48 protein-coding genes (2 of these 48 cut by a window edge) are annotated in these 56,824 nt (G+C 73.1%); 29 read left to right on the top strand and 19 right to left on the bottom strand.

Annotated features, from left to right (window positions below):
* On the bottom strand, positions 1-543 hold the 5' portion of the coding sequence (locus tag ACFVHO_RS12675; RefSeq protein ID WP_385712865.1) for a hypothetical protein. Its footprint begins 432 nt before the window's first position; only the first 543 of its 975 coding nucleotides appear in the window; its start codon is at positions 541-543; its stop codon lies beyond the left edge, outside the window.
* A 329-nt stretch (positions 544-872) separates the two neighbouring features.
* The gene (locus ACFVHO_RS12670) at positions 873-1,835 is read right to left on the bottom strand and encodes a zinc-binding dehydrogenase (RefSeq protein ID WP_385712864.1); all 963 of its coding nucleotides are present in this window, start codon (positions 1,833-1,835) and stop codon (positions 873-875) included.
* Positions 1,836-1,923: 88 nt separating this feature from the next.
* On the opposite strand from ACFVHO_RS12670, the gene ACFVHO_RS12665 reads away from it, so the two are divergent.
* Positions 1,924-2,502, top strand: a complete 579-nt coding sequence (locus ACFVHO_RS12665) for a TetR/AcrR family transcriptional regulator (RefSeq protein WP_385712862.1) — start codon at positions 1,924-1,926, stop codon at positions 2,500-2,502.
* Here the strand turns inward: ACFVHO_RS12665 and ACFVHO_RS12660 are convergent.
* The 4 genes from ACFVHO_RS12660 to ACFVHO_RS12645 all read right to left on the bottom strand — a co-directional run bounded on the left by ACFVHO_RS12660 (position 2,499) and on the right by ACFVHO_RS12645 (position 5,819).
* The gene (locus tag ACFVHO_RS12660; RefSeq protein ID WP_385712860.1) at positions 2,499-3,101 is read right to left on the bottom strand and encodes a hypothetical protein; all 603 of its coding nucleotides are present in this window, start codon (positions 3,099-3,101) and stop codon (positions 2,499-2,501) included. The genes ACFVHO_RS12665 and ACFVHO_RS12660 overlap by 4 nt on opposite strands.
* Positions 3,102-3,265: 164 nt before the next feature.
* Positions 3,266-3,910, bottom strand: coding sequence for a LuxR C-terminal-related transcriptional regulator (locus ACFVHO_RS12655; protein WP_385712859.1), 645 nt, complete (start codon positions 3,908-3,910; stop codon positions 3,266-3,268).
* Positions 3,874-5,187 (bottom strand): sensor histidine kinase, encoded by a 1,314-nt coding sequence (locus ACFVHO_RS12650; RefSeq protein ID WP_385712858.1) that lies wholly within the window; start codon positions 5,185-5,187, stop codon positions 3,874-3,876. The genes ACFVHO_RS12655 and ACFVHO_RS12650 overlap by 37 nt, the downstream gene beginning before the upstream one ends.
* A gap of 107 nt (positions 5,188-5,294) precedes the next feature.
* The gene (locus ACFVHO_RS12645; RefSeq protein WP_385712857.1) at positions 5,295-5,819 is read right to left on the bottom strand and encodes a PadR family transcriptional regulator; all 525 of its coding nucleotides are present in this window, start codon (positions 5,817-5,819) and stop codon (positions 5,295-5,297) included.
* 88 nt (positions 5,820-5,907) lie between these two features.
* Between ACFVHO_RS12645 and ACFVHO_RS12640 the strand changes: the two genes are divergently transcribed.
* Entirely contained in the window at positions 5,908-6,621 is a 714-nt protein-coding gene (locus ACFVHO_RS12640) for a cysteine hydrolase family protein (protein WP_385712855.1), read from the top strand.
* Here the strand turns inward: ACFVHO_RS12640 and ACFVHO_RS12635 are convergent.
* Positions 6,618-7,448 carry an alpha/beta fold hydrolase gene (locus ACFVHO_RS12635; protein WP_385712854.1) on the bottom strand — a complete coding sequence of 277 codons (831 nt, stop codon included), beginning with the start codon at positions 7,446-7,448 and terminating at the stop codon, positions 6,618-6,620. The two genes, ACFVHO_RS12640 and ACFVHO_RS12635, sit on opposite strands and share 4 nt — an antisense overlap.
* A 45-nt stretch (positions 7,449-7,493) precedes the next feature.
* Entirely contained in the window at positions 7,494-8,426 is a 933-nt protein-coding gene (locus tag ACFVHO_RS12630; RefSeq protein WP_385712852.1) for an alpha/beta fold hydrolase, read from the bottom strand.
* A 77-nt stretch (positions 8,427-8,503) separates the two neighbouring features.
* Here ACFVHO_RS12630 and ACFVHO_RS12625 point away from each other — a divergent pair, with 77 nt between their 5' ends.
* Both ACFVHO_RS12625 and ACFVHO_RS12620 read left to right on the top strand, forming a co-directional pair.
* On the top strand, positions 8,504-12,166 hold the full coding sequence (locus ACFVHO_RS12625) for a BTAD domain-containing putative transcriptional regulator (protein WP_385712850.1): 3,663 nt from the start codon (positions 8,504-8,506) through the stop codon (positions 12,164-12,166).
* A complete protein-coding gene (locus tag ACFVHO_RS12620; RefSeq protein ID WP_385712848.1) occupies positions 12,163-12,576 on the top strand; it encodes a hypothetical protein in 414 nt (137 codons plus the stop codon). Before ACFVHO_RS12625 ends, ACFVHO_RS12620 begins: the two co-directional genes overlap by 4 nt.
* Before the next feature lie 166 nt (positions 12,577-12,742).
* Here the strand turns inward: ACFVHO_RS12620 and ACFVHO_RS12615 are convergent, their stop codons facing one another.
* Entirely contained in the window at positions 12,743-13,492 is a 750-nt protein-coding gene (locus tag ACFVHO_RS12615) for a DUF4232 domain-containing protein (protein WP_385712847.1), read from the bottom strand.
* Between the two features lie 162 nt (positions 13,493-13,654).
* Positions 13,655-16,546 (bottom strand): BTAD domain-containing putative transcriptional regulator, encoded by a 2,892-nt coding sequence (locus tag ACFVHO_RS12610; protein ID WP_385712846.1) that lies wholly within the window; start codon positions 16,544-16,546, stop codon positions 13,655-13,657.
* A gap of 212 nt (positions 16,547-16,758) precedes the next feature.
* On the opposite strand from ACFVHO_RS12610, the gene ACFVHO_RS12605 reads away from it, so the two are divergent.
* The 3 genes from ACFVHO_RS12605 to ACFVHO_RS12595 all read left to right on the top strand — a co-directional run bounded on the left by ACFVHO_RS12605 (position 16,759) and on the right by ACFVHO_RS12595 (position 23,638).
* Positions 16,759-17,595, top strand: a complete 837-nt coding sequence (locus ACFVHO_RS12605; protein ID WP_385712844.1) for a response regulator transcription factor — start codon at positions 16,759-16,761, stop codon at positions 17,593-17,595.
* On the top strand, positions 17,585-19,897 hold the full coding sequence (locus ACFVHO_RS12600; RefSeq protein WP_385712842.1) for a sensor histidine kinase: 2,313 nt from the start codon (positions 17,585-17,587) through the stop codon (positions 19,895-19,897). Before ACFVHO_RS12605 ends, ACFVHO_RS12600 begins: the two co-directional genes overlap by 11 nt.
* 447 nt (positions 19,898-20,344) lie before the next feature.
* Positions 20,345-23,638, top strand: a complete 3,294-nt coding sequence (locus tag ACFVHO_RS12595) for a BTAD domain-containing putative transcriptional regulator (RefSeq protein ID WP_385712840.1) — start codon at positions 20,345-20,347, stop codon at positions 23,636-23,638.
* A gap of 95 nt (positions 23,639-23,733) precedes the next feature.
* Here ACFVHO_RS12595 and ACFVHO_RS12590 read toward each other — a convergent pair whose 3' ends face one another.
* Positions 23,734-25,437 carry a bifunctional 3'-5' exonuclease/DNA polymerase gene (locus tag ACFVHO_RS12590; protein WP_385712838.1) on the bottom strand — a complete coding sequence of 568 codons (1,704 nt, stop codon included), beginning with the start codon at positions 25,435-25,437 and terminating at the stop codon, positions 23,734-23,736.
* A gap of 329 nt (positions 25,438-25,766) precedes the next feature.
* A complete protein-coding gene (locus tag ACFVHO_RS12585; RefSeq protein ID WP_385712836.1) occupies positions 25,767-28,073 on the bottom strand; it encodes an FtsX-like permease family protein in 2,307 nt (768 codons plus the stop codon).
* Between the two features lie 84 nt (positions 28,074-28,157).
* On the opposite strand from ACFVHO_RS12585, the gene ACFVHO_RS12580 reads away from it, so the two are divergent.
* The 3 genes from ACFVHO_RS12580 to ACFVHO_RS12570 all read left to right on the top strand — a co-directional run bounded on the left by ACFVHO_RS12580 (position 28,158) and on the right by ACFVHO_RS12570 (position 32,370).
* Positions 28,158-29,342, top strand: a complete 1,185-nt coding sequence (locus ACFVHO_RS12580; RefSeq protein ID WP_385712834.1) for a DUF2786 domain-containing protein — start codon at positions 28,158-28,160, stop codon at positions 29,340-29,342.
* Positions 29,343-29,397: 55 nt separating this feature from the next.
* Entirely contained in the window at positions 29,398-29,772 is a 375-nt protein-coding gene (locus tag ACFVHO_RS12575) for a MerR family transcriptional regulator (protein ID WP_385712979.1), read from the top strand.
* 246 nt (positions 29,773-30,018) lie between these two features.
* A complete protein-coding gene (locus tag ACFVHO_RS12570) occupies positions 30,019-32,370 on the top strand; it encodes an FUSC family protein (protein ID WP_385712833.1) in 2,352 nt (783 codons plus the stop codon).
* Between the two features lie 22 nt (positions 32,371-32,392).
* On the opposite strand, the gene ACFVHO_RS12565 is transcribed toward ACFVHO_RS12570, so the two are convergent.
* From ACFVHO_RS12565 to rpmB, 3 genes are read right to left on the bottom strand one after another with little or no spacing between them, the layout of a single operon-like run.
* Entirely contained in the window at positions 32,393-32,902 is a 510-nt protein-coding gene (locus ACFVHO_RS12565; protein ID WP_385712831.1) for a hypothetical protein, read from the bottom strand.
* A 59-nt stretch (positions 32,903-32,961) separates the two neighbouring features.
* A complete protein-coding gene (gene rpsN, locus ACFVHO_RS12560) occupies positions 32,962-33,267 on the bottom strand; it encodes a 30S ribosomal protein S14 (RefSeq protein ID WP_385712829.1) in 306 nt (101 codons plus the stop codon).
* Positions 33,267-33,503: a 50S ribosomal protein L28 gene (rpmB, locus tag ACFVHO_RS12555; RefSeq protein ID WP_030361076.1), complete on the bottom strand. Its 237-nt coding sequence runs from the start codon at positions 33,501-33,503 to the stop codon at positions 33,267-33,269. The genes rpsN and rpmB overlap by 1 nt, the downstream gene beginning before the upstream one ends.
* A 72-nt stretch (positions 33,504-33,575) precedes the next feature.
* Between rpmB and rpmG the strand changes: the two genes are divergently transcribed.
* The 5 genes from rpmG (at position 33,576) to ACFVHO_RS12530 (ending at position 36,016) form a co-directional block, all read left to right on the top strand.
* Positions 33,576-33,740, top strand: coding sequence for a 50S ribosomal protein L33 (gene rpmG, locus ACFVHO_RS12550; RefSeq protein ID WP_030361075.1), 165 nt, complete (start codon positions 33,576-33,578; stop codon positions 33,738-33,740).
* A gap of 5 nt (positions 33,741-33,745) precedes the next feature.
* Positions 33,746-33,994 carry a type B 50S ribosomal protein L31 gene (locus ACFVHO_RS12545; protein WP_289947538.1) on the top strand — a complete coding sequence of 83 codons (249 nt, stop codon included), beginning with the start codon at positions 33,746-33,748 and terminating at the stop codon, positions 33,992-33,994.
* Between the two features lie 62 nt (positions 33,995-34,056).
* Positions 34,057-35,187, top strand: a complete 1,131-nt coding sequence (locus ACFVHO_RS12540; protein WP_385712827.1) for a CobW family GTP-binding protein — start codon at positions 34,057-34,059, stop codon at positions 35,185-35,187.
* Positions 35,188-35,189: 2 nt separating this feature from the next.
* Complete coding sequence (gene rpsR, locus ACFVHO_RS12535) at positions 35,190-35,441, top strand: 30S ribosomal protein S18 (RefSeq protein WP_385712825.1); 252 nt, start codon at positions 35,190-35,192, stop codon at positions 35,439-35,441.
* A 356-nt stretch (positions 35,442-35,797) separates the two neighbouring features.
* Complete coding sequence (locus ACFVHO_RS12530) at positions 35,798-36,016, top strand: DUF397 domain-containing protein (RefSeq protein WP_289955785.1); 219 nt, start codon at positions 35,798-35,800, stop codon at positions 36,014-36,016.
* An 81-nt stretch (positions 36,017-36,097) separates the two neighbouring features.
* Here ACFVHO_RS12530 and ACFVHO_RS12525 read toward each other — a convergent pair whose 3' ends face one another.
* The gene (locus ACFVHO_RS12525; protein ID WP_380842081.1) at positions 36,098-36,607 is read right to left on the bottom strand and encodes an ATP-binding protein; all 510 of its coding nucleotides are present in this window, start codon (positions 36,605-36,607) and stop codon (positions 36,098-36,100) included.
* A 316-nt stretch (positions 36,608-36,923) separates the two neighbouring features.
* Between ACFVHO_RS12525 and ACFVHO_RS12520 the strand changes: the two genes are divergently transcribed.
* The 6 genes from ACFVHO_RS12520 (at position 36,924) to ACFVHO_RS12495 (ending at position 42,728) form a co-directional block, all read left to right on the top strand.
* Positions 36,924-37,847: a helix-turn-helix domain-containing protein gene (locus tag ACFVHO_RS12520; RefSeq protein WP_385712823.1), complete on the top strand. Its 924-nt coding sequence runs from the start codon at positions 36,924-36,926 to the stop codon at positions 37,845-37,847.
* A 60-nt stretch (positions 37,848-37,907) separates the two neighbouring features.
* Positions 37,908-39,365 carry an aldehyde dehydrogenase family protein gene (locus tag ACFVHO_RS12515; protein WP_385712821.1) on the top strand — a complete coding sequence of 486 codons (1,458 nt, stop codon included), beginning with the start codon at positions 37,908-37,910 and terminating at the stop codon, positions 39,363-39,365.
* Between the two features lie 147 nt (positions 39,366-39,512).
* Positions 39,513-40,064, top strand: a complete 552-nt coding sequence (locus ACFVHO_RS12510) for a DinB family protein (protein ID WP_385712819.1) — start codon at positions 39,513-39,515, stop codon at positions 40,062-40,064.
* A gap of 26 nt (positions 40,065-40,090) precedes the next feature.
* A complete protein-coding gene (locus ACFVHO_RS12505) occupies positions 40,091-40,735 on the top strand; it encodes a PadR family transcriptional regulator (RefSeq protein ID WP_385712817.1) in 645 nt (214 codons plus the stop codon).
* 191 nt (positions 40,736-40,926) lie between these two features.
* Positions 40,927-41,889: an ATP-binding cassette domain-containing protein gene (locus ACFVHO_RS12500; RefSeq protein WP_385712815.1), complete on the top strand. Its 963-nt coding sequence runs from the start codon at positions 40,927-40,929 to the stop codon at positions 41,887-41,889.
* Positions 41,886-42,728 (top strand): ABC transporter permease, encoded by an 843-nt coding sequence (locus tag ACFVHO_RS12495; protein WP_385712813.1) that lies wholly within the window; start codon positions 41,886-41,888, stop codon positions 42,726-42,728. The genes ACFVHO_RS12500 and ACFVHO_RS12495 overlap by 4 nt, the downstream gene beginning before the upstream one ends.
* A gap of 215 nt (positions 42,729-42,943) precedes the next feature.
* On the opposite strand, the gene ACFVHO_RS12490 is transcribed toward ACFVHO_RS12495, so the two are convergent.
* Entirely contained in the window at positions 42,944-44,356 is a 1,413-nt protein-coding gene (locus tag ACFVHO_RS12490; RefSeq protein WP_385712811.1) for a glutamate decarboxylase, read from the bottom strand.
* A 131-nt stretch (positions 44,357-44,487) separates the two neighbouring features.
* Between ACFVHO_RS12490 and ACFVHO_RS12485 the strand changes: the two genes are divergently transcribed.
* Both ACFVHO_RS12485 and ACFVHO_RS12480 read left to right on the top strand, forming a co-directional pair.
* On the top strand, positions 44,488-45,258 hold the full coding sequence (locus ACFVHO_RS12485; protein WP_385712809.1) for a MerR family transcriptional regulator: 771 nt from the start codon (positions 44,488-44,490) through the stop codon (positions 45,256-45,258).
* Between the two features lie 244 nt (positions 45,259-45,502).
* Entirely contained in the window at positions 45,503-46,708 is a 1,206-nt protein-coding gene (locus tag ACFVHO_RS12480) for a DedA family protein (RefSeq protein ID WP_385712807.1), read from the top strand.
* Positions 46,709-46,714: 6 nt separating this feature from the next.
* On the opposite strand, the gene ACFVHO_RS12475 is transcribed toward ACFVHO_RS12480, so the two are convergent.
* Together ACFVHO_RS12475 and ACFVHO_RS12470 are read right to left on the bottom strand one after the other, a co-directional pair.
* Positions 46,715-48,367 (bottom strand): threonine/serine exporter ThrE family protein, encoded by a 1,653-nt coding sequence (locus ACFVHO_RS12475; protein ID WP_385712805.1) that lies wholly within the window; start codon positions 48,365-48,367, stop codon positions 46,715-46,717.
* A gap of 238 nt (positions 48,368-48,605) precedes the next feature.
* Positions 48,606-49,097, bottom strand: coding sequence for an inorganic diphosphatase (locus tag ACFVHO_RS12470; RefSeq protein WP_030361059.1), 492 nt, complete (start codon positions 49,095-49,097; stop codon positions 48,606-48,608).
* A gap of 85 nt (positions 49,098-49,182) precedes the next feature.
* Between ACFVHO_RS12470 and dacB the strand changes: the two genes are divergently transcribed.
* From dacB to folE, 6 genes are all read left to right on the top strand, one after another.
* A complete protein-coding gene (dacB, locus tag ACFVHO_RS12465; RefSeq protein WP_385712803.1) occupies positions 49,183-50,697 on the top strand; it encodes a D-alanyl-D-alanine carboxypeptidase/D-alanyl-D-alanine-endopeptidase in 1,515 nt (504 codons plus the stop codon).
* A gap of 276 nt (positions 50,698-50,973) precedes the next feature.
* Positions 50,974-52,101, top strand: a complete 1,128-nt coding sequence (locus ACFVHO_RS12460; RefSeq protein ID WP_385712801.1) for a zinc-dependent metalloprotease — start codon at positions 50,974-50,976, stop codon at positions 52,099-52,101.
* A 175-nt stretch (positions 52,102-52,276) separates the two neighbouring features.
* The gene (gene tilS / locus ACFVHO_RS12455; RefSeq protein WP_385712799.1) at positions 52,277-53,326 is read left to right on the top strand and encodes a tRNA lysidine(34) synthetase TilS; all 1,050 of its coding nucleotides are present in this window, start codon (positions 52,277-52,279) and stop codon (positions 53,324-53,326) included.
* Positions 53,327-53,391: 65 nt separating this feature from the next.
* Positions 53,392-53,931 (top strand): hypoxanthine phosphoribosyltransferase, encoded by a 540-nt coding sequence (gene hpt, locus ACFVHO_RS12450; protein ID WP_030361055.1) that lies wholly within the window; start codon positions 53,392-53,394, stop codon positions 53,929-53,931.
* 163 nt (positions 53,932-54,094) lie between these two features.
* Positions 54,095-56,140 carry an ATP-dependent zinc metalloprotease FtsH gene (gene ftsH / locus ACFVHO_RS12445; protein WP_385712977.1) on the top strand — a complete coding sequence of 682 codons (2,046 nt, stop codon included), beginning with the start codon at positions 54,095-54,097 and terminating at the stop codon, positions 56,138-56,140.
* A 122-nt stretch (positions 56,141-56,262) separates the two neighbouring features.
* Positions 56,263-56,824: the 5' portion of a GTP cyclohydrolase I FolE gene (gene folE, locus ACFVHO_RS12440; protein ID WP_030361053.1), read on the top strand. 44 nt of this gene lie beyond the right edge of the window; only the first 562 of its 606 coding nucleotides appear in the window; it begins with the start codon at positions 56,263-56,265; its stop codon lies beyond the right edge, outside the window.

The following is a 56,824-nucleotide window of genomic DNA, read 5'->3' as shown; positions in this document are numbered from 1 at the left end:
GGCGAACGGGGTGGCTCCATCAGCAGCCGGCGCCTCCCATGCCGTCAGCTGGCCGGTCTTGGAAAGCGTGGCCACCGTGGTTCCATCGCTGCCCTTGGCGGTCATGACCTGGGTTCCGTTGGGGAGTGTCGTGCGATGCGTCTCGTCCCCTTCGGATGCGATGACGGACTCCGGCACATCTCCCGTGACCGTCACCCGGGTGACGACGAGCGGATGGGCGTAGTCCTTGTCGCCCAGGCTGAAGCGCAGCGTCTGGCCGACCCCTTCGTAGCTCTCCTTGGCCGGTGCCTGAAACAGTTCGAGCCCCGAAGTGTTCATGAGCAGATCGGCGAACGCCTGCACCTCGCTGCCCGTGGCTGGCGTTGCCTCGTCCTGCGGAAGCATGGACTGGGGATCCACCCCGCCCTCTTCGCTGTAGGTCGTTGCGTCGACGATCTGCGGGACATCCTTCGAATCCGCGTAGCTGGTGGACATGGTGCCCACGACCAGAGCGGCGGCAGCGAGCGTTACGAGCGACGTACGGCGTGCGGTACGCACGAGCACAGGATCCTCCTCCGTGAGAGTTGATCAAGGTCCCCTTGCGGGGACGCAGGCCCGCAGTCCTGGGCGAATGACCAGAACCGGGATCTTCCGCACGAGACCGTAGGTCAGGCTTCCGCTGGTCAGGCGAGTGGCGAGACCAGATGGCTGAAATCGCCCAAGCTGGTCTCAACTGACGCACGACCGAATATCCGTACCAATTCGTCAAGTTGGGAGGCGAGTGTGGCTGCCTGCGCTGCTTCGACTTCACAAGCGGACTGTCCTATTTCGAACAGTTGACTCTGGGTGCACCCGCCCCTCCCGCGCTCAGCTCAACGCCGTCCGGGTCCCCCTCAGGGCACCAGCACCACCCTCCCGAACACCCTCCCCTCGTCCATCGCCCGATGGGCCTCCGCCGCCCCGCCCAGCGGCAGCACCTCATGTACGACCGCGCGCAGCTCCCCGCGCGCCGCCTCGGCGAACTGGGACGCGCGCACCGCCTGCTTGGCGGCAATCGGCACGGTGTCCAGGCTCAACGTGGCGTACGAGAGCGAGCTGCGGAACGCGGCCAGCAGGCGGGCGCCGAAGTCGGCCGGGGGTGGACCGGCGACCAGGCCGACGGCCAGGAACCGGCCGTTGGGGTTCAACCTGTCCAGGAACAGGGGGACTTGGGCGCCGCCTACGATGTCGATCACCACGTCGTAGGCGGTCGGTGCGTCGGGCGCTCCCTCGCCCGCCCGGTCCAGGACATGCGTCGCCCCCAGCTCGCGCAGCCGCACACCCCGCTCCGGCGATGACGTGGTGACCGCCACCGCGCTCGCGCCACCCCGGGCCGCGAGTTGCACGGCGGTGACCCCGATGCTGCCCGCCGCACCGCGTACGAGGACCGACTCGCCGGGTGCGAACCTCGCGCGGTCCAGGGCGAAGTGGGCCACCGCGCCGGAGCTGCCGAGGGTGACCGCGTCGGCGGGGCTCAGGCCTTCGGGCAGGACGACCACCTCGGCGACGTCGGCGACAGCCTCCTCGGCGTAACCGCCGGACAAGCCGGTGAACGCCCACACACGGCGCCCCAGCCAGGAGGCGTCCACGCCCTCTCCGACGGCGGTCACGCGGCCCGCGACCTCGCTGCCCAGGACATGGCCCGCGGCGAAGCCTAGGTCGCCGAGCGTCCGCCGACGGATCACCGCGTCCACGCCGCCCACGCCGATCGCCTCCGTGGTGATCCGGACCTGGCCCGGCGCCGGATCCGGCACGGGCAGGTCGACCACCTCCAGGCCGTCGGACGTCCCGAACTCCTTGATCACGACAGCTTTCATCCCAGCTCCTCAGGGTCGGTGTCACCGCCCTCGGAACGTAACGGGCGGCCCCGTCCGTTCAGCTGAAGTGAGAAGCCACGCCGACCGTTTGACTCGCTCCGACGCCCGGGACAACCGGGCCCGCATCCTCGACGCCGCCCGCGCCGTGTTCAGCGAGGTCGGCCTCGCCGCGCCCATGCGCGAGATCGCCCGGCAGGCGGAGGTCGGCCCCGCCACGCTCTACCGGCACTTCCCGACCAAGCGGGACCTGATCGCGGAGACCTACGCCGAGCAGCGGCGCGCCTGCCGCGCCATCGTCCGGGACGCCCTCGCGGACCCCGACCCGTGGCGCGGGTTCCAGCGCCTGATCGAGAACATCCTCGAACTGCACGCCCGCAGCCGGGGGTTCGCCGACGCCTTCATGGCGGCCTTCCCGGAGGGCGACGACTTCGCCGCGGAACGGGAGCGAGCCCTCCTCGCCGTCGCCGACCTGGCCCACCGCGCCCAGAGATCAGGACACCTTCGGTCCGGGTTCCTCGTCGACGACCTGATGCTGATGCTCATGGCCCACCGAGGCATCCAGGACGCCCCGCCCGAGACCCGCCTCACGGCCTCCCGCCGCTTCGCCGCGTACATGATCGAGGCCTTCCGTGCCCGCCCCGAGACACGCGCCCCGGCGCCGCCCTAGCCGATCGTCAGGTTCGTGAACTGGATCGTGACGCTCTGGGCGTCGCCGGTCTGGGCGTTGTCGACCTTGATGACCCTGGGCTCTTCCAGGGTGTACTGCTTCGTCTGGTTGCCCGCGTAGTCCAACATGCTGAGGGCCGCCGTCCCGGGCTGGGTCTTGCCGTCGATCAGGTCGGTGAACTGCTGGGACCGGGTGGCGCCGCGGACCACGGTCACCGTGCCCGGATTCCGCTGGCCGGGCATGAGCCTGTTGGAGGGGGTCTGCTCCGTGGGCTGGTCCAGCGCCAGTTCGTCGACTCCGGCGAGGCCCTCGGTGCCGCCGTCGACGCTCAACTGGATCGTGTGGGTGGCCAGGGAGTCGCCCGGCTGGAGGCCTTCGGCCAGGGAGGTCAGATTCGAGTTGCCCTTCGTGCCCTTCGCCCCCTTCGCGTCTTTGCCGGACGAGTCGGCACGCGGCTCGGCCTTCTGGGACGAACTGGAGCGCGACGCGTCGCTGTCGGAGGAATCGGAGCCGCACGCGGTCAGCAGCCCCAGGGACAGGAGGGCGGCGGCGGCCACCCCGGCCATGCGGCGGCGCGAGCTGGCGGTGGAACGCATCATGGGGAGACTCCCTGGTCAACGGCTCTGTGTGCTGGACGACTTGAGTCTGTGAGCCGACCGGTCCCAGCCGCCACAAAGAGCCGGAAGGACGGGAAGCTGGAACGCGCTGTCCCCCGCTGACCAGGTGAAACGAAGCACGGATGGAACGCTGGGCTGGGACGCCCCTAGCGGTCCAAGTACGCGAGGACCGCGAGCACCCGCCGGTTCGCCGACTCCGTCGGCGGCAGTTGCAGCTTCATGAAGATGTTGCTGACGTGCTTGGCCACGGCCTTCTCCGTCACGAAGAGCGCCTCCGCGATGCCCGCGTTCGACAGGCCCTGCGCCAGGCACTCAAGGACCTCGCGCTCGCGCGGCGTGAGGGAGTTCAGGGGTTCGTCCCGGGACTTGCCGGTGACGAGCTTGGACACCACCTCGGGGTCCATCGCCGTGCCGCCGCCCGCGACCCGCTCGATCGTCGCGATGAACTCGGCGCCGTTGGAGACGCGCTCCTTGAGGATGTAGCCGACGCCCTCGGAGCCGGTGGCCAGCAACTCGTGGGCGTACAGCGGCTCCACGTACTGCGAGAGCAGCAGCACGGGCAGCCCCGGCACCTCCGTCCGCGCCGAGACCGCCGCGCGCAGCCCCTCGTCGCTGAACGTCGGCGGGAGGCGGACGTCGACCACGGCGACGTCGGGGCGCAGCGACGTCAGGGCCTCGTGGAGGAGGGGGCCGTTGTCGACGGCCGCCAGGACCTCGTGGCCGAAGGCCTGGAGGAGGCGGGTGACCCCGTCCCTCAGAAGGAAGTGGTCTTCGGCGAGGACAACTCGCACGGCAGCTCCATCGTCATCTGGGTCGGGCCGCCCGGCGGGCTGCTCACGGCGAGTACGCCGTCGAAGTGGGCGAGGCGCCGCTCGACTCCGCGAAGGCCGGTCCCCGCGGACACGTCCGCGCCGCCCTGCCCGTCGTCCACGACCGACGCCCGCAGTGCCCCGGCCTCGTACCGCAGGTCGATCCAGCAGCGCTCGGCGCCGGAGTGCTTGGCCGCGTTGGTGAGGATCTCCGACATCGCGAAGTACATCGCCGACTCCACGGGCGGTTCGGGACGGGACGGGAGGTCGATGACGACCTCGGTCCGCAGCGGGCTGATCATCGCGAGGGAGCGTACGGCATCGCCGAGACCCCGGTCCGCGAGGATCGGCGGATGGATGCCCTTGACCAGGTCACGGAGTTCCTTCAGGGCCTCCGTGGAGGACTGGCGGGCCTCGACGAGCAGGTCGCGGACGCCGTCCGGGTTGGTCTCCAGGAGGTGCTCGGCCGCGTTCAGGGTCATGCCCATCGCCACGAGGCGTGCCTGCGCGCCGTCGTGCAGGTCCCGCTCGATGCGGCGGATCTCGGACATCTGGCTGTCCACGGCGTCGGACCGCGTCGACTTCAGGTGCTCCACGCGGGCGGCCAGCAGCTCGGCCTCGCTGGGCGCGAGCAGCAGGTTCAGGTAGCGGGCGTGCAGGCGCAGGGAGAGCGGGGCCGCCCAGAACACGGACAGGGGCAGGAGCGCGGTGCCGAGCACGCCCGCGAGGGCCGCCGTCGCCGGGTCGCCGACCGGGATGAACAGGAACCACAGGCTGTCCCACTCGGCGGGCAGCTCCGTGCCCATCGCCGCCGTCCAGATGCCCCACACGCCGGTGAGGGCGAGAGCCAGCGGACCGAAGGCGAGCGCGCCGCCGACGAAAGCATGCACGTGCACCCAGCGCCAGTCCCGGTGCACCTGGTTGCCCTTGTCGAGCAGCTGGGAGCGCAGCGCCTTCGCCCGCTCCGCGCCGGACGCCGGCAGCTCCGGGTACACCGCGGGGATGTCGACGCCCGACCAGCGCGCCGCGTACGCCCGCTGCCGGTCCGCGAGGGCCCGCACCCTGCGCACCGTGCCGGGCAGGAGCTTCAGGCCCACCGGGCCGCGCAGCGTCGACCACACGACGCCGATCCACAGCGACAGGCACATCGCGCGGTGGGCCTGGAACCACAGGGTCAAGGAGCGGCGGAAGGCCTTGAGGCCGCCCGCGGCCCTGAAGCCGCCCGGGGCCGCGTCGGTGTTCTGTCGTGTGCTCTTCATGTACGCATTATCGAAAGCGGCGTGGCCGGAAGGCAGTGGTAAAAACTCCCCTCTTCGGCCACGACTTCTGGGCCGCCGCTTCCCGGGCCCGCTTACGGCTCCGCCCGTCAGTCGCCGAGCACCTCGCGCAGCCAGGCCCGCTCGGCCCGGCTCGTCGCCCGCGCGATCGTGAGCATGCCCCTGCGGTACGGGTCCTCGGTGTCCTCGGCCGCCAGCGGCCGGTCCCCGTCGTCGGAGTCGTGGAAGAAGCTCGCGGGCTCCTCCAGGAACGCGAGGCGGCGGCGCAGCACCGCGTGCTGGTCGGTGACGTCCGGGAGCCGGGACAGGAACGCCAGGACCGTGAAGAAGCGACTGCCGTCCGTGATGTCCAGGTCGGCCGGTTCCCGCAGGCGGCGTACGAGGTCGGCGCGGCCCTCGTCGGTGAGGCTCAGGGTGTGCCGCCGGGCCGCCGAGGCGCCCGGTTCGGTGCGGCGGTCGAGGAGGCCCGCCGTGACCAGGCGGTTGATCGCCGGGTAGAGGCTGCCGTCGCTGACCGGGCGGGTGTGGCCCGACAAGTGGGCGATCCGGCGCCGCAGTTCATAGCCGTGCAGCGGGCCGTCGGCGAGGAAACCCAGGATCGCGAGTTCGAGCATGGTGCTAGTCTCGCACATCGAATCGAGGTACCTCGGATCGAGGCATCGGGTCGAGGCATCGGGATACCGGAAGGTGAGGGGTGTGGGCATGGAGTACACCGAGGAATGGGTGACCGCGCGGGCACGGGACGCCTACGCGCACGGCCGGGCCACCTTCGGCATCCGGCCCGAGCGCACCGCGCTGCTGGTCATCGACATGCAGGACGAGTTCGTACGGCCCGGCTGGAGCCCCTACTGGGTGCCCGCCGCGACCCGCATGGCATCCCGCCTGCACGGCCTCGTCGAGGCGTGCCGGGCCGCCGCCGTCCCCGTCATCTGGACGATCTTCGACGACACCCACCTCGGCCTCGACCGGCCGCGCGCCCTCGCCGCCCTGCCGCACGGCGACACCGGCTGGCGCCGCCCCGGCCCCGCCGAGGTCTGGGCCCCGCTGGGCCGCCGCCCCGACGAACCCGTCATCCGCAAGCCGTCCTACGGCGCGTTCTACGACACCCCGCTCGACACGATGCTCCGCAACCTCGGCCGTGACACCGTCGTCGTCACCGGCACCCTCACCAACTACTGCTGCGGCACCACCGCCCGCCAGGCCTACGAACGCGGCTACCACGTCGTCTTCGGCGCCGACGTCACCGCCACCGACGACGAGTCCCGGCAGGAACCGGAACTCGCCGTCCTGCGCAAGGGGTTCGCGCTCGTCCTGACGGCCGAGGAGATCGCGGACCGTCTCGCCGACGGGGCTGGCGGGGCCGGTGGTGGCGCCGGGGCTGTCGGTGCCGTCGCCGACTCGGGAACGCCCGCCTAGGAGAGGCGGGTCAGCCAGTCCCGTACCGCCGCGTTGAACTCCTCCGGCCGTTCCAGGTTCGGCAGATGCGCCGCCCGCTCGATCACGCACAGCCGCGCGTCGGGCAGCGCCGCGTGCATCGCCTCCGCGTCCGCGACCGGCGTGTACGTGTCGTCCCGGCCCACGACCACCAGGGCCGGGACGGTCACGCGCGGAAGCACCGGCCGGTAGTCGGGGCGCTCGGCGCGGGCGCGCAGGGCCGCCGCCGCGCCCTCCGGCGGCGCCGCCAGCATCATGCGCAGCACGTGCGCGGCGGCCTCCTCGTTGTACGCCGCCGCCATCTTGTGCAGCACCTCCTCCGCGTACCCCTTCATGCCCTCGGCCAGAAGGCGTTCCGCCGTCTCGCGGCGGAACGCCTTCCCGGCCTCCGAGTCCGTCGCCGGGGACGTGTCGGCGAGCAGCACCCCCGCCATCCGCTCCGGGAAGCGGTCGTACGCGTCCATCACGATCTGCCCGCCCATCGACACCCCGCCAAGGGCGCAGCGCGCCACGCCCAGGTGGTCCAGGAGGGCAAGGAGGTCCCGGGCGAAGTCGCCGAAGTCGGTGACGGGCGCGTTGGCCTCGCCCTCCGGGGCGGCGGAGGCGCCGTAGCCGCGCAGGTCGAAGGTGATCACGCGGTGCGTGCCGGAGAGGGCGCTGACCTGAGGGTCCCAGAGGGAGCGGTCGAAGGGGTGGCCGTGGACCAGGACCAGGGGGACGCCCTGGCCCGGGTCGTCGCCGGGGCCGCTCTGGCCGCCGTGGTCGTCGTAGGAGAGGCGGATTCCGTTGCTGAGCAGGGTCGTTGGCATGGGGCCAGGCTAAGTCCACTCCTGGCCGGGCGGCGGGCCCCGTCCTCAGCGGGCGAAGAGGTCCCGCAGGGCCGCCGTGACCTCCTTCGGGGCCTCCTCCGCCATGAAGTGGCCGCACGACACCGTCCGGTGTGTGAGGTCCGGGGCCCACGCGCGCCACAGCTCCGCCGCGTCGAAGCCGAGCGCCGCGCCCCAGTCCTGCTGGAGGACCGTGACCGGCATCCGCAGCGCGTTGCCCGCGACGCGGTCCGCCGTGTCGTGCTCGACGTCCGCGAACGCCGACGCGCGGTAGTCCGCGACGATCGACGGGACCGCCTCGCGGCACGCCCGCAGGTACGCGGCCCGCACGTCCGGCGGCACCGCGCCCGGCGAGGCCGACCACACGTCCAGGAAGTGGCCGAAGAACCCGTCCGGGTCCGCCGAGATCATCCGCTCCGGGAGGCCCGGCGGCTGCGCCATCAAGTACAGGTGGAAGCCGATCGCCGCGGACGTGCCGCGCATGACGTCCCACATGTCCAGCGTCGGCAGCACGTCGAGGGACGCCAGGTGCGTGACCGCGCCCGGGTGGTCCAGGCCCGCGCGGATCGCCACCAGCGCGCCCCGGTCGTGCCCCGCGAGGGCGAACCGCTCGTGCCCGAGGGCCCGCGCCAGCGCGACCACGTCCGCCGCCATCGTCCGCTTGGCGTACGTCCGGCCGTCCGCCGCCTCCGCCGGTTTGTCGCTCGCGCCGTAGCCCCGCAGGTCCGGGCAGATCACGTGGTGGTCCGCCGCCAGGTCCGCGGCCACGTGGCGCCACATGAGGTGGGTCTGGGGGAAGCCGTGCAGGAGCACCACCGGGGTGCCGTCGGGGTCGCCGCCCACGGCGACGTTCAGGTGGACGCCGTCGTCGCCCACCGGGATCCGGTCGTAGGCGAAGCCCTGGATACGGGGCTCGGCCGTCTTGGTCGTCTTGGCTGTCCTTGCCGTCTCGGATGTCATGGGTCCAGCCTGCGCGGCCCGGATCAGCAACCGATCAGCAGCGGGTCCGTGCAGGTGACGGGCGGTACGTTGAGGGGGTGCCGCAGGAGGAGAGTGCCGGGCCGGGGGCCGGTGACGTGACGTTCCAGGTCCTCGGGGCCCTTGCCGTCCGGGACGCGGACGGGCGCTCCCTCGACTTGAAGGGACCCCGGCACCGGGCCGTACTCGCCCGGCTCCTCATCGCCCGGCGGCGGACCGTCCCGGTGGACTGGATGGTCGACGACTTCTGGGAGGACCCGCCGCCTCGGGCCGTCGGGGCGATCCGGACGTTCGTCGGCGACCTGAGGAAGGTGCTCGAGCCGGGACGGGCCCGGCGGGCGCCCGCGCGCCTGCTGGTGACGTCCGGGCCCGGGTACGCGCTGCTCGCGGCGGGCGGGGCGGTGGATGCCTGGCGGTTCGAGGGGGCTGTGGGGGAGGCGGGTCGGCTCCTCTCCGGCGGAGGCGCGGCTTCTGGCGGGGGTGCCCGGGTGGCCTTGGGGGTGCTCGATGACGCGCTTTCGGGCTGGCGGGGGCCCGCGTACGCGGAGTGGGCCACCGCGGAGTGGGCTCGGGGGGAGGCCGCTCGGCTGGAGGGATTGCGGTTGCTCGCCGTGGAACGCCGGGCTTCCGCCGCGCTTGCCCTTGGGCGGGCGGCGGAGGCGGTGCTCGACCTGGAGGTGCATGTCGAGGGGCATCCGTGGCGGGAGGAGGCATGGGAGCTGCTGGCTGTCGCCCTCTACCGGGCGGGGCGGCAAGGGGACGCCCTCGGGGTTCTTCGGCGGGCCCGGGAGCGGTTGGTGGGGGAGCTGGGGGTGGAACCCGGGGCCGGGTTGCGGAGGCTGGAGGTGGAGATTCTGGCTCAGCGGGGTGGGGGTGTTCTCGGGGCGGGGACTGTCGTAACACCGTGCGCACCCTCGGCGTCAGCCGCGGCTCCGGCACCGTTGTCCATGCCGCCAGCCCGGTTCGACGGTGCCCCTGCCGGGCGGGGGAGCCAGCTCGTCGGGCGTGAGGCGGAGTTGGCCGATCTGGAGGCTTCCGCTCGTGGCGTCGTGCGGGAAGGACGGCTCGCCCTCGCCCTGATCTCCGGGGACGCCGGGGCAGGGAAGACCGCTCTGGTGCGGGAGTTGGCGGGGCGGCTCAAGGGGGAAGGGTGGGCCACCGCTTGGGGGCGGGCCTCGGAGCAGGGTGGGGTTCCCGCCGGGTGGCCCTGGGTCGAGGTGCTGGGGGAGCTGGGGGTTTCGGAGGCGGACGCCGGGGGCCAGGGCGCTGGTGGGGACCGGTTCTGGTGGTACCGGCGGGTCGGGGAGCTGATCTCGGGGGTCGCCGACCGGGGGCACCCTCTGCTGCTCGTACTCGACGACCTGCACTGGGCCGACAGCGGCACGCTGGAACTGCTCGCCTCGCTGGTGGAGCGGCCGATGGCACGGGCCGTGCTGCTCGTGGGAACGTACCGGGACGGTGAAGTCTCCGACGGCGTACGGGAGTTGCTGGGCCGGGTGGCCCGCGCCGAGCCCACGCGGGTGCGGGTCGGCGCGCTGGCCGAGACCGCCGTGGGCGACCTCGCGCGGGCCGTCTCACCCCGCCCTCTCGACGCCGCCACCGTCCGCACCGTGCACCGCCGCAGCGGCGGCAACCCCTTCTTCGTACGGGAGATCGTCCGCCTGTACGCCACCGAAGGGGCCGCCGCGCTCTCCCAAGTCCCGGAGGGCGTACGGGACATCGTCCGGCGCAGACTCGGCACGCTGCCGACCGGGGCGCGCGAGGTGCTGCTGCGCGCGGCGCTGGTCGGGCCGACCGTGGACCTGGACGTCCTGAGCGAACTCATCGGGGACGAGGACGCCGTGCTTGAGGGGGTCGAGGCCGGGGTGGCGGCGGGGTTCCTGGTCGGGGGAGCGGGTGGGTTCCTCGGCGGGGGAGCGGCTGGGTCCCTTGGCGAGGGAGAGCTGGGCGGACAGAGGGAGGGAGAGCTGGGCGGACGAGGGGAGGAGGCGGGCGAGCGGGTCGAGTTCGCGCACGCGCTGGTCCGGGAGACCCTGTACCGGGACCTGTCCGCGCCCCGCCGCGCCCGGCTGCACACCGCCGTCGCGGAGCTCCTCGAACGCCTGCGGCCCGACTCCGTCGAAGCCATCGCCCACCACTACCTCAGCGCCGGTACGGGCGCGGTCGCCGCCCGCGCCGCCGACTTCGCCGCACGGGCGGCCCGCCGCGCCGAGGCGGCCTTCGCCCCGCACGAGGCGGTACGGCTGTGGCGGGCGGCGCTGGACGCGTACGACCGGGGTGGGGCTGGTGGGGATCTGGCCGGAGGGCGGGAGCGGTCGGCCGGGCGGACTGGGGGGCCGGAGCGGTCGGCCGGGCGGGCCGGGGGTCGGGAGCGGCTCGGGATCGTCATGGGGCTGGTGCGGAACCTCGCCGTCACCGGCGCGCTCGCCGACGCCCGCCGGTACCGCTCCGACGCCCTCGCCGCCGCCGAGGCGACCGGCGACCCCGAGCTGACCGCCCGCGTCATCGGCGCCTTCGACGTACCGGGCATCTGGGCCCGCAACGACGACGAAGCCCTCTCCCGCCGCATCGTCGCCGCCGCCCTGCGCACCCTCGACGCCCTCCCGGACGACGGGACCACGGGCCGCCGCGCCACCCGGAGCCGACTGCTCAGCACCGTCGGGATGGAGACGCGGGGAGCCCGCACGGAGCGCGGCGCGGAGGCGGCGCGGGAGGCGGAGAGGCTGGCGCGGGCGGTGGGGGAGGTCGGGACGGGCGGGGTGGCCGGGGTGGCCCCAGGCGGCGCCGCCGACTCCGCCGCACTCCTCGCCTTCGCCCTCAACGCCCGCTACCTGCACACCTTCCACCGCCCCGGACTCGCGCCCGAACGCGCCCGCATCGGCGAGGAGTTGACCGCCCTCGCCGCCCACCACGGGCTCGTCGCCTTCGAGGTCCTCGGCCATCTGATGCTGCTCCAGGCTCACTCCGCGCTCGCCGACCTCGACCGCGCCGACGGCCACGCCGCCGCCGTCGACCGGCTCGCCGAACGGCACGGGCTGCCGCTGGCCAGGGTGTTCACCGAGTGGTACGCGGCGCTGCGTGCCGCCGTCGCCGGACGGGTGCCGGAGGCGGAGGCGGGGTGCCGGGCGGCCGCGGCGCGGATGCGGGGCGGGGGGATGAGCGGGATGGAGAGGGAGGGGGAGGGGGGAACGGGCGACGGTGAGGGGCTGTTGGAGCTGGCGTTGCTGTGCTTGCGGGTGCAGAGCGGGGGCGCAGACGCCGACGCCGACGTGGTCGCGGACGCGGACCGAGGCGTGGATCCGGACGCAGGCGTGGTCGCGGACGGAGGCGCGGAGGTGGACGCAGACGCGGCCGCAGACGTCGCCGCAGCCGCAGCCGCAGCCGCAGGCACCGGCACCACCCACCCCCGCCCCCTCCCCCACGACCAACTCCTCGAAGCCCGCCTCTGTCTCCGCGCTCGCGCCGCCCTCCGCTCCGGAGCTGCCGAACCGGGCGCCCTCGAAGGGCTCTATCGCGAACTGCTACCCGCCTGCGGCGAGTTGGCCGGGGCCGGGAGCGGTGTGCTCACCCTGGAGCCCGTGGCCCTCTACGTCGGGGATCTCGCCGCCGCCCTCGGGTGGCCGGACGCCGCCGCCCGGCACCACCGGCAGGCGCGCGTCGTCGCCGAGCGCGCCGGGGCGCCCCACTGGGTCGCCGCCGCCGATGCGAGGATGCGCCGGTGACCGATGAGACGAGCACGGCCGCGACGGCCGCCACAGACACGGCGTACATACGATTCGAGTCCCCCGTCCAGCACGAACGCGGGGTCAACCCGGGCGTGTTCTTCCTGGTGAACACCCTCGCCCGGGAAGGGAAGCTCACCCCCGAGCAGCGCGGTTTCTGGCGCGCCAACAACGACTGGTACGACGCCGCGTACACCACGCCCTCCGCCGCCTACGACCGCGAGGCGAACCCCGGCGCCGTCGCCTGGTTCAAGACGACCGCCACCCACCTCATCGAGCGCGTCCCCGGTTACCTGGACATCCTCGCCGCCCACGGCGTCCCCTGCCGCACGGTCCGCTCGGCCGACCCCGGCCGCATCGTGTACGAGGACGACGTGCAGGTCGTCGTCGTACCGCACGAGGACGCGTAGCCCTCGCGGGCCGGAAACCAGAACGCCCCCCTCCGCGCACACGCGCGAAGGGGGGACGCTCCTGCCACTGATCGCCTTCTGGGGGAGTCGGCCGATCAGAAGTACCGGAAGGGCAGAAGTACCGGGAAGGGCAGAAGTACCGGGAGGGGCAGAAGTACCGGGCGGGTCAGAAGTTGTAGGGCTTCGCCGGGTTCCAGTTCGTGACGTCGGCCGTGGACCACGTGAACTTCGACGGCACGCCCTTCGCGTCGAAGGCCTCCTGGCCGACGCCGGGGCCGGTGTCGCCGGTGTGGTCCTGCATGGCGATGCTGAGGTCGGTGGAGGTGTGGGTCCGCGCGCCGTCGGTGAACAGGTTCACGGCCGCGTAGACCTTGCCACCGGGCTTGACCGTGAGGGCCTTGCCGCCGCCGGGGTTGTCCTTGGTGGAGTGCGGCAGCACGTTCACGGTGTCGCCGAGCATCACCGACGGGAACGACGTGACGTAACACGGCTTGGAGTCCGCGTTCGTGGCGGTGATCAGCAGGTGCTCGCCGCGCTGCTTCGCGAAGCGGTGCGTCACGGAGTACGACATCTCCTGGCCGTCGCACGCCCGCATCCCGGCGGAGGCCTTCGACCCGGAGGCCGACCCGGATGCCTTCGACCCGGAGCCCTTGCTCGCGCTGACCGTCGCGCCCTCCGCCGAGGCCGATCCGTCGCCCGGACCCTTGGCCGCGTCGACGGTCGCGCCGGACGCCTTCTCCGCCTTCTCCGTCTTGCCTGCCTTGTCCGCCTTCTCCGAGACGACGGCGCCCCCGTTCTTGCCGCCGCCCTTCGCGTCGTCGCCGCCGTCCGAGCTGCCGCAGGCGGTCAGCGTGGCCAGGGCGAGCGCGGCGGTGGTGGCGGCGAGTGCGGCGGTGCGGATACGAGACGTGCGCATGGTGGTGCTCCCCCTGGGGTGGTGCGGTCCTGGCGGTCGTTCCCGCCGTTGACACCAGACTGGGCCCACCCGCTGTCGTCCCGCTCACGCGCCGCTGCCGTCCCGCTCACGTCGGGGCGGGGGCGCCCGCGGGGCCCCCGGCCGGCCGAGGGGCCCCGGCGGTCAGTCCGACTCCGCGCCCGCCGCCAGCCTCCGCGCCGCCGCCTCGTGCCGCTCCCGGAAGCCGTCCTGCGCCGACACCCGGAGCAGCGCCTCCAGGGCCCGCACCGCGCCCTCGTCGAAGCCGCTCGCCTCCGCGTCGCGCGCCGCCGCGTCCAGACGGCGGATGCCCTCCGCCTCGTCGCCGAGGCCGAGCAGCGCCTCGCCCGCGGTCGTGACGAGGAGGACCCGGCCCGCGCTCGGGCCCTCGTCGGGGGGCGTGAGGGCCAGCGCCGCGTTCGCCGTGTCCAGGGCGGACCGCCAGTCCCGCGCGGCCAGCCGGTGACGGGCCAGGTGGTGCAGGGCGAGGCGTTCGGTGTTGCCGTCACCGGCCGCGCGCGCCAGTTCCGCCGCCCGTACGCAGCCGTGCGCGGCCTCGTCCGTGCCGCCGAGGGCCGCCTGCGCGAGGGACAGGTTGACCAGCGCCGTCGCCTCCCCGCACGGGTCGCCCGCCCGCGCCGCGAGCCGCGGTGCCTCCTCCAGGAAGGCGAGCGCCTCGGCCGTGCGGCCCTCCTCCGTCATGACCCAGCCGAGCAGCGCGAGGACCCGCGCCTGCGCGTACGGGTCGGCGGCGGCGCGGGCCGCGTCGAGCGCCGTCTCCAGGAGCGGCGTCCAGCCGTCCCGCACCCGCCACACCACGAGCGGCCACAGCGCGAGCACGATCCGCCAGGTCCGGTCGTGCAGCCCGGCCGCGTCCGCCGCGGCCGCGGCAAGCGCCAGGTCCTCGCGCTCGGCCGCGTACCAGTCCATGGCGGCGGCCCGGTCCGCGAACTCCCTCACCGCGCGCGGCTCCCGGAAGCCGTCCGGGAGCGTGAAGCACGGCTCGTCGCCGGGCTCTGCCGCCCGGGCCGCCGCGAGCGCCGTGGCGACACAGTGGTCCAGTACGCGCGGCAGCGCCTCGGGGTCCGCGTCCAGGCCCCTGGCGTACAGCCGCACCAGGTCGTGCAGGGCCCAGCGGTCAGGCCCTGTCGGGGTCAGCAGGTGCGCGGCGGCCATCCGCTCCAGGGCGGCCTCGGCGGTGTCCGGGTCGGTGCCCGCGAGGGCCGCCGCCGCGTACCGGTCGACGTGGGTGCCCGGATGGCGGCCGAGCTGCGCGAAGTGGTGCCCGACGGCCTCCGGGAGCTGCCGCAGAGTGAGCCGCAGCGCCGCCCGCACACCGGTGTCCTCCACGTCCAGGAGCACCGAGCGCCGCGACTCGTCCGACAGTTCTGCGGCCATCGCGGCCAGCGTCCCCTGCGGCCGGTCCGCGAGCCGCGCGGCCACCACCCGCAGCGCCAGCGGCAGCCCGCCGCACAGCTCCGCGAGGCGGCGCGCGGCCACCGGCTCGGCGAGCACCCGCTCCTGGCCGAGCACCCCGGCGAGCAGCGCCGTGCCGTCCTCCGGCCCGAGCACGTCCACGGGCAGCGGCCGGGCCGCGTCACTGGCGATCAGACCGCGCAGCCGGTGCCTGCTCGTGACGACGGTGACACACCGGGCACCACCCGGCAGCAGCGGTCTGACCTGCTCGGACTCTCGTACGTTGTCGAGTACGACGAGGAGTTGACGCTCGGCCGCGAGGGCGCGGAACAGCGCGGCCGCGCCGTTCGCCGACTCCGGTATCCGACGCGGCGGCACGCCGAGGGCCAGCAGGAACTCCCGCAGTACGTCGAGGACGGACGGCTCGCCCGTGTCGGCGAAGCCCCGCAGGTCGGCGTAGAGACGGCCGTCGGGGAAGGCCGCGCGGTTGCGGTGCGCCCACTGCACCACGACCGCGGTCTTGCCGACGCCCGCGGGGCCCGTGACCAGGCACACCGGGGCCTCGCCCGCGGCCGCGCGGGACAGGGACGTGAACTCGGCGGCGCGCCCGTGGAAGCCGCGGGGGGCTCGGGGGAGGAGGTCTATGGGGGTGAGGGTGGGGGGTGCGGGGGGTGCCGGGGACGCTGGAGGTGGCTGGGGTTGTGGGTGTTGCTGTGGGTGGAGGTGAGGGTGTTGCTGGGGCTGGGGCTGGAGGTGCGGGTGCGGGGGTGTCGGTGGGGCGGCGGCGCGAGGTGCCGTGGCCCGGGTTCCCGCCGGGGGAGCGGCTGACGTAGGCCGTGCCGGGGAACCCGGGCGGGCCCCCGGAGGCGTCGGCTCCTCGCACTCGCCCCGCAGCGCGAGCGCGTACGCGTCCGCGAGCTCCGGGCCCGGGTCCAGACCCAGCTCGTCCGCGAGCAGCCGCCGGGTGCGGTGGAACCAGTCCAGCGCCTCCGAGCGGCGGCCGGCCCGGCGCAGCGCCGTGACCAGCGCCGCCGACAGGGACTCCCGCAGCGGGTGGGCGGTCGCCTCGGCGCGCAGCAGGGCGGCGGCGCGCGCGTGCTCGCCCACCTGCCCGTACCCGGCGGCGAGCTGCTCCACCGACGCGAGCCGGGTCTCCTCCAGGGCCTGCGCCGCCGCCTGGAGGGCCGGGCTCGGGTGCACCCCGGTCAGCGCCGGGCCCTGCCACAGCGCGAGCGCCTCCTCGTACATCGTCACCGCGTCGGCCACCGCGCGCTGCCCGCGGGCCAGCGTCACCAGCTCCTCGAAGCGGTGGGCGTCGATCAGGGTCTCCGGCATCCGCAACAGGTACGCCGTGCCCTGCGTGACCAGCTCCACGCCGTACATCTCCGCGTCGGCCGCGACCAGCAGGGTGCGCAGCCGCGACACATGGCCCTGGATGACACCGCGGGCGCGGGCGGGCGGCTCCTCGTCCCACAGGGCCTCGGTCAGCCGCTGCACGGAGACGGGGTAGTTGGGGCGCAGGAGCAGGGTCGCGAGCAGACTGCGGCGCTTCGCCGGACCCAGCGGCGACTCACCGGCCTCGGTGGCGATGGACACCGCTCCGAGCAGCCGGAACTCCACTGGTGCGACCTCTTCTGACGGAAAGGTCCCAGGATAACCGGGGGGTGGGGAGGCGCTGGGGAGACGGCGAGGAGGGGACGGAGGGTGCTGCCGGTGGTGGCGGGACGGGCCGGGAGGGCCCGCGTCGGCCCCGGTGCGGGGAGTTGTGTGATTCCTGTCAGGGCGTTCCCGGGACGGTCGTGGACCGCGGAGGTCCACTTATGCTCGGGCGCATGTGCGCTTTTGTCCTGGTCGCGGAGGACGACGAGAAACAGGCCGACCTCATCCGCCGCTATCTGGAGCGCGAGGGTCACACGGTCGGCGTCGTCCACGACGGCCGGGCCGCGCTCGAACAGGTCCGGCGGCACGCGCCCGACCTGCTCATCCTCGACGTGATGATGCCGGAGGTCGACGGGCTCGGCGTGACCCGCGTGCTGCGCGCGGGGCCCCGGCCCGGGGAGCACCCGGGGCCCGGCGCGGCCCCCGGCGCCAGCACGCTGCCCATCCTGATGCTCACCGCCCGCTCCACCGAGGACGACCTGCTGCTCGGCCTCGACCTGGGCGCCGACGACTACCTCACCAAGCCCTACAGCCCCCGCGAGCTGATGGCCCGCGTCCGCACCCTGCTGCGGCGCGCCGGGGGCACCGCGCATCTGCCGCCGCCCGACCCGGACGCCCGGGTGCTGCGGGCCGGGGGCCTCGTCGTGGACGAGCGGCGGCACGAGGTGACCGTGGACGAGCGCCGGGTCGAGTGCACGCCCGGCGAGTTCGAGCTGCTCGCCGCGATGGCCGCCGAACCGGAGCGGGTGTTCACGCGGCCGCAGCTCCTGGACCGGATCCACGGCTCGTCGGGGTACATATCCGCGCGGACCGTCGACGTCCACGTACTGAACCTGCGCAAGAAGATCGAGGCGAACCCGCGGTCGCCGCAGCGGCTGGTGACGGTGTTCGGCGTCGGGTACAAACTCGTGGCGCACTACGGGGCGGCCGCCGGTGGGGCGATGGGCGAGGGGCACACGGGGTCTGCCGCCGAGAGGCACAACGGGGCGGCGGCCCGTCATGAGGCGTAAGCGAAGCACTGGCTCCGGCTCCGGCTCCGGTACGGACTCCGGCACAGGATCCGGCACCGACTCCGGGACCCGGACCGGCACCGACCCAGGCCCCGGCACCACCGGCACCGCCCGCACCCGCGTCCCCGTACGCAAGAGCCTGCTGACCCGGCTGCTCGCCGTCTCCGTCCTCGTCTCCGTCATGTCGATCGCCGCCACCGCCTGGCTCGCCGCGCAGACCACCTCCGGCGCGATCCGGCAGGAGCAGGGGCAGGTGCTCGCCGACGACGCCCGCATCTACGACAAGCTCCTCGGCCTCGCGGCGACCCGACCCAACTGGCGCGACGCCGACCGCACGGTCCGCGAGCTCGCCGCCGACACCGGCCGCCGCATCGCGCTCACCACCGAGAACCGCAAGGTCATCGCCGACTCCGCCGGGCCCGGCGGCGAACGCGGGGCGCGGCTCCCGGCGCGCGCCTCCGCCGTCGTGGACCCGCTCGCCGTCGACTCGACGCTGGCGGCGGGGCGGAAGGAGGAGGTGTCGGGTTCGGGCGGCGCCGCCGCCACGCCCGACCCCGACCCCGCGCCCGTCCCCGGCGAGGCGCCGAAGCAGGGGCCGCGGGTGCCGGAGGCCGAGGGCGATGTCGGCGGCGATGGCGACGTCGGCGGCGACATCGGCGGTGGCGACGGAGCCGGGGGCGGGACCGGTGGCGGGCTCGGCACCGGCACGGGCATCGGCACCGGGACCGGCACCGGCGCCGTCGACCGCATCGACCCGCGTGCCGTCGGCCCCTTCCGGCTGCCCGCCGGTGAGCGCCGCATGCTGCGGGGGATCGTCGAGAAGAACGTGGCCTGCCTGCGGGACCAGGGCATCGACGCCAAGCTCGTCGTCGGCCCGAGCGGGCGCCCGTACGTCCAGCGGCCCGAGGACGCCGACAGCCGCGCCGCGGACTACAGCTGCGGCCCCCTGGACCTGATCAACATCACCGCGACCGAACGCAAGGCACTCGGCAAGGTCAACAAGCTCGCATGGGCCTGTATGCGCCGCAAGGGTTCCGAGCCGGTGAAGTTCGGCCTGACCATCGGCCGCGGCGGCGTACCGCGCCTCTACCCGGCGAGCATCCCGCAGGTCGCCCCCGAGCCGACGCCGTCCACCCCCGGCGGCGCGCCGCCCCCGCCCACGGACGCGCCCGCGGAGGCCGAGCGCCGCGCCGCGGACGCCGCGCGCAAGGCCAAGTCCGGGCTGTCCGCGCTCAGTGAGGCCGAGCAGGCCGAGGAGGCGCTCGCCGCCAACTGCGTCGACAGCGCACGCCGCGAACAGCTCGGGCCGTACGTGTCGTCGCCCGCGCTCCTGTTCATCACCAGCCCGGACGGCTCCCGCCCCTCCGACAGCGGCTTCCAGCTGTCCGGCGCCAACACCACCCGCCTGGTCGGGCTCGCCGCCGCGATCCTCGCCGTCACCGTGGCCGCCACGGCGTTCGCCGCGACCCGTCTCACGCGGCCGCTGCGCGCCCTCACCACGGCGACGCAGCGCATGAAGACCGGCGAGGCCACCGAGCCCGTGCCCGCCCGCTCGGCCGGGGAGATCAGCCAGCTCGCCGCCGCGTTCAACGACATGGCCGCGCACCGCAAGGCCCTCGAAGAACAGCGCAAGGCGATGGTCAGCGACGTCGCGCACGAGCTGCGGACACCGCTGTCCAACATCCGCGGCTGGCTGGAGGCCGCGGAGGACGGCGTCGTCGCGACCGACCCGGAACTCGTCACCTCGCTCCTGGAGGAGGCCCTGCTCCTCCAGCACATCGTCAACGACCTCCAGGACCTCGCCGCCGCCGACGCGGGCACCCTCCGCCTGCACCGCGAGCCCGTCCGCGCCGTGGAACTCGCCGACCAGGTCGTGGCCGCCCACCAGGCCCGCGCCGACGCGGCCGGCGTCCGCCTCACCGCCCGCGCCACCGGCGACCCCTGGCTCACCGCCGACCCCCTCCGCCTCCGCCAGGCCATCGGCAACCTCGTCTCCAACGCGATCCGCCACACACCGGCGGGCGGAGAGGTGACGGTGCTCTGCCGGAACGCGGGCGAGGGCGCGGACGCGGGCGTCCTGATCGAGGTCTCCGACACCGGCACCGGCATCGCCCCCGGCGACCTCCCCCACGTCTTCGACCGCTTCTGGCGAGCCGACAAGTCCCGCACCCGGGCGACCGGCGGCAGCGGCCTCGGCCTCGCCATCGTCCGCAACCTCGTGCAGGCGCACGGGGGGACGGTGGAGGCGGAGAGCGAACGCGGCAAGGGCTCCGTGTTCACGGTGAGACTGCCGGTGACGTGAATGTGCGTTTGCCTCGCTCGGGCGACACCACCCCAGCCGCCCGGCAGATATCCAGCCGGTCCGGCAGATTTCCAGCCCGTCCGGCGTTTGAGGACGAGCGCGGAGCGCGATCCGGCGGAGGCTGTCTCACCCGAAGGGGACGACCAGCCAATCCCAGCCCGTCCGGCGCTTGAGGACGAGGCCGCAGGCCGACCGACGGCGCCCCCGTCCCACAGCAACGGGACACCCGCTCAAGGCCAGAGGCCAGCTTGGGCGGACCCGGCCGCGGCGGCGACACTCCCCCGAGCCACGCGCTTAGCGCACGCACCGGCGGGGCCAGGTCCGATGTAGTGATCCCATCAGGCCCCGCCAACAGATCGCTAACATGTGCCCAACGGCCGTTCGGAAGGGGCGACCGGCCGGACCGGACGGATGCCCGGACCGGCGGTAACGGGGAGTTGGGCGAGCATGGCGAACGAGCTGCGGTTCGGGCTCCTCGGCGTACCCGCCGTGTACGACGCCGAAGGCGAACCGCACCCCGTACGCAGCCCCAAGGCCCGCGCCCTGCTCACCGCGCTGCTCCTCGAACCCGACCGCGTGGTCTCAGCCGACGCGCTGAAGGAGGCGCTGTGGGCCGAAGGACCGCCCGCGTCCGCGCACGCCTCCCTGCAGAACCACGTGACCCGCCTGCGCCGCCTCCTGGACGACCCCGACCGGCTGCGGGCGGTACCGCCCGGCTACCGCCTCCGCGTCGACGACGGCGAACTCGACGTACGCCTCTTCGAACGCCGCTTCGCCCAGGCCCGCGCCGCGCACGCCGACCGCGACTGGGCCGCCGTCGAGGACGCCGCCGGCGCGGCCCTCGCGCTGTGGCGCGGCACGCCGCTGTCCGGCCTGCCGACGGCCTCCGCGGGCCACGCCCTCGTACAACGTCTGGAAGAGTCCCGCCTGCTGCTCCTGGAGTGCCGGTACGACGCGCTCCTCGAAGCCGCCGCCACCGCGCCCGGCCGCCGTCTCGCCGAACTCGCCTACCGCACCCCGGAACTGGCCTCCCTCGTCGCCGAGCACCCGCTCCGCGAGACCTTCCACCGCCAGCTGATGCTCCTGTTGCACCGCACCGGCCGCCAGGCGGAGGCCCTCGCCGTCCACCGCGCGCTCCGCCGCCGCCTGGTCGACGAGCTGGGCGTGGAACCGGGGGAGGCGGTGCGGGAGGCGCACGGGGAGATCCTCCGGGGGGACGCGGTCGGGTCCACCCCGGAGGAGGACCCGCACCCCCAGAAACCCGAACCACCCCGACAGGACCCCGAACCGCCTCAGTCGCCCCCACGCCCCCCGACGAAGACGCAACCCTCGAAACAACCCCCGAAGCAATCCCCGGCACAACCTGCGAAGCAACCCCCGAAACAACCCCCAGGCCGCCCACCCCGAGCCCTCCTGGCCGGTGGCCGCCAGACCGCCTCCGCACCCACCCGCCTGCCCCGCCCCGCCCAACTCCCGCCCAAACCACCCCACTTCACCGGCCGCACCGCCCAGGCCCGGCGGCTTCGGGAACTGCTCACGGCAGGACGTGAGGAGCACGAGCCGCACAGCGCACTCGACGGGCGCGAGGGCCGCCCCCGGGTGGCCGTACTCGCCGGAATGGCGGGCGTGGGCAAGAGCGCTCTGGCCGTCCACACCGCGCACGAGCTGCGCGCGGCCTTCCCCGACGGCCAGCTCTACCTCAACCTGCACGGCGCCACCCCGGGCATGGCCCCGCTCGCCCCCGGCCAGGCGCTCGCCGCGCTCCTGCGGGACCTCGGCACCGAGGCGCGGCACGCGCCCGAAGACCCCGACGCGGCGGCCGCGTTGCTGCGTTCCCTGCTGGCGCCGACCCGGACACTGCTTGTCCTGGACGACGCCGCGAGCGCGGCGCAGGTGCGGCCGCTGCTGCCCGGCGGGCCCGGCTGCGCCGTCATCGTGACGAGCCGTTCGCAGCTCACGGCGCTCGACGGCGCGTCCCGTTTCCCGCTGCGGCCGCTGTCCGACGCGGACAGCGCCGCGCTGCTCCGGGCGGCCTCCGGCAGGCAGGGCCTTGACGCCACCCATCCGTTGGTGGCGCTCGCGGGCCGCCTGCCGCTGGCCCTGCGCATCGTGGCGGCCCGCCTCGCCGCCCGCAGCGCGCTCACGCCCGACGCGCTCGCGGGCCTGCTCGCCGACTGCGGGGACCGGCTGCACCACCTGGAGCACGACGACTTGAGCGTACGGCGTTCCCTGGACGTCGCCCTCGACTCACTGCGTACGTCCGAGCGCGAGAGCGACCGCGACGCGGCCCGCGCCCTGTGCGCCGTCGGTGCCCTCGACCTGCCGGAGTACGGCGCCCCGCTGCTCGCCCGGCTGCTCGACCTGCCCCGCCGCCGCGCCCAGTCGGCCCTGGACCGCCTGGTCGACGTGGCCCTGCTCGACGAGACCGCGTACGGCCGCTACGCACCCCACGACCTGGTCCGCGACTTCGCCCGCGAACACGCGTCCCCGGCCCCGGAGTCCGCCGACCGCACGGCCCTCGACTGGTACGCGGCCAGCGCCAGGAACGCCCTCCTGGCGATCATGCCGGACGGCCAGGACAAGAGGGACCGTCTGGGAGCCCCCGAGCGACCCCACCCCACCCCGCCCGGGTCCGACGCCCGCACCCTCGACCACGCCGAGGCGGCCCCCGAAGCCGAGACCCCGGACGGCGCCGAAAGCCACGGCCGTGCCGCGAGCCCCGGCCACCCCGACGACTGCGCCCGCGCCGAAGCAACTCCCCACACCCTCACCTTCCCCACCCCCGACCAGGCCTTCGCCTGGGCCGATCAGGAGTTGGGGAACGTCGTCACGCTCGCCGAGCGGCACGTCGACGACGGCACCGGACTTGTGCCCCGGCTCGTCCGGTACCTCTTTCCGTATCTGCAACGGCGGGGCAGGCTCACCGAGTTGGAGCGGCTGTGTGCGCTCGCCGTGGCCGCCGCCCGGCGGCACGGTGAGCCGGGGGCCAGTGCGCAGGCGCTGTCCGACCTCGCGGGGCACCGGTTCATGGCGGGCCGCGCGGGTGAGGCGCTCGCGCTCAACGACGAGGCGCTCGACCTGTGGCGGGCCCTCGGCGACACCTCCGCCGTCCGCCGTGCCCTGAACCACCGGGGCCTCCTCCTCGAAGGCCTCGGCCGGCACGCCGAGTCCGCCGCCGCCCTGCGCCAGGCCCTCGACCTGGCCCGGGGGCTCGACGACCCGCTCAGCGAGGCCATCACGTACAGCCATCTCGGCAATCTCTACGAGCACACCGACGCCCGCGCCGCCATCACCCACCACGAGCGCAGCCTCGCCATCGGCGAACGCATCGGCCACCTCGTCGTGCGCCAGTCTGCCCACTGCAACATCGGCTACGCCCGCCTCACCCTCGGCGAACCCGCCGCCGCCCGCGGCCACTTCGAGGAGGCGCTGCGGCTGCACGGCGAGTACCAGGACTGGCACGGCGAGTCCCAGTCCCGGCTCGGCCTGGTCCGCGCCCTGCGCGAACTCGCCCGCGCGGGCGACGCGGCACGCGAGTGCGCGCTGCTCCTGGACCGCGCCGAGCACCGCGGCGACACGCACATGGCCGGGCTCGCCCGGCACCAGTACGGGCTGCTGCTGCGCGCCGAGGGGCGCACGCGGGAGGCGTACGCGCAGTGGGAGGCGGCCCTCGCGGCCCTCGAATCCCTGGACGGCGTCAACGCCAAGGTGGTCGCGGAGCTCAAGGAACGGCTGGCGTGACCCTGCGGATCGGCTGACGCACGTCCTCGTCCAGGTCGGGGAGCGCCTCCGCCGACCACGTCGGGCGCAGCCCGGTCTCTCGCGTGCCGGTCGGGCTACTTGGCGTCGGCGTAGCACTCCACCACGGCCACCGTGAACGGGAACCGCACCGGCGTCTCCCCGAACGCGATCCGCCCCGCCAGGTCCCCCGCGTCGCGCACCGCCGCGGCGACGGTCTCGGCCTCCTCCTCGGGGCAGTGCACGATCACCTCGTCGTGCTGGAAGAAGACCAGCTCGGCGCGCATCCCGGCGGTGGCCCTGCGCAGGGCGGCGAGCATGAGGAGGGCCCAGTCGGCGGCGCTGCCCTGGACGACGAAGTTGCGGGTGAAGCGGCCGCGGGCGCGGGCGTCGGTGGAGGCGTAACCGGGGGTGAACTCGTTGTCCTGGGAGGCCCGTTGGGGGGTGTCCGGCTCCTGGGGGATGCCCGCCTCGCCGCCGTCGTCGTCGGCCGCTCCGGCGGCCGGGGGGCTGGTGCGGCCGAGCCAGGTCCGGACGAGGCGGCCCTCCTCGCCGGCCTTCGCGGCGTCGTCGACGTACGCGACGGCCAGCGGGAAGCGGCGGCGCAGGGCCGCGAGGTTCTTGAGGCCGTCGCCGGACGTCTGGCCGTACACCGCGCCGAGCAGCGCCAGCTTGGCGTGCTCGCGGTCGCCGGAGAACGCGCGGTCGGAGAGGCGGGTGTAGAGGTCCTCCTCGCTGCCCGCGACGTCCATCAGGCCGCGGTCGCGGGAGATCGCGGCGAGGACGCGGGGCTCCATCTGGTCGGCGTCGGCGACGACCAGGCGCCAGCCGGGGTCGGCGACCACGGCACGCCGGATGACCTTCGGGATCTGCAGGGCGCCGCCGCCGTTCGTGGTCCAGCGGCCGGAGACGGTGCCGCCCGGGGTGTACTCGGGGCGGAAGCGGCCGTCGTGGACCCAGTCCTGGAGCCAGGACCAGCCGTGGGCCGTCCAGATCCGGTACAGCGTCTTGTACTGGAGGAGGGGCTTGACCGCGGGGTGGTCGATCTCCTCCAGCTCCCACTTGCGCGTCGACTTGATCCGGATGCCGGCGCGGGCGAACGCCTTCACGACCTCGGCGGGCAGGTCGGGGCGCACGCGGTGGCCGAACGCCGCGGACACCTCGTCCGCGAGCTCGGCGAGCCTGCGGGGTTCGCCGCTGCCGCCGTAGCGCTCGCCGAGGAGCTCGCGCAGGACGTCCTTGTGCACGTCGGCGCGCCAGGGCAGCCCGGCGGCGTTCATCTCGGCGGCGACGAGCATGCCCGCGGACTCGGCGGCCGTCAGGAGGCGCATGCGGCCCGGGTGGGCGGTGGCGTCGTGCCGCCGGAGCTGGTCGGCGTACACCTCGAGGAGGGCCTCAAGGGGGAGGGGCGCTGCCGGGGTCGGCTCGAAGAGGGAGTCCTGGGAGCCCGGTTCCGCGGCGCGGGGCGGGGGATCGGGCGGTACGGGTCTTCGGTGCAGGCGGGCCCAGGCGGCGGCGGCCGAACGGGGCTCGCCGAGGCGGCCCTCGTGGCCGAGGAGGAGCAGCTCGGCGGCTTCCACGTCGTAGCAGCGCTCGACGCGGGCGCCCGCCGCGAGGACGCGCGGATAGCTGGTGGCCGTGGACTGCCACACCCACCGCTCCACGTCGGGGTGGGCGAGCACGGCCTCCGCGACACTGCCGTGCCGCTCGACGCCCCCGACGGGCTCCCCGTCCTCACCCACGCCCACGGCAAGGCTCACACCCCCGCCCCCCTCAGCCACCACCCACCGACCACTGCCCATACCCCCGACGATGCCACCCACCACTGACAACGCCCCCACACCACGACCCGGCCGCCCCACACCACCGCACTCCGGCCACCCCGGACCGCTGCGCCCCGGGCGTCCCGCCCCGCCTGGAAGCCCGCCGCCCGGGCGCGCCGCCGCGCCTTGCCCAGGCCCGCCGCCCCTGTCGCCTGCGGCTTGCCCCCGACGCCTTCCCCAGGCCCGCCGCTGCGCGGCGGCCCCGTCCCACCCGCCCACCCGTTTCTGTGGGACGCGACGCACTGTCGGCGGCAGCACCACCGTGCCTGTACGAGGCAGGGACTCGTGGACCGGCCACGGCAAGCCCCTCAGGCCGTCTGCCTCCTGCGCCCCATAACCCCCATCACCCCCATCACCCCCGCCCCCACCGCCACCACCGCCAGAACTCCCACGCACACCCCCATCACGTCCCACGGCACCACCACCCCCGCCGGTGCCGAGAGCCGCGCGAGTCCCGCGCTCAGGCCGCCGAGGCCGACCAGCGTCACGGCGAGGCCGAGCACCGCGCCCACCGTCACCGCGAGTGCCGCCTCGGCGGCCACCACGAGCCGTATCTGGCCGGGCCCGGCGCCGAGGAGGCGCAGCGAGCGGAGTTCGGGGGCGCGTACGGGTGCCGTCATCAGCTGGGTGCTCGCCAGTGAGATCGCCGTGTAGGCGAGGCAGAGCGCGAGCAGCATGCGCAGGCCGAGGCGCGTCTGGTGCTTCATGCCGGGGTACTCGGCGGCCAGCCACTCCCCGGCCGTGCGCACCTGCCCGCCGGTCGTGCGCAGGGCCGCCGCGACGGCCGTGGGTTCGGCGCCGTCCCGCAGGCGGACGTCGATGCGGTCGAGCGGGGCGGCGGGGGCGTTGCGGGCGGTCACGTACGCCCCGTTGTCGCCTGTGCCGCGCGCGAGGACCGCCACGATCCGCAGCCGCGCCCGACGGCCGTCGCCGAGCCACACGTCGACGTGCTCGCCGACGCGGTGGCGCTGCCACTCCTCGTTGACGACGATCGAACGGTCGTCGAGGCGGCGTACGTCACCGGCGACGACGGGCAGCCGGTGCGTCGCCGCGAACGCAGCCGGGTCGGTCACGGCGCGCGCCTCGGCGCGGAGGAAGGCGGTGTCGCCGTCCTCGCGTACGAAGACGGCGGTGCTCGCCGACGCCGCCACCGTCGCCCGGGGGATCCGCGCCGGCTGCCTCAAGTCGTCGCCGGTGACGATCAGTTGGGCGGCGGTACGGTCCCTCGCCTCGGTCGCCTTCGCGGCGCCCACCGTCGCGGCGGAGCCGAGCAGGCAGCCCGCCGTGGCGACGGTGACGAGGACGGGAGCGGCGATGGCGGCGGTGCGGCGGACGGAACCGGCGGCGTTGGCGCGGGCGAGGCGGGCGAGGGTGAGGGCCGCTGCGGGGTGACGTCGGAGGGGGGAGGGGCGCCGGTTCGGCCGGGAGCGGTGCCGCTTCGGCCACGGGCGCCGCTTCGGCCGCGAGGGCCGCCGGGCCAGGAACGCCGGGCGGCGGAACACGGCGACCACGTGGCGTACGAGCAGGGGCGCCAGCGCCGCCACCCCGGTCGACAGGATCATCGGCTGCGTCGTGTACGTCTTGCGCTTGAGCAGGTCCGACGGCTCCGTCCACAGCGTCCACGCGAGCAGCCCCACCCCGCCCGCGAGCAGCACGGCGCCCACGACGCGGCGGCCGAGCGGCATCACGCCGGTGTCGAGGGACGCCTCGCGCAGCGCCTCCACGGGGCTGACCCGGCCGGCCCGGCGCGCCGCGCTCCACGATCCGGCGAGGGCCACGAGCAGGCCGGTCCAGAAGGCGAGTTGGTACGGCCACCAGGTCCAGGCGAACCCGGTGGGACCGCCGTCGACGGTGAACCACGGCGGCGCCACCTCCGCGTCCACCAGCGCCCGCGCGAGCCCCGGCGCCGCCCACGCCCCGCCCGCGCACCCGGCCGCCGACGCCGCCGCGCCCACCGCGAGAGCCTCGGCGAGCAGCCACCCGCGCACCTGCCCCCGGCTCGCCCCGGCTGCCCGGAGCAGCCCGAACTCGCGCCGCCGCAGCGCCACCACGAACGCGAACGTCGACGCGGTCACGAACACCGACACGAACGCGGCGACCCCGCCCGCCGTGCCCAGGAACGCGTTCACGGCGACCAGCGCCCGCGCGTCCCGTTCGGTGTCCGGGTCGACCTGGCGGCGGTCGGCGCCGGTCAGGACGCGGGCGCCGGTGCCGGACGCGGCGACGACGGCGCGCACCCGGGCGGCGGGCGCGTCGAGGCCGACGGCGTCCGGTGCCGTACGGTCTGTACGGGTCTGACCGGGGTGGGGTCGGCCGGGGTCGAGCGGGCCGAGGCGGCGAAGTTCGCGCAGGAGTTCGTTGTCCACAGGGTGTGGATGAGCGAGCCGCTGAGTCGCGTGCCGGACCTCGGGCCCGCGCCGCACCGGCACCGTCAGCGTGTCCCGGCCCGCCACCACCACCGGCGAGTCGGCGAACCGCACCGGTGCCCGCTCCGGCGCGCGCACGCTCGCCGCGAGTCCCACCCCCGTCGCGGCGATCAGGGCCACCCCGAGGGCGACGGCGACGAAGGCACCCAGGAATCCGGCCCACCGGGCCCGTAGTGACGCAAGAACCATGCCTTGAGCCAACCGCCCCGGGGCCGCGCGCTCACGACCACTGGCGGGCCGGTCGAAGGTAGGGCCAGGCCTACCCTTAGGGGTATGGATTCGGTGATCGACAGGGCGTTCGCGGCGGCGCTGTACGGGGCGGGCGCGGGCGTCGGCCGGGCCGCCCACTCCGACGAGGGCCTCGACACCGGCGCCTCCCTCCTCGCCGCCGACCCCGGCGCGGACGCCGAACTCGCCGCGCGGGGCGAGGAGTTGCTGCGCCGGGCCTGGGAGCGCGGCTGGCAGCCCGCCGACGTCCTGCGCCTGGTCCGCCGCGACCTCGACGAGCCGCACGTACGCCTGGCCGCCGCCCTGATCCGTACCGAGACCCTCCGCTACGCGCCCGGCCTGCTGCCCGCCCGCTGGCCCGCGCAGCTCGCCGCGCTCGACGCCCACGAGCCCTGGCGGGGGCCCGACCGCTTCACGCACGCCACCGCCGTGCTCGCCCTCTACCGGCTCCTGCTCCGGCTGCCCCCGATCGAGCCCGTCGGTCCGGCGCCCGGCACCCCCCTGCACGTACCGCCGCCGCACCGCGACGACGAGCCGCGCGCGCTCACCCGCATCCGCGCCCTGCTCGCCAAGGCCGAGGCGACCGGCTATCCGCAGGAGGCGGAGGCGCTGACCGCGAAGGCGCAGGAGCTGATGGCCCGGCACAGCGTCGACGAGGCGCTGCTCGCCGCCCGTACGCACCGGCCGGACACGCCCGGGGCCTGCCGCGTCGGTGTCGACGCCCCGTACGAGACCGCCAAGGCGATCCTCCTCGACGCCGTCGCCGACGCGAACCGCTGCCGGGCGGTGTGGAACGAGGCCCTCGGCTTCAGCACCGTCGTCGGCTTCGAGGCCGACCTGGAGGTGGTGGAGCTGCTGTACACCTCCCTCCTCGTGCAGGGGCTTGCCGCCATGACGACGGCGGAGGCCGGGCAGCGCGCGGGCGGCCGCAAGCGCACCAAGACGTTCCGGCAGGCCTTCTGGATGGCGTACGCCCAGCGCGTCGGCGCCCGGCTCGAAGCGGCCGCCGCGCCCGTCACCCACGAGGAGCCCGGTGGGGGCGGGGCGCTGCTTCCGGTCCTCGCGGCGCGGGACGTCGCGGTCGCCGACCGGGCGGAGCGGATGTTCCCGGAGACGACCACCACGCGGGTACGCGGCGTGCGGGACGGGGCGGGCTGGGCCGAGGGGGCCGCGGCGGCCACGAACGCCAGCCTGCACACGCGTGCGGGACTCACTGGGCGGGAAGCGTGAGGCAGGGGTGGCCGGAGGAAGGGGACCAGCGGTGAGTACGGGAACGGGCGTGCGCATGCGCATCGGGGAGCTGTCGGAACGCACCGGTACGCCCCGCAGGCTGCTGCGCTACTACGAGGAGCAGGGGCTGATCGTCGCCGATCGGGCGGCCAACGGGTACCGCGTGTACGACGAGGCGTGCGTCGACCGTGTCCTGCAGATCCGGGGCCTCCTCGACGCGGGGCTGCCCACGCGGCTCATCAAGCAGATCCTGCCCTGCCTGGACAAGCCCCGGGTCATCCACTTCCCGGACGCCACGCCGGAGATGCTGGCCACGCTCGAGCGGGAGCGGGACAGCATGACGCGGCGGGTCGAGTGCCTGACCCGGAACCGGGACGCGATCGGCGAGTACCTGAACGCGGTCCGCGCCCGCCTGGATCAGCCCACCTGACCCGTCCGACCCTCGCCCCACCGACGCCCTCGGCCCGTCCGACCTCGCCCCGGGCGCCCTGCCCAGCCCACCGCACCGCCGTCCGCGCGGCCCCCTGCGCCCTCCCCAGGCCGCCGCTCCGCGGCGGCCTCTCCCACCCACCCGCCCATTTCTCTCGAACGCGGCGCACCCCCGAGCACCCCCCGAACGAGATAGCCCAAACACCCCCACCTCACCCCAAACCTCCAACCCCCGTACGATCACACCGTGACCTGGTGGCGGGCGCTGCGGCAGACGGCGCGGTCGGGGCTGGCCGTGGAGCGCACTCGCCTCGAACCGTTGGTCGCCCTGCGCGGAGCCGTCGGGCTCGCGGTCGTGATCGGGGCGAGCCTCGCCCTGTTCGGGCCCGCCGTCGCCGCCAGTTCGGCCTTCGGCGCGTTCCAGGCGGCCATCGCCACCTTCCAGCGCAGCTGGCGCCCCCGTCCCGAACTCGCCATCGCCTCCGGCACCAGCCTCGCGATCTCCACCTTCCTCGGCTACCTCACCGGCAGCCACCTCCTCCTCTTCCTGGCCCTCCTCGCCCTGTGGACCTTCCTGGCGGGCCTGAGCTGGGCGGCGGGCCCGACGATCGGCCTGATCGCCACCTCCAACGTGGCGATCATGCTGGTCACGATCACCCTGCCCACATCCGTCGCCGCCGCGGCCGGGCACGCCGCGATGATGGTCGTGGGCGGCGCCGTCCAGGCGGCCCTGGTGATCGTCTTCCCGGTACGCCGCTGGGGCGCCCACCGCGACGCCCTCGCCGACGCCCTGGCCGCCGAGGCCGACTACGCGCGCCGCCTGCGCCACGACCCGGTGGCCCCCTTCGACCCGGCCCCCCTGATGACGGCCCGCGCCGCCGCCCACATCACCCCGCGCCAGGCCCGCACCCGCCCCGCCCAACTCCACGGCGCCCGCGGCCTCGCCGAACGCATCCGCCCCGTCCTCGCCTCCCTCGCCGACCCGGCCTTCGGCGCCCCCGCGGAGGGCCCCGAACGCGACCGCGTCCGCGAACTCCTCGCCGCCGCGGGCGCCATCCTCGACGCGGCCGCCCGCGCCGTCCGCCACGGCACCCCGGTGGACCTCCCCCCGGCGGCGATCTCCACCTTCCGCACCCCCGACACCGGCGCCATCCTCAAGGGCCCGCCCCACCGAGCGGCCACCCGCCTGGGCACCCTCCTCAGAGACGTGGTGGAGGTAGCCGCCGGCGCCCCCACCTCTCCGCCCGCCTCGACTTCCCCGACCACTCCCACTTCTCCGGCCACCCCGGCCGACTCAGCCCTGTCCGACGGTGCCATGACGACGGGAGAGGGGGACGACCCCACCCCGACGCCCTCGCAACGGTCAGGAGAGGGGCGCCCCCAGCCCCCCACCCCGCCCAAGGGCAACCTCGTCCGCCCAGGCCTGACGGCCCTGGTCCCCGCCGCCGCCAAGGCCATGCGCGCCGACCTGGACCACCGCTCCCCGGTGACCCGGCACGCCCTGCGCGTCATGACGGTCACCGTGGCGGGCTACGCCGCCGGCACCTTCCTCCCGCTGGGCCACGGCTACTGGGCTCCCATGGCCGCCGTCATGGTCATGCGCCCCGACTTCTCCCAGACGTACGCCCGCGCGGTGGCCCGTTTCGGCGGCACCCTCGTCGGCGTCGCCCTGGCCACCGCCCTGGTCCAGCTGGCCCACCCGGGCACGTACCTCTCGGGCGCCCTCGCCGCGGCCAGCGCGGGCCTGATGTACCTCCTGATGCGCACGGGCCAGGTCGCCGCCCAGGCCTGCGTCGCCGCGTACGTCGTCTTCCTCCTCGGCATGGGCGGCGAACAGTGGACGCAGACGGTCCCGGAGCGCGTCGTCCTCACCCTCATCGGCGGCCTCCTGGCCATGGCGGCGTACGCCCTGTACCCGGCCTGGGAGACCCCGCGCCTGCGCACCCGCCTCGCCGACTGGCTCGCGGCGAACGGCCGTTACGCCGCGGCCGTCGTCGCCCACTACGCCGACCCCGCGGGCAAGAACTGCCCCGACGTCCGCACGGCCCTCCTCGCCGCCCGCGCCGCCCGCGCCTCCTGGCAGGAGGCCCACGACCGCGCCGAACACGAACCCGTACGCCACCGCGGCCTCTCCCGCGCCGCGGCCGCCGACGCCGAGCAGGCCCTCGCCCAACTCGGCCGCGTCGCCATGCTCCTGGAGGCCCACCTCCCCGACCGGGGCACACCCCCGGTCCCGGCCGCCGGAGCCCTCGCGGACGCCCTGCGCACCGCCACCGAGCGGGGCGCCCAGGCCGTGCGCGAGCGCCGCGTACCCACGTGGGACCCGGTCCGCGACGTCCTCGACGCCTGGGAGCCGGGCGACGCCCCCGACCGCGTCGTCCGCCGCGGCGGCACCCTCCTCCTGCGCGCCCTCGCCGACCTCTCCGACGCCGTGGACACCGCACCCCCACCGATGCTGGTCGACGGCACCGACACGCACGTACGCAAGAAGGAGGCGGAGAAGGAGGCGAAGGTGGAGGAGGCGGGGGAGGCGGAGGAGGCGGAGGAGGGCGGGAACGCGGACGGGTCGCGGGGGCCTGAAGACCCCGCGACCCGCTGAACCGTCTGCTGCCTCCGCCGCGCTACGACTTCGGGATGTCCGCCGTGGGCAGCCCCTCCGGCAGCTTCCCGCCCTTGGTCCGCAGGAACTCGTCCTTCCCGAAGCCCTCCCAGGTGATCTTCAGCGTCTTGCCGTCGACGGAGTCGATCTTGCCCTTGGTGCGGTCCATGTCACCGTCGGCGCACTTCAGCTTGATCGTCTGTTCCCCGCCGACCGCGGCGAAGCCGTTGCACACGTGCTCGCCGACCAGCGTCGCCCGGTTCTTGGTGATCACGAGCGCGACCGGCTTGCCGCCGGTCGTGGCGACCCAGCTGCCTTCCAGGTCGTCGCCCGAGACGCCCGCGCCGTCGGAGCCGGAGTCGGAGCCGTCGTCGGAGCCACCGGGCGTCTTGGCGGCGCCGTCCGACGCCCCCTTGTCCTTGTCGCCGTCGCCCTTGTCGTCGCCGTCGCTGCTGCAACCGGCCAGGACGAGCGCGGCGGCGAGCGTAGCCACCGCGGCGCCGATCGTCGTGCTGCGGACACGCGTGTGCACTGAAGTCCCCCTATGTGGAGCTCTGTTCCGGGCCGTGGCCCGTCGAATCGCGCGCCAAGCTACCAGGAGGATTTGCGGACGCCGGGCAGGAATCCGGCGTGGGCCTGCGCACGAAGCCGCACCCTGGAGAGCCCGAACGTGCCTACGTATCCGCGGGGACGCCCGTCCACGCTGTCGCGGTTGCGCACCCGCGTGGCGCTCGCGTCCCGGGGCTGGCGGTCCAATTCCCGCCGGGCGGCGAGCCGTTCGGCGTCCGGTGTGGACGGGCGCCGGATGATCTCCTTCAGCTCGGCCCGCCGCGCCGCGTACCGCGCGACGATCTCGCGCCGCCGCTCGTTCTTCGCGATCTTGCTCTTCTTGGCCATCAGACCTTCACCCCACGCGCACGGATCCTGGCCACGGCGGCCTCGATCCCGATGGTGTCGACGGTCTTGATCCCCTTGGCGCTCAGGCGCAGGCGTACGTACCGGCCCTCGCTGGGCAGCCAGTAGCGCTTGCGCTGGATGTTCGCGTCGAAGCGGCGCGGGGTGCGCCGGTGCGAGTGCGAGATGTGGTTGCCGAACCCGGGCTTGGCGCCGGTGAGCTGGCAGTGGGCGGACATGGTGACGCACCTCTCGGTCGGATTCGCTCCCGCTCATTTGGAAACGGGATTCATTTTCATATACTAGCCCTCATGGCTCGCAATGAACTCCGCCCCGTCATCAAGCTCCGGTCCACGGCCGGGACCGGGTACACGTACGTGACCCGCAAGAACCGCCGGAACGACCCCGACCGCCTGACCCTGCGCAAGTACGACCCGGTGGCCGGCCGCCACGTCGACTTCCGAGAGGAGCGCTGATCCCCGTGCGCGACGGCATCCACCCGCCGTACGGCCCCGTCGTCTTCCGCGACAAGGCCGCGAACTTCGCCTTCCTCACCCGGTCCACGGCGACCAGTGAGAAGACGGTCGTCTGGGAGGACGGCCGGACCTATCCCGTCATCGACGTCGAGGTCTCCTCCGCGAGCCACCCCTTCTACACGGGGCAGCAGCGCGTCCTGGACACCGCGGGCCGCGTGGAGCGCTTCGAGCGGCGTTACGGCGGCGGGCGCTGATGGGCGCCCGAGGCCCCGGCGGTTCCCGCGGCTCCGGCCGCCCTTACGGCACCCCCGGCCGCATGGACGTGGCCGTCGTCGCGGGCCTGCATACGGAGGCCCGCGCCGCCGCCGTCGACCGGCTGCTCGCCACCGTGCCGGACAGCGTCGCCCTGCACCACGACCTGTCCACCGCCGCGTACGGCACCGTCACGCGGACCGTGCGCGACGCGAGCGGAACCCTGTCCACCGGCGAGGCGCCGCTGGTCAACGACTGCGCCTGCTGTGCCCTTCGCGAGGACCTCGTACCCGAGCTGGAGCGGCTCGCGGCGAGCGGCCTGACCCGGCTCGCCGTCGTGGAGCTGTGGGACTCCGTCGAGCCGAAGGCGATGGCCGAGGTCATCGCCGGGCACGGCTCCGACGCGCTGCGCCTGAGCGGCGTGCTCACCGCCGTCGACCCGAGCCTGCTGCTGCCCTGCCTCGCCAACGGCGACGACCTCGCCGACGCCGGGCTCGCCGCGGCCGCCTCCGACCAGCGCACCGTCGCCGACACCTTCGCGCGCCAGCTGGAGTACGCGCCCGTGCTCGCCGTCCTGGAGTCGGAGACCGCGGACGCGGAGGACCGCGCGCTGCTCGCCCAGCTCCACCCGACTGCCCGCCAGGTCCCGATCAGCCACGGTGATCTGGCGGGCGCCGCGCTCGGCGGCTTCGACGTGGAGGCGGCGGCCGCGGCCCAGCACCCCGCCTGCGCGCTGCTGCCCGCGGAGGCCGACGAGGACGGCGTGAGCACGTTCGTGTGGCACCGCGAACGGCCCTTCCACCCGGAGCGGCTCTTCGCCGCCCTGGAGGACCTGACCTGCGCCGCCGCCCGCAGCCGGGGCCGCTTCTGGCTCGCCGACCGGCCCGACACGCTCCTCGCCTGGGACGCGGCGGGCGGCGCCCTGTGCGTGGAGAACGCGGGGCCGTGGCTGGCCTCGCTGCCCGACGCGGCCTGGGAGATGGTGCCGCCGGTGCGCCGGGCCGCCGCCGCCCTCGACTGGCACCCCGAGCACGGGGACTGCTGCCAGCACCTGGTCTTCACCTCGCCCGACCTCGACCGCGAAGGACTCGCCGAGGTCCTGGAGTCCTGCCTGCTCACGGACGAGGAGTACGCCGCCGGGCGCGCCGCCTGGCAGACCCTCACCCCCGCCTTCGACGCCCTCCTGGAGGTCTGACGTTGTCCCCCGCACCGTCCGCGCGCCGCACCGACCGCGGCAAGCCCCTCAAGTCCCGCCCCAACCCACTGGATCAAGCCGGAATCACGTACATCGACTACAAGGACACCGACCTGCTGCGGAAGTTCATCTCCGACCGGGGCAAGATCCGCAGCCGACGGGTCACCCGGGTGACTGTGCGGCAGCAACGTCAACTGGCCAGGGCCATCAAGAACGCCCGCGAGATGGCGCTGCTTCCGCCCGCCTCCCGCTGAAGCACCGCCCGAAGCGCTGCCCTTTCGCCCCTGTTTGCACACGTACTCACCGCGTCTTCGGCCAAAAACGCAGCCGTTTCGCTTCCCGCGGCGTCTGTTCTTACGGCACGAGGTATTCGATCCGGACAACCCGGCGCGGAACTTGGCGTGGAAGATCATGGACGGGGGTCGTTGTTCGCATGTCATGCGGGCACTGAGAAGCGGCGCAAGGGCTGTAACCAGCTCACCACGGCGCGTGCACGTGCATCTGCCCATGCATCGGCACATGAACACGGCTATGATCCGGGACAGTTGACGGCTACAACGACAGCCACGGCACCACCGGGGAGCGACCTGTGCACGACGTGTTCAACGGCATGGCCGCCACGGATCTTCACGGGGTGGTCTGGCAGAAGAGCAGGCACAGCAATTCGCAGGGTGCCTGCGTGGAGTTCGCGAGGCTGCCGGGCGGCGACGTGGCCGTCCGCAACTCGCGGTTTCCCGAGGGCCCCGCGCTCGTCTACACGCGCGCCGAGATCGAGGCGATGCTGCTCGGCATGAAGGACGGCGAGTTCGACGACCTGATCGGCGGCTGACCGCCGTCGGTCCCGCTCAGCGGCCGACCACCGCTGAACAGGAACCGGGAAGGGAGACGGGGGTGGGCTGTTCCCCTGGCGTCACGCCAGCTGGAACAGCGCCCACACCACCTTGCCGTTCAGCGCGCCCGCGAGCGGGTGCCAGCCCCAGCCGTCGCTGAAGGAGTCCACCAGGAAGAGCCCGCGGCCCGACTCCGCGGAGAAGTCGTCCTCCGCCTCCTCGCGCGCGACCGGACTGTCGTCGCTGGGGTCCCGTACCGCGCACACCAGGCGTGAGGTCCAGCGCATCATGTGCAGCCGCACGGGCGCGTCCTCGGTGGCGCCGACCGGACACGCGGCACGCGGGGTGTCCGCGGGCAGGGCGTGCCGCAGGGCGTTGGTGACGAGCTCGGAGACGACGAGCGCGATGTCGTCGAACCGCTCCTCGAGCTCCCAGGACACCAGCGTCTTGCGGGTGAACTGCCGGGCGCTGCCCACGGCTTCGTACCGGGCGGGAAGAGCGCAGGAGGCCGCACTGGAGACCGCGGAGGGGTCGAGCGGAGGAAGGCCCTGCCGTAACGGCTCGAGCATGGTCGATCCATTCGTCCCCATGCGAGGCACTCCCCGGTTTTCGCGGTTCGCGGTACAAAGCGATGAAGCGGTGGCGCGGTCGGTACAGCCGGGCGGCACAGCGATGACACAGCGGTGACGCGTGGACCATGGTTCCGAATGCGCACAGCAGATGCAAGGGCAGATGCACGTGCACGCGCCTGACTTGACCGTTCCTAGGGCGCTTCTTGCCCATTTCTTCCTACGACTTCTTATGCGGACCTTCCGGAGGCTTTCCCTTTCCGTAACCGAACGAGTACGGCCCGAAGCGTTTAATGGCAGACTGCGGGGTCTCACACCTTGGGGAGGACTGAGCGAAGTGACCGCTGGGGAGTCGAGCGGCTCGGTGGTACGGCGCATCCTGCTGGGCTCGCAACTGAGGCGCCTGAGGGAATCGCGGGGCATCACCCGCGAAGCGGCGGGCTACTCGATCCGCGCTTCCGAATCGAAGATCAGCCGCATGGAGTTGGGACGGGTGAGCTTCAAGTCGAGGGACGTCGAGGACCTCCTCACGCTCTATGGCGTCATGGACGAGGCCGAGCGCAACGCGCTCCTCTCACTCGCCAAGGAGGCCAACCTGACGGGCTGGTGGCACAGTTACTCCGACGTCCTGCCCGGCTGGTTCCAGACATACATCGGCCTGGAGGGCGCCGCCTCCCTCATCCGTGTCTATGAAGTCCAGTTCATCAACGGCCTGTTGCAGACCGAGGCGTACGCCCACGCGGTCGTCGAGCGCGGCATGAAAGCCGCCGCCGCAGGCAAGGCGGGCGGAGGCGGCCGGTCCGGTCGGTCGGGGCGCGGCGGTCGCGTCAACCAGGCGGACGTCGACCGGCGGGTGGCCCTGCGCCTGGAGCGCCAAAAGCTGCTCGTCTCCGAGCGTGCGCCGCGCTTCCAGTGCATCCTCGACGAGGCCGCGCTGCGACGGCCTTACGGCGACCGGGAAGTGATGCGCGGTCAGATCCAGCACCTGATCGACATCTCCGAGCGTCCGAACGTGACACTGCAGGTCATGCCGTTCACCTTCGGCGGCCACGCGGGCGAGTCCGGGGCGTTCACGATGCTCAGCTTCCCCGAGTCCGACCTGTCGGACGTGGTGTACCTGGAGCAGCTCACCGGCGCCCTGTATCTGGACAAGCGTGAAGAAGTCGCCCAGTACGAAAGGGTCATGGCCGAACTGCGGTCGGACTGTCCGAATCCGGCCGACAGCCGCGACCTTCTCCGTGGTCTACTCCAACTGACCTGAATCGTCAGTAGGATGACGTGAAATCAGGTGTCTGCTCTCTGCGGCAAGGGGTCTCGCGTCATGTCCTTCTTCACCGATCTGGCTCACCAGTACATCGACGGTGAGTGGAAGGCCGGCTCCGGTTCCTGGGACATCATCGACTTCAATCCGTACAACGGTGAGAAGTTGGCGTCGATCACCGTCGCCACGGCGGACGAGGTGGACCAGGCCTACCGGGCGGCGCAGCGCGCCCAGGAGCCGTGGGGCGCGACCAACCCCTATGCCCGGCGTGCCGTCTTCGAGCGCGTCCTGCGGATCATCGAGGACCGCGAGGCGGAGATCACCGAGGCGATCGTCGACGAACTCGGCGGCACGCTCGTCAAGGCCGGTTTCGAGCTGCACCTGGCCAAGGAGTTCCTGCGCGAGGCGATACACCTCGCGCTCGCCCCGCAGGGCCGCATACTCCCCTCGCCGGACGACACCAAGGAGAACCGCCTCTACCGCATCCCGGTGGGCGTCGTCGGCGTCATCAGCCCCTTCAACTTCCCCTTCCTGCTCTCGCTCAAGTCCGTCGCCCCGGCCATCGCGCTCGGCAACGCCGTCGTCCTGAAGCCGCACCAGAACGCCCCGGTGCTCGGCGGCAGCCTGATCGCGAAGATCTTCGAGGACGCCGGGCTGCCCCCGGGCGTCCTGAACGTCGTCATCACGGACATCGCCGAGATCGGTGACGCGCTCATCGACCACCCGGTCCCCGGCGCCATCTCCTTCACCGGCTCCGACGCCGTCGGCCGCCACGTCGCCACCGTCTGCGCCCAGACCTTCAAGCGCTGCATCCTCGAACTCGGCGGCAACAGCGCCCTGATCGTCCTGGACGACGCGGACGTGGACTACGCCGTGGACGCCGCCGTCTTCAGCCGCTTCGTGCACCAGGGCCAGGTCTGCATGGCCGCGAACCGCATCCTCGTGGACCGCTCCGTCGAGGCCGAGTTCACCGAGAAGTTCGTCGCCAAGGTCAAGTCCCTGAAGGTCGGCGACCCGGCGTCGCCCGAGACCCACATCGGCCCGCTCATCAACTCCTCGCAGGCCGACGGGGTTTCGTCGCTGGTCGCGCAGGCCGTCCAGGCCGGCGCCAAGGCCCTCCTGCACGGCCGCACCGAGGGCAACCTGGTCGCGCCGTCCGTCCTCACCGACCTGCCCGAGGACGCGCCGGTCCTTCGCCAGGAGATCTTCGGCCCGGTCGCCCTCATCCTGCCCTTCGACGGCGAGGACGAGGCCGTCCGCATCGCCAACGACACGCCGTACGGCCTGAGCGGCGCCGTCCACACCGCCGACGTCGAGCGTGGCGTCCGGGTCGCCCACCGCGTCAAGAGCGGCATGATGCACATCAACGACGGCACGATCCACGACGAGCCGATCGTGCCCTTCGGCGGCGAGAAGCACTCGGGCGTCGGCCGCCTCAACGGCGACGCGACGATCGAGGCGTTCACGACGCACAAGTGGATCTCGGTGCAGTACGGGCGCTCGCGCTTCCCGTTCTGAGCCGGGGGGGAGCCGCCGGACGGCGGCCCGCCGAAAAACTCTCCTCGACTCCCGGGCCATTGCGGACAGCACCTGTCCGCGATGGCCCGTAGCTTTTGTGGTGTCGGACAGGCCGACGGCCCGGCAGGGCGAAGAGAGGCGGACACCATGGTCACCCACGTCAACGCGGAAGCCCCCGGCGACGAGCGCGGCGCACTCATCGCCTTCGTCGAGGCCCAGCGGGGCGGCATCCGCCGCTCGGTGCTCGGGCTCAGCGACGAGCAGGCGTCGGGCAGGCCGAGCGCCAGCGAGCTGAACCTCGCGGGCCTGGTCAAGCACGTCGCCGAGACCGAGCTGAACTGGCTGCGCCTGGCCCAGCAGAAGCCCAACGAGCGCCAGCGCACCGAGGAGACCTGGGGTGACAGCTTCCGCCTCGTCGAGGGCGAGACGCTCGCCGACGTGCTCGCGTTCTGGGACTCGGTGGCCGCCGAGACGGAGGCGTTCATCCGCGCGGTGCCGAGCCTGGACGACACCTTCCCGCTGCCGGACCAGCCCTGGTTCCCCGACGACGGCGCCGTGTCGATGCGCTGGCTGATGCTGCACCTGGTCGAGGAGATCGGGCGGCACGCCGGGCACGCCGACATCATCAGGGAGTCCTTGGACGGCAAGACGGCCTTCGAGCTGGTCGCGATGGACCAGGGATACGCTAGTCAAAGTTGATTGGCCGTCTCGGAGAGGTGTGGTGAATGTCGGCGATCCGGCTGCTGGTCCTGGGGGCCGTCCGTCAGCACGGGCGGGCCCACGGCTACCAGGTCCGCAACGACCTGGAGTACTGGGGCGCCCACGAGTGGTCCAACGCCAAGCCGGGCTCGATCTACCACGCCTTGAAGCAGATGGCGAAGCAAGGCCTGCTGTACGAGCACGAGACCGCGCCGTCCACGGCCGGAGGCCCGCCGCGCACCGAGTACGAGATCACGGAGAAGGGCACGGTGGAGTACCTCGACCTGGTCCGTGAGGCGCTGGTCTCGACGTACAACCAGAAGCCCGACATGCTCTCGGCCGCGGTGGGCCTCATGGTCGACCTGCCGCGCGCGGAGGTCATCGACCTGCTCAAGCAGCGGGTCAGCGGCCTCGGCGACTGGCGCGCGTCCGTCACCGAGTACTACACCCCCGAGGACGGGCCCGAACAGCTCGGCCACATCGGCGAGATCATGAACCTCTGGCTGCACCAGGCCGACGCGGGCGCGACATGGACGCGGGGCCTGATCGAGCGCATCGAGGGCGGTGCGTACACCTTCGCCGGTGAGGGTGAACCGTTCGTCGGGGTGCTCGCGGAGGGCGAGGAGAACCCGTTCGCGACGGGGGAGCGGCACGCGGGCGACGACGCCTGAGCGAGGCGGCGCGGCGCGGGTGGGCGCGAGGCGCGGGCGAGCGGCACGGCGAGCGACAAGAAGATCTCCGAAGAATTCCAGCTAATCAAGTTTGACGAATCGGGAAGCGGGCACTACCTTCGAGGCCCGCAAGGTAGTCAAGCTTGACTAATTGTGTGGGCTGGGCAGTGATGAACCCCGGAGGGAGTCGGATGACGGACGCGATCGTCGTCGAAGGCGCACGGAAACGGTACGGCGAGAAGCGGGCCCTGGACGGGCTCGACCTGGTGGCCGCGCGCGGCACGGTGCACGGCGTGCTCGGGCCGAACGGCGCGGGCAAGACCACGGCGGTGCGGATCATGGCCACGCTGCTCCGGGCGGACGAGGGGCGCGTGGAGATCGCCGGGTACGACGCGGGACGGCAGGCGGGCGAGGTGCGCCGCCGCATCGGCCTGCTCGGCCAGCACGCCGCCGTCGACGAGGAGCTGAGCGGCCACCAGAACCTGGAGATGTTCGGCCGCCTCTACCACCTGGGCGCACGCCGCGCGCGCGTGCGGGCCGACGAGCTCCTTGACCGCTTCGGCCTCGCGGAGACCGGTCGCAAGGCGGTCAAGCAGTACAGCGGCGGCATGCGGCGCCGCCTGGACCTCGCCGCGTCACTGATCACGGAACCGGAGGTGCTCTTCCTGGACGAGCCGACGACGGGCCTCGACCCGCGCGGCCGCGCCGAGGTGTGGGACGCGGTGCGCTCCCTGGTCGGCGCGGGCACGACGGTGCTCCTGACCACGCAGTACCTCGAAGAGGCCGACCAACTGGCCGACCGCATCTCCCTGATCGACCACGGCAGGGTCATCGCGGAGGGCACCGCCGACGACCTGAAGGCCCGGCTCGGCGGCGACCGCATCGACGTCGTCGTACGCGACGGGGCCGAGCTGGTGCGCGCGGCCCGGCTGCTGCCCGGCTCCGCGGACGACGTGACGGTCGACGCCGACCGGCGCCTGGCCAGCGCGCCCGTCACCGACCGCATGGAGGCCCTGACCCGGGTCGTACGGGCTCTCCAGGAGGCGGGCATCGAGGCGGAGGACATCGCGGTGCGCAGGCCGACCCTGGACGAGGTGTTCCTGCGCCTGACCGGGCGCACGGAGGACCAGGAACGCATGAAGGAGGCCGTGTGAGTACGACTACTGGCGGTACGCCGACGGCGGTGGCCGTGTCCGGGGCGGGCGGCTCCCGGATCGGCTGGGCCCTCACCGACTCCTGGACCATGTCCCGGCGCGAACTCGCCCACTGGGCGCGCCAGCCCGTGCAGGTCGTCGTCGGGCTCGCCTTCCCGGTGATGCTGCTGCTGATGTTCAACTACCTGATCGGCGGCGGCAAGGGCATCCAGGGCGACTACGCCGAGTTCCTCGTGCCCGGCATGTTCGCGCTGACGATGGTCTTCGGCCTGGACGCCACGATGGTCGCCGTCACCACCGACCTCAACAAGGGCGTCATCGACCGCTTCCGGTCCATGCCGATGACCAACGGGGCCGTCCTGGTGGGCCGTTCCGTCGCCGACATGCTCCAGTCCTTCGCCTCCCTCATCGTCATGATGGGCGTCGGGCTCGCCATCGGCTGGCGCTGGCACGGGTCGTTCGCCGGGGTCCTCGGTGCCGTCGGGCTGCTCATGCTCCTGCGGTTCGCCATGCTGTGGCTCGGCATCTACCTCGCCATGGTCGCCGGCAAGCCGGAGCTCGTCGTCGCCGTGCAGATCCTCGTCTGGCCCGTCGGATTCCTCTCCAACGCCTTCACCGTCCCCCAGAACATGCCCGACTGGCTCGGCACGGCGGTCGAGTGGAACCCGATGTCCGCGGCCGCCACGGCCGTCCGTGACCTCTTCGGCAACGACCCCGGCGTGACCGGCACGTCCTGGGCCGCCGACCACGCCGAACTCCTCGCGGTCGCCTGGCCGCTGGCCCTGGTGGGCGTGTTCCTGCCGCTGGCGGTGCGGAGGTTCGGGGCGCTGAGCAAGTAAGGGCGGCCTTGCCGGGGGCTCCCCAATCCCACCCCTTCCCGATCCTGGGGCTCCGCCCCAGACCCCGCTCCTCAATCGCCGGAGGGGCTGGATGGTTTCAGCCCGTCCGGCGTTTGAGGACGAGGCGCGAAGCGCCGACAGCGGGGGTCCAGGGGGCGGCAGCCCCCGGTTTCGGAGAAGGGGCGGGACTGGGGCGCCCCGCGAGGCCCCACCCCCTAGTGGTGGAACCCCGTGGCAACCCCCCGATCCCGCGTCAGCGGATGCGGCTGGCGGCGCAGCTCGGGGAGGAGCCGCCCCAGGTCCTCCACGAAGAGCTGCGCGAGGTCGGACGAGAACCCGTTGCGGCAGACGACTCGCAGCACGGCCAGATCCTCCCGGTTCGCGGGGAACGTATAGGCGGGCACCAGCCACCCCCGCTCCCGCAACCGCCGAGCGACGTCGAACACGTCGTACGCGGACACGTCCGGCGCGGTGGTGAACGCGAACACCGGCAACTCGTCGCCCCGCGTGAGAAGCCGGAAGTCCCCGAGGGCCTCGATCCGTGTGGCCAGCCCCCGCGCCACGTCCCGGGACGCCTGCTGCACGGCCCGATAGCCCTCGCGCCCGAGCCGCAGGAAGGTGTAGTACTGCGCGACGACCTGCGCCCCGGGCCGGGAGAAGTTCAGCGCGAACGTAGGCATGTCACCGCCGAGATAGTTCACGCGGAAGACCAGCTCGTCGGGCAGCTCGGCGGGCGTACGCCACAGCGCCCACCCGACGCCCGGGTAGACGAGCCCGTACTTGTGCCCGGAGGTGTTGACGGACGAGACGCGGGGCAGCCGGAAGTCCCAGACGAGGTCCTCGTCGAGGAAGGGCGCGACCATCGCGCCGGACGCCCCGTCGACGTGGACGGGGATGTCGAGCCCGGTCCGCTCCTGGAGGGCGTCGAGCGCCGCGCAGACCTCGGCGACGGGCTCGTAGGAGCCGTCGAAGGTGGAGCCGAGGACGGTGACGACGCCGATGGTGTTCTCGTCGCAGAGCGCGGCGGCGGCCTCGGCGGAGAGGTGGTACCGCTCGCCCTCCATGGGCACCTGCCGCGCCTCGACCTCCCAGAAGTCGCAGAACTTCTCCCAGCAGACCTGCACGTTGACGCCCATGACGAGATTGGGCCGGGCCTCGCGGGAGGGGTAGCGGTCGGCGTTGCGGCGGGCCCAGCGGCGTTTGAGGGCCATCCCGGCGAGCATGCAGGCCTCGCTGGAGCCGGTGGTGGAGCAGCCGACGGCCGCCGCGGGGTCGGGCGCGTTCCACAGGTCGGCGAGCATCGCGACGCAGCGCCGCTCCAGCTCGGCCGTGCGCGGGTACTCGTCCTTGTCGATCATGTTCTTGTCCCGGCACTCCGCCATCAGGACCCCGGCCTGCGGCTCCATCCAGGTGGTGACGAAGGTGGCGAGGTTGAGGCGGGAGTTCCCGTCCAGCATGAGTTCGTCGTGGACGAGCTGGTACGCGGTCATGGGCGGCAGCGGCCCGTCGGGGAGCCGGTGCTTGGGCGGGGCCTCGGTCATGCCGCCGACGGGGTTCGCCTCGCCGTAGAACGGGTTCACCGAGAGGGGGCGGTCGTCGGGCCGATCGGGGCCCTGGTGGAGGGGCATCGCGGATCCTTCCGGCCGAAGCTCGGGGGGCTGTCCCTTTCGGGAGGATATGGCTGACCCTTTGGGCTTGCACCTCACGTGACGTGAGGACTCAGGCTGAGACGCGTACCGAGCAAGAGAGGGCGGAAACCATGAGCTACTCCGTGGGACAGGTCGCCGGTTTCGCCGGGGTCACGGTGCGCACGCTGCACCACTACGACGAGATCGGCCTGCTCGCGCCGAGCGAGCGCAGCCACGCGGGCCACCGGCGCTACAGCGACGGTGACCTGGACCGGCTGCAGCAGATCCTGTTCTACCGGGAGCTGGGCTTCCCCCTCGACCAGGTCGCGATCCTGCTCGACGACCCGGACGCGGACCCGCGTGCGCACCTGCGCCGCCAGCACGAGCTGCTGTCCGCCCGGATCGCCAAGCTCCAGCAGATGGCCGCGGCCGTGGAGACCGCCATGGAGGCGAGACGCATGGGCATCAACCTCACGCCCGAGGAGAAGTTCGAGGTCTTCGGAGACTTCGATCCCGACGAGCACGCGGAGGAGGTGGAGGCCCGCTGGGGCGACACCGAGGCGTACGCCGAGTCGCAGCGCCGCACCGCCGCGTACACCAAGGAGGACTGGAAGCGGCTGACCGAGGAGCTCGACGCGATCCACGCGCGCATGGGCGACCTGTTGGGCGCCGGAGCGCCCGCGGACTCCGCCGACGCCATGGACGTGGCGGAGGAGCACCGCCGTTTCATCTGCTCCAGCTACTACGACTGCTCGCACGAGCTGCACGGCTGCCTCGGTGACATGTACGTCTCCGACGCCCGCTTCACGGCCACGTACGAGGCCATCCGTCCGGGCCTCGCCGTGTACATGCGGGACGCGATCCACGCGAACGCGGCCCGCGCGGGGGCCCGGGGCGAGTGACCGCGCCCCCCCGGGGGGCCCAGGGACGTCCCGGGCGTCCCGTGGCCCTCGGGGGAGCGCGAGCTTGGCCTCAGGGTGCCTGGCGCGCCCCGTGGCTCCCGGGGGAACCTGAGGGGAACCGGTGGAACCTGCCCGCGTCACCTCGCGTTGGTAACTTTGGGCGGCGACCGATGCCATCACACCGCACGGCCCGCCCGCAGAGCCCCACCGCCGCACCCCCTCACACCCACAGGAGCCCGGAACCGTGACGACGCTTGCGCTCGGACCAAGCTGGCTGGATCCGGACTACCTGCTGAACCAGTTCGGACTCTGGGGCCTGCTCCTGATCGTCTTCGCAGAGTCGGGCCTGCTCATCGGCTTCTTCCTGCCCGGCGACTCGCTCCTGTTCACCACGGGTCTGCTGATCACGACGAACAAGCTGGACACCCCGCTGTGGCTGGCCTGCATCCTGATCGTCATCGCCGCGATCCTCGGCGACCAGGCCGGCTATCTCTTCGGCAAGAAGGTCGGCCCGTCGCTGTTCAACCGCCCGGACTCCAAGCTCTTCAAGCAGGAGAACGTGGTCAAGGCCCACGAGTTCTTCGAGAAGCACGGCCCGAAGTCCCTGGTCCTGGCCCGCTTCGTGCCGATCGTGCGGACGTTCACGCCGATCATCGCGGGCGTCAGCGGCATGCGGTACCGCTCGTTCATCACGTTCAACATCCTCGGTGGCGTCCTGTGGGGCGCGGGCGTCACGCTGCTCGGCGCCTGGCTCGGCAAGCACGAGTTCGTCCACAAGAACATCGAGGCGATCCTGATCCTGATCGTCCTCATCTCGGTCGTCCCGATCATCGTCGAATTCCTGCGGGCCCGCTCGAAGAGCAAGAAGGAGGCCGCGCAGGCCCCGGCGGCCCAGGACGACGCCCACGCCGACCACGCCGACCACGCAGCCGACGACTTCGGCGGCCACGGCGGCGCGCAGTACGGGGCACACCAGTCCCAGCAGTCCCCGTACCCGCAGCAGTCCCCGTACCCGGGCCGGCAGGACGGCGGCCAGTACGGCGGCGGCGCGAACGGCCAGCACTACCAGTCGCAGCAGCCGCAGTACGGCGACCACCAGACCCAGTTCCTCGGCCGCCAGCAGCCGCAGTACGGCGACGGGCCCGCCCAGTCCCAGCAGCAGGGCTACCCGGACCAGCAGGCCCAGCACGCCCAGCACCAGCAGTACCAGGGGCAGTACGGCAACCAGTACGGCGATCAGTACGGCAACCAGTACGAGGGCCAGCAGGGCGGCCAGCAGTACCAAGCCCCGTACGACCCCGCCGCCCAGCAGTACGACGGGCAGTACCAGGGCCAGCAGCCCCAGCAGCCCCCGTACCCGGACCACCAGACCCAGTACCTGGGCCGTCAGCAGCCCCAGCAGCCTCCGTACCCCGAAGAGCCACAGCAGCCCGGCAACCCCAGGTACTGACCTGCGCTAGAAGCCGCGCGTCCGCTTGGCCGCGCGGCGGCCCTTCTGGCCCGCGGCCACCCGCGGCGCCTTGAGGAAGAGCCGGGACAGCTCACCGCCCAGGTTCACGCCGATGGCGATGGCGAGGGCCAGGGCGGCGGCCTTGGAGAGCGAGGCGAGCCCCGGGTTGAGGTTGTTCCTGGCGATCTCCAGAAGCCCGAAGTACGTGGCGCTACCGGGCAGGAGCGGCCCGATCGCCGCCGTCACGTACGGCAGCGCGGACGCGAACCGGTAGCGCGACAGGAGCTGGCCGAACAGGCCCACGAGCCCCGCCGCGACCGCCGTCGCCGCCACCGGCGAGATGCCTCCGGCGCGGGCGAGGGCACCGAACACGATCCAGGCCACCCCGCCGTTCAGCGTCACCAGGAGCACGGTTGAACGTTCCTGCTGGAGCAGGATGGCGAAGGCCAGGCTCAGCGACATGGACGCGAGGATCTGGATCCACGGCCGGTCGGAGGAGTGGATCGACGTCTCCGGGTTGAGGCCCGCGTCGAGGGTCACGCCCAGATAGAGCACCATCAGGACGCCGCAGACGATCCCGACGATCAGATACCCGACCTCGAGGAGCCGGGCGGCGGCGGTGATGTAGTAGCCGGTCAGGCCGTCCTGCACGCCCGCGACGAGCGCCCGCCCGGGGATCAGCGCGAACAGACCACCGGTGATCACCGCGGACGCCTTCACGTCCGGCAGGTCGAGCAGACTGATCGCCACGCCCATCGCGGCCGGGGGCATCGCCGCGACCACGAACTGGTAGAACTCCGGCAGCCCGCGCCCCGCGCACAGCCACGCGAGCCGGTCGCCGAGCATCGCGCCGAGGGCGGCCGCCACGAACACCAGGACGTCACCGCCGACCAGCACGGACGCCGAACCGGCGAGCAGCCCGGCCGCGGCCGTCAGCGCCCAGCCCGGGTAGGGGTGCCGGTTGCGGCGGAGCTCCGCGAGGCGCCGGTAGGCCTCCTCCAGGGAGATGTCGACGTCTTCGGAGCTGATGTCGTCCACGAGCCGGTAGACGGCCGACAGACGCGTGTAGTCGGTGCCCCGGCGGCGTACCGTCCGCGACGCCGTCACCGGGTCGTCCACGAGGGAGGGCTGGTACGAGATCGCGATCAGCGTGAACGTGACGTTCGGCTCGCAGCGGTCCAGGCCGTAGGAGTGCGTCACGGCGAACATCGCCGCCTCCACGTCCTCCGCGCCCTCACCGCCCGCGAGCAGCAGCTCCCCGATGCGCAGGGTGAGGTCCAGGACGCGCGGCACGGCGCGCCCCTCGTCGTCCTCGTGCCGCTGCGTCGGCTCCGGCGCCGGGCGCTCGGCCACCGGCGTGCGCAGGATCGTGCGCATCCGGTCCTGCCAGGGCGCCTCCTTGACCAGCCGGACCACGGGGACCCCGCCGGGCGGGGTGAAGGCGGGCGGTTGCTGGGCGTCGTACGCGGGGGGTGGCGTGAAGGCCGAGGACTCCGTGTCCTCGGGCAGCTGCGGAATCCGCAGACCCGTCGGGATCGTGAACTCCGATGACGGGTGGTCCTCCTCGGGCCCGGTCGCCTGGTCGACGCCGCCGACGGGGGCGAAGGCGCTGTGCGCCTCGTCCGACTGCGGCTTGCGGTCCTCCTCCGCCTCTGCCACGGGTAATGCCTCGCTCCTGTGTACGTACGTGTGTGCGCACCCTACGTACGTCAGTATGCGCACGAGCCTCGTGAGTATGCGCACGCATCTGTCGGCGCACGCGAACGGGCCGCGTGCCCCATAGGGGTCACGCGGCCCGTCGATGTCACCACCCGCGAACAGCAGCCATCAATTGCGAAACCACGATGGCGAGCACCAGGTCCGCGAGAGCGGCGCCGGTTTAGGCGCAAAAAGGGGCTCAGTGGCCGCCGTGCGCCTCGAAGCGCTTGTACGAGGCCTCGATCTCGGCCTCGGCGTCGGTGCGGCCGACCCAGTCGGCGCCCTCGACGGACTTGCCGGGCTCCAGGTCCTTGTAGACCTCGAAGAAGTGCTGGATCTCCAGGCGGTCGAACTCGGAGACGTGGTGGATGTCGCGCAGGTGCTCCACGCGCGGGTCCGACGCGGGGACGCAGAGCAGCTTGTCGTCGCCGCCGGCCTCGTCCGTCATCCGGAACATGCCGATCGCGCGGCACTTGATGAGGCAGCCCGGGAAGGTCGGCTCGTCGAGGATGACCAGGGCGTCCAGCGGGTCGCCGTCCTCGCCCAGGGTGTTCTCGACGAAGCCGTAGTCCGCCGGGTAGCTGGTGGACGTGAAGAGTCGACGGTCCAGGCGGATACGGCCGGTCTCGTGGTCGACCTCGTACTTGTTCCGCGAACCCTTCGGAATCTCGATGGTGACGTCGAACTCCACGGGTGGCTCCTCCATGATCAGCACATACTTCGGGTGGTTAAGTGTCCCTCACGCAGATGTGTGATCGCGAAAGGGGCAGGTCGTCGTGGACGAGCGCAAGCCTTGGCAGCAGCTTCGAAAGCCGCTGCAGCTTCTGAGGCGGCTTGCCGTCAAGCCTCCCGCGAAACTCAGGACCTGGCAGCTCACGGCCGTCTCGGCCGCCGTCGGCCTCGTCGTCGCGGCCGTGGCGATCGCCGCGGCCGGCCCCTGGGACTCCTCCGGCCAGCGTACGGCCGAGCGGGACCTGGCGGCTTCCCAGGAAGCCGGGGGTGGCACAGATCACGCCGGTGGCGCCGGTGGCGGGGCCCCGAACGCGGCCCCCAGCGCGCCCTCCGTGCTCGCCGGACTCGGCCGCAGCGCCCGCAAGGCCCCGGACACCGGCGGCAAGCGGCTCGCGGACGTCCTGCGCCCCCTCATGGACGACAAGAAGCTCGGCCCCGAGCGGTCCGGCGTCGTCGTGGACGTGGCCACGGGCAAGCGCCTGTACGGCAAGAGCTCGGGCCGGGCCCTGACGCCCGCGTCCACCACGAAGATCGCCACGGCGGTCGCGGCGCTCTCGGCCCTCGGCCCCGACCACCGCCTGACCACGAAGACGGTCATCCGCCGCGACTCCCGCGACGTCGTCCTCGTCGGCGGCGGCGACCCGACCCTGACCGCCCGCGGCGAGGGCCGGTACGTCGCCGAGTCCGCCAGCCTGCGCGAGCTCGCCGACGACACCGCGAAGGCCCTCAAGAAGCGCGGCGCCGACCAGGACGTCTCCCTGGCGTACGACACCTCCCGCTACTCCGGGCCGCCGCAGCACCCCATCGGCCCCAACGAGAACATCGCCCCCGTCAGCGCCCTGATGGCCGACGAGGGCCGCCTGGACGACTCCTCGTCGGGGCCCGCGGCCCGCACCGCCGAGCCCGCGCGGGACGCGGCGCACAACTTCGCCAACCTGCTGCGCGAGCGCGGCATCGGCCTCAAGGCCGACCCGAAGCCCGCGAAGGCCCCCGAGGGTGCCGCCGAGCTGGCCCGGACCCGCTCCCAGCCCATGTCCGCCCTCGTCGAGCGGATGCTGACGCACAGCGACAACGACATCGCCGAGGCCCTCGCCCGCGAGACCGCGGTGGCCGGGGGCGAACCCGCCAGCTTCGACGGGGCGGCCAGGGCGGTGCGGGCGCGGCTCGACAAGCTGGGACTGCCCCTCGACGGCGCGAAGTTCGCCGACGGCAGCGGCCTCGACCGCGACGACCGGCTCTCCGCGAAGCTCCTCGCCGCCCTCCTCAAGCACGCGGCGGGCCCCGGCCGACCCGAACTGCGCTCCGTGGTGACGGGCCTGCCCGTCGCGGGCTTCACCGGCACCCTCGTCAACCGCTACCCCGACGCCTCCGCGGGCACCGGCGTCGTCCGCGCCAAGACCGGCACCCTCACCGGCGTCAACAGCCTCGCCGGCACGGTCGTCGACCCCGAGGGCCGCCTCCTGGCCTTCGCCTTCATGACCACGGGAACCACGGACCCCCAGGGCGCCCAGTCGGCACTGGACGCGATGGCATCGGTGCTGGCGGGCCGGGACGACTAGCCGGAGCTTTGTTGCCTGCTGTGGGCAGCTGGTCCGCCCAGAGGGCGATGGGGGTCCCCCCTGCTCGAGCGAAGCCGAGAGCTTGGGGGAGGGTGGGCACAGCCCGGTGCGACGGTGCCGTGACGACGGGGTAGGGGCACGGCCGAAGGCCGACGCCACCACGCCGGACGGCGGCAACCCCACCCGCCCCGGGGGTGCCCCAGCCCAGCCCGGCCGGTCGGCCAAGGGCGCCCCCAACCCCGTACGCGGGCGCAGCCGACCACGTACCGTTGACGCATGACGAGCCTGGGTGGTGCGGAGATGGTCGACTGGAATCTCGCGGTGGCGACCGCGACCCGGCTCGTGCGGCCGGGCCCGGAGGTGAGCCGGGACGAGGCCCGCGCAGTCGTCGCGGAGCTCCGCAGGCACGCCAAGTCCTCGGAGGCGCACGTCCGTTCGTTCACGAGGATGGGGACGGAGGACATCCACGACACCCCCGTGCTCGTGGTGGACCGCGCGGGCTGGGTCCGCGCGAACGTGGCGGGCTTCAGGGCGGTCCTCAAGCCGCTCCTGGAGAAGATGAAGGACCGCAGGGGCAGCGGCCCGGGCGGCGCGGTCCTGGGCGCGGTCGGCGGCAAGGTGACGGGCGTGGAGCTGGGCATGCTCCTGTCGTTCCTGGCCTCCCGCGTCCTCGGCCAGTACGAGACCTTCGCCCCGGCGACCCGCGAACTCCCCGCGGCCGGCAACGGCGGCGGCCGCCTCCTGCTCGTGGCACCGAACATCGTCCACGTGGAACGCGAACTGGACGTGGACCCGCACGACTTCAGGCTCTGGGTGTGCCTGCACGAGGAGACGCACCGCACCCAGTTCTCGTCGGTGCCGTGGCTGCGCGACCACCTGGAGGGTGAGATCCAGTCGTTCCTCGGCGAGACCGAGGTCGACCCGATGACCGTCCTCGAACGCGTCCGCGAGGCCGCGCAGAGCCTGGCGGGCGGCCGCACGGACGGCGCGGACGACGACGGCGACGGCGGCCGCACGTTCGTGGAACTCGTCCAGACCCCGGCCCAGCGCGAGATCCTGGCCCGCCTGACCGCCGTGATGTCCCTGCTCGAAGGGCACGCGGACTACGTGATGGACGGCGTCGGCCCCGACGTCGTACCGTCCGTGACCGAGATCCGGGAGAAGTTCAAGGAGCGCCGCCAGCGCGGCGCGAGCCGCCTCGACCAGGCGCTGCGCAAGCTCCTCGGCCTCGACGCCAAGCTGCGGCAGTACCGCGACGGGGAGCGGTTCGTGCGGGCGGTCGTGGAGGAGGTCGGCATGGACGGCTTCAACCGCGTGTGGACCTCCCCGAACACGCTTCCCACCAAGGCGGAGATCGCCAAACCGGCGGACTGGGTCGCGCGGGTGCACCGTAAGGCAGACTGAGCGAACAGACGCGGCCGACGGCAGGAGAACGCCCCCGCAATCACCCGTCCGAGGGACCGTGAGCCATGGGTAGGCGTGCAATGCTCGGGTAACGGCTCGGTTCTGTCACCATCGACACACTCTGAGTGACTGAATCGAGCTCACCCCCCGAACTTCATGAAGGGAACCAACCGGAATGGGTCCCCATCCTGCGGTCGCGGCGATACGCCTGGCGGTCCGCCGCGTACTTCACGACGTACTGACCGACGTAGCCACCCGGCGCACCCTCACCCCGCACCCCGGCACCCCCCACCTCCTGCACGAGCAGCCGCCCCCGCCGCTCGTGCTCGTGGCGTGCTCCGGCGGCGCCGACTCCATGGCGCTCGCCTCCGCACTGGCCTTCGAGGCCCCCAAGCTCGGCATCCGAGCCGGCGCGGTGACCGTCGACCACGGCCTGCAGCCCGGCTCCGACCTGCGCGCCGCCGAGGTCGTCACCCGTATGACCGCGCTCGGCCTCGATCCCATCGAGTCCCTGGTGGTGCACGTGGGCCGCGACGGCGGCCCGGAGGCCGCCGCCCGCGACGCGAGGTACGCGGCGCTGGACGACGCGGCCGAGCGCCACGACGCCGCCGCCGTCCTGCTCGGCCACACCCGCGACGACCAGGCCGAGACGGTTCTGCTCGGCCTCGCCCGCGGCTCCGGCATCCGGTCCCTGTCGGGCATGGCGGCCGTCTCGGGAGCCGACGGCCGCTATCGCAGGCCGTTCCTGCACCTGGACCGCCAGACCGCCCGCAAGGCCTGCATGGTGCAGTCCCTGCCGGTCTGGGACGACCCGCACAACGCCGACCCGGCCTACACCCGCTCCCGGCTGCGGCACGAAGGCCTGCCCGCCCTGGAGAAGGCGCTCGGCAAGGGCGTCGTGGAAGCCCTCGCGCGCACCGCGCAGCTCTCCCGCGACGACGCGGACGCCCTCGACGCCTGGGCCGCCCAGGCCGAGACGTCCGTGCGGGACGCCGGGGGCCTCCTGGAGTGCGCGAAGCTCTTCGCGCTGCCGCCGGCCGTGCGCCGCCGCATCGTGCGCCGCGCGGCCATCGAGGCGGGCGCTCCGGCCGGCGCGCTGTTCGCCCGGCACATCGAAGAGGTGGACCGGCTGATCACCGGCTGGCGCGGCCAGGGAGCGATCAATCTCCCGGGCAAAGTCGTCGCACAGCGGCAGGGTGGCAGACTGGTCATCCGGCAAGGCTGACTGGGGAGCGTTTTCCCGACCGGCCGGTGGGACGACCGAAAGTGATACGGGTGGACGCGAAAGACATGGGCACCGACCTGCAGTCGGTGCTCATCACCAAGGAAGAGATCGACGCGAAGCTGGCCGAGCTGGCCGCGAAGATCGACGCGGAGTACGCGGGCAAGGACCTGCTGATCGTCGGTGTGCTCAAGGGCGCCGTGATGGTCATGGCGGACCTGGCGCGCGCACTGTCCACGCCGCTCACGATGGACTGGATGGCGGTGTCCTCGTACGGCGCCGGTACGCAGTCCTCCGGCGTGGTCCGCATCCTCAAGGACCTGGACACCGACATCAAGGGCAAGCACGTCCTGATCGTCGAGGACATCATCGACTCCGGTCTGACGCTGTCCTGGCTGCTCTCCAACCTCGGCTCGCGCGAGCCCGCCTCGCTGAAGGTGTGCACGCTGCTTCGCAAGCCCGAGGCCGCGAAGGTCGCGATCGACGTGGAGTGGGTCGGCTTCGACATCCCGAACGAGTTCGTCGTCGGGTACGGCCTGGACTACGCCGAGAAGTACCGCAACCTCCCGTTCGTCGGAACGTTGGCTCCGCACGTGTACGGCGGCTGACTTCCCGGGAACCCTCAGCCGCTTCCCGCCGTTGGAGCATGCGAAGGCGGGTTTGCCAGCCGTCCCGTGCGGCTTCGGGTGACAATGCTGGGGTACCGTCCGAAGAACAGTCTTTATCAAACTCACTATGGCAGGAGGTACGGAGCGTCATCGCTCCGTGTGGATGGACGTGAAGCGATACTTCCGTGGGCCAGTCATGTGGATTGTGCTGGCCGTCCTTGCCGTGGTCGTGTTGATGCAGGTCGTCGGTTCGTCCGGTGGCTACAAGACGGTGGACACCGGCCAGGTCGTGCAGGCCATCGACGACAACAAGGTCGAGTCGGCCAAGCTCACCACCGGTGACGATCACACCATCAAGGTGGAGCTCAAGGACGGCCAGAAGGTCAAGGGCAGCAGCAAGATCCAGGCGAGCTACATCGGCGACCAGGGCGTCGAGCTCGCCAAGACGCTGCAGGCCAAATACGAGGACAAGCAGATCCCGGACGGTTACACCGTCTCCCCGTCGAAGCAGAACCCCTTCGTCGGCATCCTGCTGTCCCTTCTCCCGTTCGTCCTCATCGTCGTCGTGTTCCTGTTCCTGATGAATCAGATGCAGGGCGGCGGCAGCCGAGTCATGAACTTCGGCAAGTCCAAGGCGAAGCTCATCACCAAGGACACCCCGAAGACGACGTTCGCCGACGTCGCGGGTTCCGACGAGGCCGTCGAGGAACTCCACGAGATCAAGGAGTTCCTCCAGGAGCCGGCGAAGTTCCAGGCCGTCGGCGCCAAGATCCCCAAGGGCGTGCTCCTGTACGGCCCGCCCGGTACGGGCAAGACCCTGCTCGCGCGCGCCGTCGCGGGCGAGGCGGGCGTCCCGTTCTACTCGATCTCGGGTTCCGACTTCGTCGAGATGTTCGTCGGTGTCGGTGCCTCCCGAGTGCGTGACCTCTTCGAGCAGGCCAAGGCGAACGCCCCGGCGATCGTCTTCGTCGACGAGATCGACGCCGTCGGCCGACACCGCGGTGCCGGTCTCGGCGGTGGCCACGACGAGCGCGAGCAGACGCTCAACCAGCTGCTCGTCGAGATGGACGGCTTCGACGTGAAGGGCGGCGTCATCCTGATCGCCGCCACGAACCGCCCGGACATCCTCGACCCGGCGCTCCTGCGCCCCGGCCGCTTCGACCGGCAGATCGCCGTCGACCGTCCGGACATGCAGGGCCGTCTGGAGATCCTCAAGGTTCACCAGAAGGGCAAGCCGGTCGCCCCGGACGTCGACCTGGGCGCGGTTGCCCGTCGTACGCCGGGCTTCACGGGCGCCGACCTGTCGAACGTCCTGAACGAGGCCGCGCTGCTCACCGCGCGCAGCAACCAGAAGCTGATCGACAACCACATGCTGGACGAGGCCATCGACCGCGTCGTGGCGGGCCCGCAGAAGCGGACCCGGATCATGTCCGACAAGGAGAAGAAGATCACCGCGTACCACGAGGGCGGACACGCCCTGGTCGCGGCGGCTTCTCCGAACTCGGACCCGGTCCACAAGATCACGATCCTGTCGCGCGGCCGCGCCCTCGGCTACACCATGGTCCTGCCGGACGAGGACAAGTACTCGACCACGCGCAACGAAATGCTCGACCAGCTGGCGTACATGCTGGGCGGGCGCGCGGCCGAGGAACTGGTCTTCCACGACCCGACCACCGGTGCGGCCAACGACATCGAGAAGGCCACGGCCACCGCTCGCGCGATGGTCACGCAGTACGGCATGACCGAGCGTCTGGGCGCGATCAAGTTCGGCGGCGACAACACCGAGCCGTTCCTCGGGCGCGAGATGGCGCACCAGCGGGACTACTCGGAAGAGGTCGCGGCGCTGGTCGACGAAGAGGTCAAGAAGCTCATCGAGACCGCGCACAACGAGGCCTGGGAGATCCTCGTCGAGAACCGCGACGTTCTCGACAACCTGGTCCTCCAGCTCCTGGAGCGGGAGACGCTCGGCAAGGAGGAGATCGCGGAGATCTTCGCCCCGATCGTCAAGCGCCCGGCCCGTCCGGCCTGGACGGGCTCCACCCGGCGTACGCCGTCGACACGCCCGCCGGTGCTCTCGCCGAAGGAACTGTCGCTGACGAACGGCGCGAACGGTGCCACCCCCGCGGTGACCGCCGGAGCGACCGGTGCGACCGGCACGAGCGACACCCCGTCCCTCGAGGTGGCCCCTGAGGACCGCCCCGAGAGCTGAGCCACACCCCGTCCCGGGCGCTCCACCAGGCCCGGAATGGATGCCGCGCCCCCCAGGTTCTAGCCTGGGGGGCGCGGCTGTTTTCGGCCGTCCGCAACACAGGACCCAGGAACGAGGCACAGATGACCGACCCCGTGACGCTGGACGGCGAGGGCACGATCGGTGAGTTCGACGAGAAGCGGGCCGAGAACGCCGTGCGGGAGCTGCTGATCGCGGTCGGCGAGGACCCGGACCGCGAGGGCCTGCGGGAGACGCCCGGGCGGGTGGCACGCGCGTACAAGGAGATATTCGCGGGCCTGTGGCAGGAGCCCGAGGACGTCCTGACGACGACGTTCGACCTGGGGCACGACGAGATGGTCCTGGTGAAGGACATCGAAGTGATGAGTTCCTGCGAGCACCACCTCGTCCCCTTCGTCGGCGTCGCCCACGTCGGGTACATCCCGTCCTCCGACGGCAAGATCACCGGCCTGTCCAAGCTCGCCCGGCTCGTCGACGTCTACGCCCGCCGCCCGCAGGTCCAGGAGCGGCTGACCACGCAGATCGCGGACTCCCTGATGCAGATCCTGGAGCCGCGCGGGGTCATCGTCGTGGTCGAGTGCGAGCACATGTGCATGACCATGCGAGGTGTCCGCAAGCCCGGCGCGAAGACGATCACGTCGGCGGTGCGGGGGCAGCTGCGGGATC

The sequence above is a fragment of the Streptomyces sp. NPDC127108 genome (assembly GCF_042677545.1).
Classification (GTDB): domain Bacteria; phylum Actinomycetota; class Actinomycetes; order Streptomycetales; family Streptomycetaceae; genus Streptomyces.
This window is presented reverse-complemented; position numbering and strand designations above follow the sequence as displayed.

What these genes read in the sequence shown, in the direction of transcription:
- ACFVHO_RS12670 (WP_385712864.1), bottom strand. Translation starts at nt 1,835, where the DNA reads ATGAAAGCTGTCGTGATCAAGGAGTTCGGGACGTCCGACGGCCTGGAG.
- ACFVHO_RS12660 (WP_385712860.1), bottom strand. Translation starts at nt 3,101, where the DNA reads ATGATGCGTTCCACCGCCAGCTCGCGCCGCCGCATGGCCGGGGTGGCC.
- ACFVHO_RS12650 (WP_385712858.1), bottom strand. Translation starts at nt 5,187, where the DNA reads ATGAAGAGCACACGACAGAACACCGACGCGGCCCCGGGCGGCTTCAGG.
- ACFVHO_RS12645 (WP_385712857.1), bottom strand. Translation starts at nt 5,819, where the DNA reads ATGCTCGAACTCGCGATCCTGGGTTTCCTCGCCGACGGCCCGCTGCAC.
- ACFVHO_RS12640 (WP_385712855.1), top strand. Translation starts at nt 5,908, where the DNA reads ATGGAGTACACCGAGGAATGGGTGACCGCGCGGGCACGGGACGCCTAC.
- ACFVHO_RS12635 (WP_385712854.1), bottom strand. Translation starts at nt 7,448, where the DNA reads ATGCCAACGACCCTGCTCAGCAACGGAATCCGCCTCTCCTACGACGAC.
- ACFVHO_RS12630 (WP_385712852.1), bottom strand. Translation starts at nt 8,426, where the DNA reads ATGACATCCGAGACGGCAAGGACAGCCAAGACGACCAAGACGGCCGAG.
- ACFVHO_RS12615 (WP_385712847.1), bottom strand. Translation starts at nt 13,492, where the DNA reads ATGCGCACGTCTCGTATCCGCACCGCCGCACTCGCCGCCACCACCGCC.
- ACFVHO_RS12605 (WP_385712844.1), top strand. Translation starts at nt 16,759, where the DNA reads ATGTGCGCTTTTGTCCTGGTCGCGGAGGACGACGAGAAACAGGCCGAC.
- ACFVHO_RS12600 (WP_385712842.1), top strand. Translation starts at nt 17,585, where the DNA reads ATGAGGCGTAAGCGAAGCACTGGCTCCGGCTCCGGCTCCGGTACGGAC.
- ACFVHO_RS12595 (WP_385712840.1), top strand. Translation starts at nt 20,345, where the DNA reads ATGGCGAACGAGCTGCGGTTCGGGCTCCTCGGCGTACCCGCCGTGTAC.
- ACFVHO_RS12590 (WP_385712838.1), bottom strand. Translation starts at nt 25,437, where the DNA reads ATGGGCAGTGGTCGGTGGGTGGTGGCTGAGGGGGGCGGGGGTGTGAGC.
- ACFVHO_RS12585 (WP_385712836.1), bottom strand. Translation starts at nt 28,073, where the DNA reads ATGGTTCTTGCGTCACTACGGGCCCGGTGGGCCGGATTCCTGGGTGCC.
- ACFVHO_RS12580 (WP_385712834.1), top strand. Translation starts at nt 28,158, where the DNA reads ATGGATTCGGTGATCGACAGGGCGTTCGCGGCGGCGCTGTACGGGGCG.
- ACFVHO_RS12575 (WP_385712979.1), top strand. Translation starts at nt 29,398, where the DNA reads ATGCGCATCGGGGAGCTGTCGGAACGCACCGGTACGCCCCGCAGGCTG.
- rpsN (WP_385712829.1), bottom strand. Translation starts at nt 33,267, where the DNA reads ATGGCCAAGAAGAGCAAGATCGCGAAGAACGAGCGGCGGCGCGAGATC.
- rpmB (WP_030361076.1), bottom strand. Translation starts at nt 33,503, where the DNA reads ATGTCCGCCCACTGCCAGCTCACCGGCGCCAAGCCCGGGTTCGGCAAC.
- rpmG (WP_030361075.1), top strand. Translation starts at nt 33,576, where the DNA reads ATGGCTCGCAATGAACTCCGCCCCGTCATCAAGCTCCGGTCCACGGCC.
- ACFVHO_RS12540 (WP_385712827.1), top strand. Translation starts at nt 34,057, where the DNA reads ATGGACGTGGCCGTCGTCGCGGGCCTGCATACGGAGGCCCGCGCCGCC.
- ACFVHO_RS12530 (WP_289955785.1), top strand. Translation starts at nt 35,798, where the DNA reads ATGGCCGCCACGGATCTTCACGGGGTGGTCTGGCAGAAGAGCAGGCAC.
- ACFVHO_RS12525 (WP_380842081.1), bottom strand. Translation starts at nt 36,607, where the DNA reads ATGGGGACGAATGGATCGACCATGCTCGAGCCGTTACGGCAGGGCCTT.
- ACFVHO_RS12515 (WP_385712821.1), top strand. Translation starts at nt 37,908, where the DNA reads ATGTCCTTCTTCACCGATCTGGCTCACCAGTACATCGACGGTGAGTGG.
- ACFVHO_RS12510 (WP_385712819.1), top strand. Translation starts at nt 39,513, where the DNA reads ATGGTCACCCACGTCAACGCGGAAGCCCCCGGCGACGAGCGCGGCGCA.
- ACFVHO_RS12505 (WP_385712817.1), top strand. Translation starts at nt 40,091, where the DNA reads ATGTCGGCGATCCGGCTGCTGGTCCTGGGGGCCGTCCGTCAGCACGGG.
- ACFVHO_RS12500 (WP_385712815.1), top strand. Translation starts at nt 40,927, where the DNA reads ATGACGGACGCGATCGTCGTCGAAGGCGCACGGAAACGGTACGGCGAG.
- ACFVHO_RS12490 (WP_385712811.1), bottom strand. Translation starts at nt 44,356, where the DNA reads ATGCCCCTCCACCAGGGCCCCGATCGGCCCGACGACCGCCCCCTCTCG.
- ACFVHO_RS12485 (WP_385712809.1), top strand. Translation starts at nt 44,488, where the DNA reads ATGAGCTACTCCGTGGGACAGGTCGCCGGTTTCGCCGGGGTCACGGTG.
- ACFVHO_RS12460 (WP_385712801.1), top strand. Translation starts at nt 50,974, where the DNA reads ATGACGAGCCTGGGTGGTGCGGAGATGGTCGACTGGAATCTCGCGGTG.
- tilS (WP_385712799.1), top strand. Translation starts at nt 52,277, where the DNA reads ATGGGTCCCCATCCTGCGGTCGCGGCGATACGCCTGGCGGTCCGCCGC.
- hpt (WP_030361055.1), top strand. Translation starts at nt 53,392, where the DNA reads ATGGGCACCGACCTGCAGTCGGTGCTCATCACCAAGGAAGAGATCGAC.
- ftsH (WP_385712977.1), top strand. Translation starts at nt 54,095, where the DNA reads ATGGACGTGAAGCGATACTTCCGTGGGCCAGTCATGTGGATTGTGCTG.